Here is a 57,671-nt window from a genome sequence, read left to right on the forward strand (position 1 = left end):
CAGGTACTTTCCGACGTGACCTTTTCGATCCCACCCGCGACGATGACTGTTCTGCTTGGCCCCAACGGGGCGGGGAAAACCACGCTGGTGTCCTTGGTGACAGGACTTTACAGTGCACATCATGGAGATATTCAGGTTTTCGGACACTCCATGCGCGAGGCTCCCCTGCTTGGCTTGGCCAAAATGGGAGTCGTCTTTCAGATGCCGACTCTCGACCCAGATCTCACGGTCTCCGACAACCTGGCCTATCATGCCGCCCTGCATGGCCTGTCACGATCTGATGCCCGTGAGCGCGAGAGGATCGAGCTCGAACGACTTGGCATCCCGGACCGTCGCCTAGAAAAGGTCCGTACCCTTTCCGGCGGGCTGAGGCGACGTGTGGAGCTGGCCAGAGCCCTTCTGCATCGGCCAAGCCTGTTGATCGTTGACGAAGCGACGGCAGGGCTTGATGTTGCCTCAAGGCGGCTCTTCCTGGAGCACGTTCGTATCCTCTGCCAGGAAGGCATCAGCGTGCTGTGGGCAACTCACATGCTCGATGAGGTTGCGCCTCACGATCCGCTCCTGGTTTTGCATCAGGGGAGGCTGTGCTGGTCCGGCAGAGCGGCGAACCTAGCCGCCGGAACGTCGCTGGCGGATGCGTTCCTCTGGCTCACAGGCGGCAGCAAATGACGATGCGGCATGCGATGCGCGCACTTGGCGGCATTCTTCGTCGCGAGATGCTTCGTCTCTTCGGCCAGAAAGGACGCCTTGCTGCGGCAGTCGTGCGGCCCCTCGTCTGGCTCGGCATCTTCGCCGCGGGATTTAGGGCAGTGCTCGGCCTGTCGATCATTCCCCCCTATGAGACCTATATCCTCTACGAGGTTTACATTGTCCCGGGACTCGCCGCGATGATGCTTCTGTTCCATGGAATGCAGACCTCGCTCTCGATGGTCTATGATCGTGAAATGGGGTCAATGCGGGTTCTGCTCACGGCCCCGCTTTCGCGCTGGTGGCTTCTGGCGGCCCGGCTCTTTGCAAACGCCGTCACGGCTCTGCCGCTCGTCTACGTGTTCCTCTTCCTGTCGCGCTTCTGGGAGGTTCAACCGCCGATGCTGGGTTATGTGCTGGCTCTTCCGGCATTTCTCATCGCCGGGCTTATGCTGGGAGCCGTGGGATTGGCGCTGTCCTCGCTGATCCGCCAGCTCGAGAACTTCGCCGGAGTCATGAACTTCGTGATTTTCCCAGCATTTTTCGCGTCGACCGCGCTCTATCCGCTTTGGCGGTTCGAGGAGGTGAGCCCGGCCCTCGCAATCGTGGCCCAGCTCAACCCTTTCACCTACGCGGTCGAACTGATCCGTTTTGCGCTTTACCTCAAGGTAAATCTGTTTGCCTTGGCGGTGTGTTGCTGTGCTTTCCTCGGCTTTTACGCCCTTGCCGTCGTCGGATACGATCCGGGTCGAGGCTTCTGGGCTCGCCGTGGGGCCGAATAGCAGATCAGCCGGAACATAGATGAAGCTAAACCGTTGACTCGTGCCGACGCATCTGGCGGCGGACATCAGTGTTCGGAGAGCCTGTTGTGAGTCAAAGGCGGGCGTATTTAGGCTTGTTGGTGGGCTTGTGGAGCCTAGCGGGGCTCTCGATGGCCCAAAGCCAACCCTCTTCATCCTCCCAGCCAGCCGCTCCACCCTTTGCCGTTTCATCGGATGACGCGCAATGGACGATGCCAACAAAGAACTATGCAGGCACACGCTACAGCGAGCTTGCGGAGATCAACACCGAAAACGTCAAAAACCTGCAGGTGGCGTTCACGTTCTCGCTTGGCGTCAATCGAGGGCAGGAGTCGTCGCCACTCGTTGTCGGCGGTACGCTCTATGTGGTATCGCCCTACCCGAACATTCTTTACGCGCTCGATCTCACTCAGCCTGGCGCCCCTTTGAAGTGGCAATACAATCCCAAGGCGATGGCCGCGTCACAGGGGGTTGCCTGCTGCGATACGGTCAATCGGGGGCCGACCTACGCTGACGGCAAAATCTTCTTCAATACGCTGGACGCCTACACCGTCGCCGTGAACGCCGAGACCGGCGAGGAACTCTGGAAGACCAAGATCGGCGAGATCAACATGGGGGAGACCATGACGATGGCTCCCTTGGTGGCAAAGGACAAAGTCCTCGTCGGCATTTCTGGTGGCGAATATGGTGTGCGTGGCTTCATCGAAGCGTTGGACGCCAACACCGGCAGGAGCGTCTGGAAAGCCTACAGCACCGGGCCCGATCAGGACGTGAAGATCGGCCCTTCTTTCAAACCCTTCTACGATCAGGACAAGGGCAAGGATCTCGGCGTCGCGACATGGCCGCCAAGTGCATGGCAGCAGGGTGGCGGCAGTGTGTGGGGTTTCGTCACCTACGATCCTGACCAGAACCTGATCTTCTATGGAACGGGCAACCCTGGGCCCTGGAACCCTAACCAGCGTCCGGGCGACAACAAGTGGACAGCCGGCGTATTCGCTCGAGATCTCGATACCGGTGAAGCGCGCTGGTACTATCAGTGGAACGCGCACGATCTTCACGATTGGGATGGCATCAACGAGAACATCCTCGTCGACCTCACCTGGAACGGTCAGCCGCGCAAGGTCCTCGTTCATCCGGACCGAAACGGCCTATTATATATTGTCGACCGCACCACGGGCGAGGTTCTCTCCGCCAACTTCTACCATGCCGTCAACAGCCACACCGGCGTCGATCTCTCCACCGGAAAAGTGAAGGTCGTTGCGGACAAATACCCGGTGCAGGGTCGGGTCCTGCGGGGGGTCTGCCCGACGGCGCCCGGCGCCAAGGACTGGAGCCCGTCCGCCTTCTCGCACAAGTCCGGCCTTCTCTACATCCCGCACAACAACCTCTGCATGGATTGGGAGAGCATGGAGGCGAACTATATCGCCGGAACCCCGTATGTGGGTGCCGAGGTCCGCTCCATCCCCGGCCCTGGAGGTCACATGGGTGAGCTCTCAGCCTGGGATCTCATCCAGGGTAAGGAAGTCTGGACCATCAATGAGCGATTCCCGGTCTGGGGCGGGGTCGTGGCGACGGCGGGAGACCTCATCTTCTATGGCAACATGGAAGGCTGGTTCAAAGCCGTTGACGCCCGCACCGGCGAAGTCCTTTGGCAGTTCAAGACGTCCTCCGGGATCATCGGTCAGCCGACCACCTATCGAGGCCCCGACGGCAAGCAGTATGTCGCGATACTGTCAGGCGTCGGCGGATGGGCAGGTTCGATCGTATCAGGCGATCTCGACCCTCGGGACGGCACCGCTGCGCTCGGCTTCGTAAATGCCATGCGTGACCTGAAGAACGTCACGACCAAGGGGGGCACCCTCTATGTGTTCAAGCTCCCTTAAATGGGCCGTGCTGGCCACCATCTTCCTGTCGCTTCCCACAGAAGCGAGGGAGCTTCGCGTCTGCGCAGATCCCAACAATCTGCCGTTCTCGAACGATAAAGAAGAAGGCTTCGAGAACAGGATCGCGGAGCTGATCGCCGGAGATCTCCGTGCGACGGTAAGCTATGTCTGGTACGCACAGCGCAGAGGATTTCTGAGGGAAACACTCAAAGCCGAGCGCTGCGATGTCGTGATGGGGCTTCCAAGCAACATGGAAGGTGTCCGCACGACTGCTCCCTACTATCGATCATCCTACGTGTTCGTGACGCGTGACGGTGAGCCGGAGGTTGCCTCCTTCAACGACGAGGCGCTTCGCCACAGGGTCGTCGGAGTTCAACTCGTCGGGGATGACGGATGGAACACGCCGCCCGCGCACGCCTTGAGCCGACGTGGAATAGTAGACAACGTTCGCGGGTACCCGCTCTATGGTGACTACAGGTCCCCGAACCCGCCGGCACGCATCATACAAGCCGTTGCTGAGCGCGAGATCGACGTTGCCGTCGTCTGGGGGCCGCTTGCCGGCTATTTCTCATCACGCCAGACGGTCCCGCTGCGCTTCAATCCGGTGAGGCCGCAGTTCGACGGGCCAAAGCTTCCGATGGTCTGGGATATATCCGTAGCGGTGCGGAGGGACGACGAGATGTTGCATCAGGAAATCGATGCGGCAATCACACATCACCGTTCAGAGATCGATGCCATTCTTTCCGAGTATGGAATGCCGCGCCTTGATGGAGCTTCGCAGCAGGCAGAGGTGGCTCGATGAATCGGATTGTCGCGCCTGCTGGCATTTTTCTCCTTCTCGTCCTTGGTGCATGCGAACGCGAGGAACGGGCCTTCCGAGCGGATCCCATTGCAACGGAAACCGAGGAGAAGATCGCTCTCGTGCCTCTGTCGCCGGGCAGTGGTCCTCCTGTGGAACACCGGACGGGCAAAGGCAAGGAATACGAGGATAACGCCTACCATGTAGCGCAAGGCAAGAGACTTTATACCTGGTTCAACTGCAACGGCTGCCATAGCAACGGAGGAGGAGGCTCCGGTCCCCCTCTGATGGATGACCGCTGGATCTACGGCGGACAGATCGAGAATATCGTGCAGACCATCAGGGAGGGGCGCCCAAACGGTATGCCGTCCTTCCGCGGGAAGGTCCCCGACGATCAGATCTGGGAACTCGCTGCATATGTACGCTCGATGAGCGGCAACGTGGCAAAGGATGTCGCGCCGGGACGCAATGACGACATGCACCCGCGTCCTGCGGAAAATCGGGAGCCCGATAGTCCGCCGGTCGCGGGTGGCAGCATACCGCCATCCGCCGAAATGCCCCAGTGAGGCTCTCCGATGCATCGGCGCCTTGCCTGCGTTTTTCTCATTCTCCCGCTCGGGGCTTGCCAAGGGTGGCAATCGGCACTCGACACTCATGGCCCAGCCGCCAGCGCCTTGGAGGCCCTTTTCTGGACATTCCTGTCGGTTCTCGGTTTCGTCTGGGTTCTTACGATGGGCGCGGTTGCCCTTTCTCTTCGAAGGCGTCGGCCGGAAGGGGAGGACCCGCTCGTCACCAATCCACGTCGGGAAAGCCGGATGGGGTGGACGATCAGCGGGGCGGTCGCTCTGACAGTGGTCACGGTCCTGACACTGACCGGGCTGAGCTATGCGTCGCAAAAGCACCTGTTCGAGAAGCGGGACGACGTCCTCACGATCAAGGTGACGGGTCACCAATGGTGGTGGCAGGTCGACTATGAGGATTCTCAAGCCGACAAGAGGTTCACGACGGCGAACGAGATCCATATTCCTGTTGGGGAGCCGGTCCTTTTGAAGCTGGAGTCCTCCGACGTCATTCACTCCTTTTGGGTTCCATCACTGACCGGCAAGATGGATCTCATTCCCGGGCGTCAGAACACTCTCCAAATCCAGGCAGATCGGGAAGGCAGCTATCGCGGCCAGTGCGCCGAATTCTGCGGCTGGCAACATGCTCATATGGGTATGCTGATCGTAGCGCGTCCGAAAGCTGAATTTGACGGCTGGCGTGATAACCAAATCCGGGACGCTACGGCGCCTCAGACCGATGAGCGCAAGCGCGGCGAACAGATCTTCTTCTCAAAGCCCTGCGTCATGTGCCACCAAGTGCGCGGAACGTCTGCGGGCGGGAAGGTGGCGCCCGACCTCACTCATGTCGGCAGCCGCCAATATATCGCAGCCGGTACGCTCCCGACGACGCGAGGCAATATCGCGGCTTGGATCGTCGATCCTCAAAGCATCAAGCCCGGTGCTCAAATGCCGGTCATCAAGATTGAGCCCGATGAGCTCGATCCTCTCGTGAGTTACCTGGAGGGGCTGAAATGAGCGATGTACTCGCCACTCATGAGCCGGTCGCGCCAATCGGACGGAAAAGCGAGGCATATGCTCCAGTAAATCCAAGAGAGCTGCGCGATAACCAGATCGACGGGCCGGAGTTGACGACACGCCTCGCAAAGACATGGGGAACGGCTCCGGGCCTCCTTGGCGCCCTTTCCACCGTGGATCACAAGATCATCGGGCGCCGTTATATCACGACCGCCTTCATGTTCCTGTTCCTCGGCGGGCTCTCGGCAGTCTTCATGCGCCTCCAGTTGGCTCGGCCTGAAAACGGTTTGATGGGGCCGGACCTATATAACCAACTCTTCACGATGCACGGTACGACGATGATGTTCCTCTTCGGCGTACCGATCGGGGAGGCGCTTGCCGTCTATCTCGTTCCGCTGATGGTCGGAACGCGGAACATCGCGTTTCCAAGGCTCAATGCCTTCTCCTACTACGTATACTTATTCGGCGGTCTGATGATTTGGATCGCCTTCATGTTGAACATCGGTGCCGATACAGGGTGGTTCTCCTACGTGCCCTTATCCGGACCCGAGTATTCTCCCGGAAAACGGGTGGACTTCTGGGCCCAGATGATCACCTTTACGGAGCTATCGGGTCTCGCCGTTGCCGTGGAAATCGTCGTCACCGTTCTAAAGCAGCGCGCGCCCGGTATGACGCTCGATCGCATCCCGCTTTTCGTGTGGGCGGTGTTCGTGAACTCCTTCGTGATCATTTTCGCTCTGCCGGCGGTGATGATCGCCTCGACAATGCTGATCCTCGATCGTCTCGTTGGCACCCATTTCTTCAATCCGGCGGAAGGAGGAGATGCGCTTCTCTACCAGCACATGTTCTGGTTCTTCGGTCATCCGGAGGTCTATATCATCTTCCTGCCGGCCACCGGGTTCGTGTCCGCAATCGTGACGACGTTCGCCCGCCGACAGGCCTTTGGGTACCTGCCTCTCGTTCTCTCATTGATTGCTACGGGCTTCCTATCGTTCGGTCTTTGGGTGCACCACATGTTCACGGTTGGGCTGCCGCAGCTCGGGGCGAGCTTTTTTACGGCGTCGAGCATGCTCATCGCAATACCGAACGGGATCCAGATCTTCTGTTGGATCGCTACGCTTTGGGATGGACGCCCCGTCGTCAAAACCCCGCTCCTCTTCGTGCTCGGCTTCTTCTTCATCTTCGTCGCCGGGGGCCTTTCGGGTATCATGCTTGCCTCCGTGCCGATCGATACGCAGGTGCATGATACCTACTTCGTCGTTGCGCATTTCCATTACGTGCTGATCGGCGGCAACGTCTTTCCTCTCCTGGGCGCGATCTACTATTGGTTTCCCAAATTCACCGGCCGTATGATGAGCGAGCGTCTGGGCAAGTGGAATTTCTGGCTCGCTTTCATTGGTTTCAATATGGCGTTCTTCCCCATGCACATCACGGGGCTGATGGGCATGCCACGGAGGGTTTATACCTATCAGGCCGAAATGGGATGGGGCACGTTGAACCTTGTCTCCACAGTCGGCGCATTGATCCTGTTCACGAGCTTCGTACTCTTCCTCATCAACGTGATCACGAGCCTGCGTCATGGCATGATGGCCGGCCCGAATCCCTGGGAGTCCGGCACTCTCGAATGGGCGGCTGCGTCCCCGCCGCATCCACAGAATTTCGATCGGATTCCCGTGGTCACGAACCGTGAGCCGCTCTGGGCGGAACGGAGCGCGATTCCCGTTGCCACGGGCCTCAGCGTTGACAATAGAGAACTGATCGTCAGCACCGTCACCGAGGCCCGGGCAGATCTTCGCGAAGCCTCCCCGGAACCCTCCTTGTGGCCCTTCATCGCGGCCGTTGCCACGGCTGTGGCCTTCATCGGCTCAATTTTCACCCCTTGGGCCGTGCTGTGGGGTGGGTCAGCCGTCGGAATCGCTCTGATCGGCTGGTTCTGGCCGAAGGGTGCAAAGGAGGACGAGTCGTGAGGCAGCGCCCCGTTCTCGACGTTTCCGGACTTCCGGAATATGGCTATGGAGCACGCAGTCCGGTCTGGTGGGGTACGGTCGGCTTCTGCGTCCTTGAGGGCATGGGATTCCTGATCGTCATCGGAGGCTATCTCTATCTTGCCTTCCTCAACCAGCAATGGCCGCTGAGCGCTCCTCCTGGAAGCTTGCTCTGGTCAAGCATCCTCACCGTTCTTGCCGTCGTCAGTGTTTGGCCCAACTGGCTGGCTAAGCAAAATGGTGAGCACGAGAATCTGCTCAAAGTCAGACGCGACCTCGTCGTCATGTCGCTGATCGGCTTAGTGCTCATTGTCCTTCGCATTTTTGAACTGGGTGCGCTGCATGTGCGATGGGATCAAAATGCCTATGGCTCGATGGTCTGGATGCTGCTTGGCCTCCACACCGCGCATATCGTAACGGACGTGATCGATACCATCGTCCTGACGGTTCTGATGTTCACCCGCCACGGACATGGCAAGCGGTTCAGCGACGTGAGCGACAATGCGTTCTATTGGAACTTCGTCGTGCTGTCCTGGCTTCCGATCTACGTCCTGCTCTACTGGGCGCCGAGGCTGTGAGGGAGCTATGGCGATTCATTATGCACGGGGAATTCCGTCCGCCGGCATCTTCGCCGGACCGGTAGCATGGCTGCTCAACACCCAGATCAATTATGCGCTGACCCCATGGATCTGCGCTCATCAGGTCATGCTTGTTCCAGTTATTGCGCTCGCGATGGCGGCTATAAGCCTTTTCGGTGGCTTTCTGTCGTGGAGCGCTTATCGGACTTCAAGCGTTACACCCAAGCCGGACTCTACGGGCGCAGGACGTCCTCATCGGTTCGTTGCGATCATCGGCGTGGCAATAGCTTGTCTCTTCTCGCTGGTCATCCTCGTGCAGGGAGCTGGGGGCTTCATTTTCCACGGATGTGAGCGATGAGGGCTGCTCTTGCCATCGTCTTCATCTTATATGCAGGGGCCGGTTTAGCTCACGACGGCTATGACCATGGAGAATGGCTTTGGACTGAAAATCCCCTTGTGCTTGGTCCGCTGGGCCTTTCAGGAGGGCTCTATGCTCTCGGTGTCACCCGTCTGTGGCGGCGTGTCGGTCGAAGTCGAGGTGTCCGGCCTTGGCAGGCCGTATCCTTCGCTCTTGGATGGCTTCTCCTCTTCGGAGCTTTGGTCTCTCCGCTCCATTGGTTAGGCGAGCGCTTGTTCGCGGCCCACATGAGCGAGCATGAAATCATCATGGCTCTGGCTGCACCTCTATTGGCGGTTGCGCGTCCAGTCGGGGGAATGATTTGGGCATTCCCGTCAAGCTTGCGTCCAAGAGTAGGCAGCCTCGGGCGATCTCGGTTGTGGCGCCTATCCGGACGGTGGCTTACAGATCCCGCGATCGCAACTGCGCTGCACGGAGGCGCTCTTTGGGCATGGCATAGCCCGGCTCTCTACGATGCTGCGCTCCAATCATCTATCATTCATTGGGCGCAGCATGTAAGCTTCCTTGCTTCGGCACTGCTGTTCTGGTGGGCTCTCCTCCAAGGCCGCGCCCGTCGACGTGGGTATGGGGTTGCCGTCTTCTATCTCTTTGCAACGGCGCTCCATTCCGGGTTTCTTGGCATCCTTCTGACCTTCGCTCGGGGGCCGATTTATCCGCTCCAAACCTCTGCTGCGCCGCAATGGGGATTGACGCCTCTGGAGGACCAGCAACTCGCCGGTCTCATCATGTGGGTGCCGGCAGGCCTGGTTTATGCTGTTGCGGCTCTCGCGCTCGCCGGCCTTTGGATTGGCCATTCGGGGCTTGCAGGCAGAGGAGGGGGGAATGCTCTCATCACGCGGTAGGCTCCTCACCATTCTAGGCGGAACACTTCTTCTCGCCATCCTTTCGAGCATCGTAGGTCTCTCACGTCCGACACCTCGTCAGCGCCAGTCGATAAAGCCGTCGCCTGCGCCGCCGCTCCACTTGAACAGACGAGCGGTTGCGGTGGGGTTCGCGCTTTGTGCCGCAATTGCGATCGCGGTCTTCACTGGCCGCTGGTACCGGCAGATGGAGGACAAGCGACAGGCTGCAATTGCGTTGACGGGCGGGAATCCTGATCATGGACCTGGATTGATGCTGCGATATGGCTGCGGCGGCTGCCATATCGTTCAGGGCATCGCCGGAGCACGAGGTCAGGTCGGCCCCAACTTGAGTGATGTGTCCCGCCGGATTTACATCGGCGGCGTTACGACGAACTCGCCGGACAATCTCATTCGTTGGATCGTCAATCCCCGTGAGTTCGATCCGAAGACGGCAATGCCCGTTACCGGGATTTCCGAGCGCGAAGCACGCGACGTCGCCGCCTTCCTGTATTCACGTTAAAGCGGTTCCACTCGCCGAACCTATGGTCTTGCAGTGCCCGCCCGCCAGGAATCGAGATCACTGAGCGAGACGTTCGATCCGCACAGAACCAGACCGAGGACGGCATCCTGCGGCAGCCCGGGGGCGATCTTCTCGGCAGCGGTGACGACGCAAGCAGCAGCCGGCTCGCAGAGTACTTTTTCGGTCTGAAGGATCCAGCTTACGTCGGCGAGCATGGGCTCATCTTCAACCAGCACGATCTCTTTCAGGAAGCTCTTGGCAGCCGCGATCGTCCGATGTGTGGCGAAAGGAGCCCCAAGCGTCCTGGCAACCGACGTTGCTCTGATGGTCACCGGCCGGTCGGCTTTGAGGGCTTCCGTCATCGTCTGGGCACCGATGGTTTCAACCCCATAGACCGTCAGATCCGGTCGCTTTGCCTTCAGGGCCGAGGCCACACCGGCCATAAACCCGCCCCCTCCGATCGAGACGAAGACATGGGTCAGATCCGGGACGTCGTCGAGGAATTCAAGGCCGAGCGTTCCATGGCCGGCGATGATGGCAGGATCATCATAGGGATGGACGAAGAGCTTTCCCTCGCTTTGATACGCCTCCGCCTTTGCAAACGCTTCGGCAGCATCCTCGCAGAGTTCAACGCGGGCGCCGAGCTTCAGCGTCAGTTCAACGTTGAATCGCGGAGTCACTTTCGGCATCAGGACGAGGGCGTCGAGTCCGAGGGTCCCCGCGACCTTGGCGAGCGCAATGGCATGATTCCCTCCGGAGACGGTAACCAGTCCACGCCGACGCTCGTCTTCGGACATGGTCATGACCTTGTTGAACACCCCGCGCACCTTGAAGGAGCCTGCCATTTGCAAGGCCTCAAGCTTCAAGGCTGTCCTTCGACCGAGACGTTCCGACACATCCGGGCTTTCGAAAGCAGGCGTACGCCGGACCTTGCCGGCGATGCGGACGCGTGCGGCCTCGATGTCTGCAAGGGAAACGTCAAACTCGGTCATTGTTGTTCTCGTTCTGAAAGAGCGGTGCATTCAATCTCGAGGAGCATGCCATCCGGAAGTCGTCCGATCTCGACCGTGGAACGAGCTGGGTAGGGAGGCGAGAACACGGCGCCGTAGACTTCGTTCATTCCATGGAAGTTGCTGAGGTCCGTGAGGAAGACCGTCGTTTTGACGACTTGGTCCAGCCCTGATCCTGCCTCCGCGAGAATTGCCTCGATGTTACGGAATACGGCCTCTGTCTGGGCCTTGATATCGGCGAACCCAACGAGGTTGCCGTTCTCGTCGAGGGGAAGTTGGCCCGATACGAAAACAAGGTTGCCGGCACGGATCGCCTGTGAATAGGCACCTTTTGGCGCGGCGGCACGGGAAGTCAAAACAGAGTTGCGTGGCATGGCATGCTGTCGAAAAGCGGCTGATCATTGAGGGTATGATAGGTTCCGTCAACCGCACTTCTTGACTTCAGACGTATGAAAAGAATCTTGACGGTTCGAGCCGCATGGTTCGATGCTGGTCCTCCGTCATGGAGGTTCTTGCAAGATGCCCTTGTCTTCCCGCGAGATGCTCGCGCGCCTGATAGCCTTTCCAAGCGTATCGACGAGCAGCAACCTCGACATTATCCATTTTTGCCGGGACTGGCTCCGGGAGCACGGCGTGGACAGCCATCTCGTGATGAGTCCCGAAGGCGACAAGGCCAACCTCTATGCTTCCATTGGTCCAAGCGTCGAGGGTGGGGTCGTGCTCTCGGGACACACCGATGTGGTTCCCGTAGAGGGACAGGCATGGACGAGTGATCCATGGACCCTGACCGAACGCGATGGCCGTCTCTACGGGCGTGGCACGTGCGACATGAAGGGCTTCGATGCCCTCGTTCTTGCCCTCGTGCCTTACATGACCCGGGTAGCTCTTCGAAGGCCCATCCACATTGCTCTCTCCTATGACGAGGAGCTCGCCTGCCGGGGGGCTCCGTCCATGGTGAGCGAGATGGCGCAGCGAATTCCGACGCCTGCCGCAGTGATCGTTGGCGAGCCGACCCGACATGCCGTCGTCACCGGGCACAAGGCGTCGGTTCAGATGAAAACTAAGGTCACCGGATACGCAGTTCACTCCAGCAGAATCGATCAGGGGGTGAGCGCAGTCATGAATGCCGCCCGCCTGATCACGTGGCACGACGATGTGATGGAGGAGAATCGGAGGAGGGTGGATCCAACCAACCCGTTCGAGCCGCCCTACACGACTTTGCACTGTGGGGTCGTGGCAGGCGGCAGCGCCGCAAACATCGTCTCCTCGTCTGCCTGGTTCTACAGCGACATCCGTGCCATTCCGTCGGAGGATCCAGCCGAGTACCTGGACCACTACAGGACCTATATCCAGGATATTGTAGCGCCCCGCATGAAGGCAAATTTTCCTGAGGCGGGGGTCGAGGTGGAAATCGTTGCGGAGGTGCCAGGACTACGGCCCGAGGTTGACGGCGAGGCGGAGCGCCTGATGCGGAGGCTGACCGGCGACAACGGCACCCACGTGGTTTCCTACGGGACGGAGGCCGGCATTTTCCAGAAAGTCGGTTGGTCAGCGGTGGTATGCGGGCCGGGCGATATTGCCCAGGCTCATCAGCCCGACGAGTATATCGAGATCAGCGAATTCGAGGCGGGAGAGAAGCTCCTGCGCCATCTGGTCGATAGCCTCTGTGCCTAGTCCCTAGCCAATATATTCTATGTCGGGGCTAGACCATGCGGCGGTTTCCTGCCTAACTTTGCCGTCCAAGGAAGAGACGGCCCCGACACCGTGATCTTTCGACAACAAAAACACCGTGCAACGTCGCGGGACTTCCAGTGGAGAACGATACGCAATGACGACCCGAACGAAAATCCTTGTAGCGACGGCCGCAGCCCTGCTCGTCGGCTCAGCCGTTCCGGCCTTGGCCGTAACGCTCCGATATGCCAACCAGGGCGATCTGAAGTCGCTTGATCCTTATACCGTCAACGAGACGACCACCAACGCCCATCTCGGCCATGTCTATGAGGGGCTGACGCGGCGCGGCAAGGATCTCGCCATTCAGCCGAGCCTCGCCGAACGCTGGGAAATCAGCGAAGACGGACTGACTTGGCGTTTCTTTCTTCGGAAGGGCGTCAAGTTCCATAACGGCAACCCCTTCAACGCGGACGATGTGATCTTCTCCGCCAACCGGGTGCGGGCGCAGGGATCGAATTTCCAGACCCGGGTGCCGACCAACGCGGAGTTCGTCAAGGTCGACGACTATACCGTCGACGTGAAGCTGAAATCTCCCAATCCCATTCTGAACTCCCAATGGGACACTTGGTACATCATGGACAAGGAATGGGCCGAGGCAAACAATGCCACGGCTCCAACGCCGGCCGCTGCCACCACCCCCAGTTACTCGGCGCTGAATGCCAACGGCACCGGTCCGTTCAAGATTGAGAGCCACCAGCCTGGTGCCAAGACCGTCTTTAAGACCAATAAGGAGTGGTGGGACAAAGCAGAGCACAACCTGGACGAGATCGTCTTCACTCCGATCGGTTCCGATGCAACCCGCGTGGCGGCCCTGCTGTCTGGTGAGGTCGACGTGATCGAGCCGGTGCCGCTGCAGGACATTCAACGAGTGAACGGCAGCGCAAACGCGAAGGTGCTTTCGGGGCCTGAACTGCGCACGATCTTCCTCGGCATGGACCAGACGCGCGACGAGCTGCTGTTCTCAAACGTGAAGGGCAAAAACCCGTTCAAGGACAAGCGCGTTCGTGAAGCCTTCTTTAAGGCGATCGACATCGAGACGATCAAATCTCGAGTGATGCGCGGCCTGTCGACCCCTTCGGCCCTGATGATCGCTCCTGAACTCTTCACCTATTCCAAGGACTTCGTTCGCCCCAAATACGATCTTGAAGGCGCCAAGAAGCTCTTGGCGGAGGCCGGCTATCCGAACGGGTTCGAAGTCGGCATGGATTGCCCGAACGACCGCTACGTCAATGACGAGGCGATCTGTCAGGCGGTCGTCAGCATGCTGGCCCGCGCAGGCGTGAAGGTGAACCTCATGGCTCAGCCGAAGGCACAGTACTTCGCCAAGGTTCTGAAATCCGGCAACTACAACACGTCCTTCTATCTGCTCGGATGGACCCCTGGTACCTTCGACAGCCATAACGTGCTGCACGATATCGAGGGCTGCCGCGACAATCCGCAATCCTCGCGCGGCGAGTCGAACCTGGGCAATTTCTGCAATAAGAAGCATGACGAACTGACGGACAAGATCCTCGTCGAGACAGATAAGGCCAAGCGCGACCAGATGATCAAGGAAGCGTTCCAGATCACGGTCGATGAGTACGGCTACATCCCGCTGCATCAGCAGGCCCTGGCCTGGGGCGTCTCGAACAAGGTCAAGCTGAGCCAGCGCGCCGACAATTCCGTGCTTCTCTACTGGGCCCAGAAGACGGAGTGATCCTGACCTGATCGCTTGTCCCGGGCAGCGTTCTGCCCGGGACAATTTATTGGTGAACGCAATTGCGAGTCCGATAGGCTCACAGCGCGGCGATCGAGAGATCCGTGATGCTTGCTTTTATTGTCCGACGCGGCCTTCAGGCCATCGGTGTTCTCCTGGCTGTCGGCATTATCGCCTTTGCCATGTTCCGGTTCGCCGGTGATCCGGTAAACCAGATTGTCTCTCTCGATACACCCGCAGCCGAACGCGAACAGGTTCGCCGTTCGCTCGGCTTGGACGATCCTGTCCCGGTTCAGTTCGTGCGTTACTTGGCTAAGGCTGCGCAGGGTGACTTTGGCGTTTCCTACCAGTTTCGACAGCCTGTTTCCGACCTTCTGGCGGAGCGGATGCCCGCAACCCTGGAACTGGCAATCTGTGCAACGCTTTTTGCGACGATCTTCGGCGTTCTGATGGGGGTCTATTCCGGTCTGAGTCGGGACAGCATCCTGGCAAAGGTATTCCAAACGATCTCATTGATCGGCATATCCCTCCCGACATTCCTGATCGGAATCCTGCTCATCTATCTGTTCGCCGTTACCCTTGGTTGGCTTCCGTCCTATGGGCGCGGCGACACGGTGAAGCTCGGCTGGTGGTCCACCGGATTTTTGACCGGATCGGGATTGAAGGCGCTCATCATGCCATCGATCACGCTAGGGCTGTTCCAGATGACGCTGATCATGCGCATCGTGCGGGCCGAGATGCTCGAAGTGCTGCGCGCCGACTACATCAAGTTCGCGCGGGCGAGGGGACTGACGACCCGTGCCATCAACTTCGGGCACGCGCTCAAGAACACCCTCGTTCCGGTCATCACCATCGTCGGCCTGCAACTCGGCTCCGTAATCGCGTTCGCCATTATTACGGAGACGGTATTTCAGTGGCCGGGGATGGGGCTTTTGTTCGTGCAGGCGGTGCAGAATGTCGATATTCCGATCATGGCAGCTTATCTGCTGCTCGTCGCCTTGATCTTCGTCATGATCAATCTTGCCGTCGACATTCTCTACACCGTGGTGGACCCGCGCCTGCGGACCACGATCCGGCAGCCGACCTGAGGAGGGAAACTTGACGGACATGATTCAAGCAACTCCTTCGGCCCCAGCCGAGCCGAGTTCGTGGTTCGGCCGCTTTCTCGACAGTGATGTATGGGCCAGCTTCAAGCGGTCCAAACTCACCATGGCGGCCGCATTCCTCACGGTCCTTTTCCTCGCTGCTGCAGTTTCCGCTGGCTTTCTCGCGCCTCAGGATCCGTTCGACCCGGCCCAGCTCGATCTGCTCAACAGCCGCTTGCCGCCTCTCTGGGACGCCGAAGGCCAGTCGCCGTTCGTCTTCGGCACGGATGAGCAGGGACGGGATATCTTCTCTGCAATTCTTTACGGATTGAGAATATCGTTGGCGGTCGGGTTCCTCGGCGTTGCATTCTCCGCAACGCTAGGCATCACGCTCGGGCTCCTGGCGGGGTATTTCGGCGGCACGGTCGACGCAATCATCATGCGGGTGGCCGACGTTCAGCTCACTTTCCCGGCCATTCTCATTGCCCTTCTGGTGGACGGCGTCGTCAAGTCCGTTCTTGGCGGGCAGCTGGATGCTGCCACGACGCTTGCCGTGCTCGTCTTTTCCATCGGCCTGAGCTTTTGGGTACAGTATGCTCGCACTGTCCGTGGATCGGTGATGGTCGAGAAGAACAAAGACTACATAGCTGCGGCCCGGCTCATCGGACTTCCGGCGCCCGTGATCATGTTCCGCCACGTCCTGCCCAATGTTTTGGGGCCGGTTCTGGTGATCGCAACAATCAACTTGGCCCTGGCGATCATTACGGAGGCAACGCTGTCCTTCCTCGGAACGGGAATGCCCGAAACAATGCCTTCCCTCGGAACCCTGATCCGCATCGGCAACAATTATCTGTTCTCAGGCGAGTGGTGGATCGTGGCGTTTCCGGGCGTCGCATTGGCTCTGCTCGTGCTCTCCATCAATCTTCTTGGTGACTGGCTCCGGGATGCGCTCAATCCGAGACTGCGGTGAGGCAAAAGGTATGTCTGTGACACAACCCGTTCTCTCCGTTCGGGACCTTCGCGTCGAGTTCGTCACAAGGCGCGGCGTTCTGAAGGCCATTGATGGAATTTCGTTCGACATCGGAAAGGGTGAGGTGCTCGGCGTGGTCGGCGAGTCGGGTGCCGGCAAGTCCGTCACCGGGTCGGCTGTAATCGGATTGATTGATCCGCCGGGGCGCATCGCCGGGGGCGAGATCCTTCTGTCAGGAATGCGCATCGACAATCTTCCACCTGAGGAGATGCGTAAGATCCGCGGTAAGCGCATCGGTATGATCTTTCAGGATCCTCTTACGAGCCTCAATCCGCTCTACCGGGTGAGCGAGCAGCTCGTTGAGACGATCCGGACTCATACCAACCTGGCTGCAGGTGCCGCTCGTAAACGGGCTATCGATCTTCTCGCCGAAGTCGGAATTCCGGCGCCGGACAGACGTATCGACAGCTACCCGCATGAGTTCTCAGGGGGCATGAGACAGCGCGTGGTCATAGCGCTCGCACTGTGTGCGGAGCCCGAACTGATCATTGCCGATGAGCCGACGACGGCGCTCGACGTTTCCGTTCAGGCCCAGATCATCTCGCTTCTCAAGCGCCTTGGTCGGGAGCATGGCACCGCCATTATGCTGGTGACCCATGACATGGGCGTCATCGCGGAAACGGCGGACCGCGTGGCGGTCATGTATGCGGGCCGCATCGCGGAGATCGGGCCGGTCAGAGACGTGGTCAAGAACCCGCTTCATCCCTATGCCAAGGGGCTCATGGGGGCGATACCGTCTCTAGAAAACGACACGGATCGCCTCGTGCAGATCCCGGGCTCCATGCCTCGCCTGTCGGCTATTCCACCAGGCTGCCCATTTAATCCACGGTGTCCGTTCGTTTTCGACCGCTGTCGCATTGAGCGGCCGGAGCCGGTTCAACATAGTCAGCACCGGGTGGCCTGCCATCTTTATGATCAATCTCCCGTCAGGTCGGAGGCCGTTGCGTGACTGAGCGCCCTTATGTCGAGGTCAATGATCTGCGTCGTGTTTTCGACGTTTCCAAACCATGGCTCAACCGGGTCTTGGAGGGTGGGGAAAGACAGTTTCTGAAGGCGGTTGACGGCGTTACCTTCGACATCAAGAAGGGAGAGACGTTCGCCTTGGTGGGAGAGTCCGGCTCAGGCAAGTCGACGGTGGCCCGGATGGTCGTCGGCCTACTCCCTCCGACCACCGGAGAGGTCATCATTGACGGAGTATCAATGTCGAGCCGCGCCGCATCTGGAGACCGCCAGAGGTTGCGCCGGAGGATCCAGATGATCTTCCAGGATCCTTATGCCAGCCTCAATCCTCGCTGGCAGGTCGACAGAATCGTCGCCGAGCCGATCCGTGCATTTCGCCTCATCGAGGGGGAGCGGGACATTGCTGCGCGAGTGGCCGAACTTCTGACCTTCGTCGGCCTTCACCCGGCCGATGGCAAGAAGTATCCGCATGAGTTTTCTGGCGGACAGCGGCAGCGCATCGCGATCGCACGTGCGCTGGCATCCAATGCCGAGTTCATCGTTTGCGATGAGCCGACATCAGCCTTGGACGTCTCGGTTCAAGCACAGATCCTTAATCTGATGCGCGATCTCCAGGATCGGCTTGGTCTGACGTACCTGTTCATCAGCCATAACCTGGCCGTCGTTCGTCACATGGCCAGTCGCATTGGCGTCATGTATCTGGGGCGCATCGTGGAAATTTCAGATGGCCGCGAACTCTTTAGCCATCCGAAGCACCCTTATACGAGAATGCTGCTCGATGCAGTGCCGGATGTCGGGATGACCGGTCGTCAGCGAATTCCCGTAAGCGGGGAGATTCCCAACCCCATCAATCCACCTTCAGGCTGCACCTTCAATCCTCGATGTCCTTTGGCAAACCAGCGCTGCGTGGCGGAGATCCCCGCTCTTTTTGGAGGCGTAGCCTGTCATGCCGTTCACGAGGGGCGGGCGAATGCCCATGCAGCATGATGGAATCTTATGCGTTTCTTATTGCACTCAGTCTCGTGTAGGCGAACTGACCATCGGGCTGTGAAGGGTAGCTATCTGCCACACATTGAAGCAAGGTATCATATACTTAATAGGTGCCTCCGGTCCTGCCATTCGGGCTTGTGACAGCGAGGGTTTCATGATGAATGGTTAAGGTATGTTAACCATTCTGTCGGTCTTGAGATGAACCCCTTCGGATCCAGAGGGCTTGCCGCTGCTAGGCCGAATTTAAGGCGCACACGACGTTTGCGCGTTCTGCAGCCTGCAAAAATCGTCTTTGGTGCCGACATGATGATTCACTGCGAGGTGCGTGACATCTCGGTCGGCGGAGCCCGAATCGCCATTAAGCAGCACGTCGTGTTACCCGACCGATTCGAGCTGTTTATCTGTGCCCATGACCTTCGGGTTCATACTGCTAAAGTCAGGTGGCGTAGCGGGGACTTTATCGGCGTATCATTTGGTGACGACGAAGCTGCCGGCCGATCCATGATGCTCCCGCCGCCTCATCAATTTGCGGCTCAGTCGTATCCCGCACTAGCGACATCGAATCTGGCCGTGCCTGCTATTCGGGACGACGGCGCGCATACCGTCAGCTACGACCGGTCAGCTCTGAAGGTCCCGAGGGCTTCAGTGCAGGTTGGTGCGCAGGGCTGGGAGCGGCGGCGCTTGCGAAGCCGGCGAGGTCTTATCTAGGTCTTTCCCGATTTCCGATAAACAGGCTGTAATGAGCGTACCACGCGATTAAGGCTAGGCCGAACTGAGTGCCGCTGGTGGATCATCGGAGAATATATCTTTTTCCACGATGCGACGGGCCAGCTCCGCCACGTCCTCATCCGTATGATAAAGACCAAATCCGAAACGGACACGCGACCCTCGGACGTCGGTCACGATGCGTTCGGCGCGGAGACGATGATAGATCTGCAGGGCGTCTTCGTGCTCCAAGGTTAAAAAGTTTCCCCGGCGAAGCTCGTTTGGTGGCACGACAAGGTGCCTCTCGTCGAAGCCTGAATAATCGGCAAGGCGGGTCAAGAAGCTCTGTTGAAGTGCCACGGCATGAGCATGAATGGCCTCAACCGTTAACATCTCACGTTCCAGCCATCGCATGACAGCGTTGAATCGGTATAGACCAGATGGGTCGAAGGTGGCGCCCATGAAGCGCCAACCATCTTCGCTATAAGCAACCTGTCCATTCTGCGAGGTCGAGAGCTTTCCGAAGGCGGCGAACCATCCTGTATCTTTCGGGCGAGGGCCCCAACCGGGAGGACAGTGCATGAAGCAAGCGCCTTCGCCCGCCATGGCATACTTATAGCCTCCGCCGATGTAGAATGCTCGATCCGCCAGTATCCTGAGATCTGTCGGGACTGCCAGGAAACCATGATAGCCGTCGATGACGAGCATCGCATCGCCGGCTAACGCCTTCAGCCTGGTGAGATCTGCCGCGAAGCCAGAACTAAAGAAAACCTGGCTTATGAAGATTAGGTCATAGCCCACCTGAGCCGCTTCCTCAAAGCGCGCATCGTAGCTCGTGAGTGGCTCGACTGGCACTCTTGTGATCGATACCTGACCATCTTCCTCAAGACGAGCGACCTGACGGCTGAACGAGTGAAATTCACTGTCTGAGGTCAGGATGCGGATCGGACTATTCGATGGAAAGCAGGAGAGGATGCGTTTCAGAAATTCGTGCGTGTTCGGAGCAACCGCAATGCTCGAGGGATCCGGGAGATTCAGGTGCTGTGCAATATGTCCTCTGAACTCCTCCAACACTGGACCCAGGATGTGTTCCCACTTGTCGTCAACGAGACGTGCCGCATCATCCCACGCTTGAAGTTGAGCTTCGCGGGTCACATCAGGCCAGGGATGATGGCTGTGGGCAGCGAAGTGGAGGCGCCTTGGCTCTGCCCTCAGAAACCTCGAGAAGCTATGACGCAGGTCGAGCATGATAGTCTCTGCTCCCTTAGAGCTTCGTGCGAACGGACCAGAGTTCCGGAAAGAAGGAATGCTCGAGCGCCTTGCGGAGATACGCAACTCCCGCGCTACCTCCCGTTCCGCGGCGCATCCCGATGATGCGTTCAACCGTTTTCATGTGCCGGAATCGCCATTGCTGGAAGGCATCCTCAAGATCTACGAGTTCTTCGGCGAGCTCGTAGAGATCGAAGTGTTCGTCGGAATGTCGATAGATTTCTTCCCAGGCCGCCTCTACGCCTGAGTTGGCTTCGTAGGGACGTGTTACGTCACGGGAGAGAACCTCCTCGGGAATGGAATAGCCCCGTCTGGCGAGAAGACGCAGAACCTCATCATAGAGGCTTGGTGCTCGGTACGTCTCCTCGAGCTGTGTCAGAAGATCGGATCGATGCCGATGAGGACTGATCTTTGCCTCATCCTTTGCGCCGAGTTTGAACTCGACCAATCGATATTGCCATGACTGAAAGCCCGAAGATTGGCCTAATGACGAGCGAAAGCGCAGATAGTCGGAAGGCGTCATCGTCGCGAGGACTGTCCACGCCTGGATCAACTGCTCTTGGATCCGCGTGATACGGGCGAAGCACTTGAATGATGGCTGTAATTCATCAGCCCGGACATAGGCGAGTGCCGTATCCAGCTCGCGGTTGAGAAGCTTGAGCCATAGCTCCTTCACTTGGTGGATAATAATGAACAGAAGCTCGTCATGCTCATCCGATATCGGGGTCTGAGCGGAGAGAAGAACGTCCAGTTTGAGGTAATCGCCGTAGCTCATCCCATCGGAAAAGTCCGTGTGGATGCCGTTCGTATCGCTGGACATTCCATGTTCCTCGCGCGATGCCTGACCCTATGCCTTAGGATAATGCACGCACAATCTTATTGCTTCAATCTTAAAGCAATTTATCTGCCTGTCCGGCACCTAGGTTTCAGCCCGGAAAAAAATCCGAAAGTGCTCGAGCCAGGAGGCAAGCCATAACTCCATCGCTTGTTTGGCGGCATTCTCCGTCGGACCGTAGCCCCAGGCGTCTTCCTGGAGAGGGCTCGACCAGATCCAGAACTTGTTGCTGCCGTCATATTGCACGGCGCCAACCTCTATTGGGCCCACGTAGCCGATATGTCTGTTCAGCGGCACATTGGCCACGCTGTCTTGGCGCCAGTCTATATGGCTCATCCTCGCCTCAGTCGCGCTTTGCCCTTTGTGATCTAGGGTCGCCGAATGAGATTGAAATGGACCATTTGCCGGAGTTAGTGTCGGCGCCCACAAAGCCTTTCCAAAATGAGCTCTCGATGTCCTCATTGACGACGATCGGGTTCGATGCCGACGACACGCTTTGGCAGAACGAGACCTTTTACCGCCTGACTGAGCAACGCTTCGCAGCATTGCTAGCCAACCATGGCGAACCGGACATCATCTCCGGTCGGCTCCTGGAGGCTGAGAAACGAAACCTCGGGCATTATGGCTTCGGCATCAAGGGCTTCATCCTTTCGATGATCGAGACGGCGATCGAGGTGACCGACGGAAGGGTCTCGGCGTCCGTGATCGGCGAGATCCTCGCAACTGGACGCGAAATGCTCAGCCATCCCATCGAAACACTGCCGCACGTGCGTGCCACCCTGGAGGGTCTTGCAGGCGCATACCGAATGATCCTCATCACCAAAGGTGACCTTTTCGATCAGGAACGCAAGCTTGCACAGTCTGGTTTGGGGGATTTTTTCGATGCGGTCGAGATCGTAAGCGACAAGACGGCGGCTACCTACGAACGGATCTTCTCTCGTCATGGGGATGGGCCTGCCCGAAGCATGATGGTCGGCAACTCCCTGAAGTCTGATGTGTTGCCGGCGCTCCAAGCCGGAAGTTGGGGTGTGTATGTGCCGCATAGCCTGACGTGGGCGCTTGAGCATGCTGAAGAACCGGTGAGCGAGCCGCGGTTTCGGCGCATCGAGCATTTGGGCCGACTCGGCGACTTGCTTTCTCGGCTTGAGTGACGTGATCAGCTTGATCGGGCGCTTTCGGCTACGCCCATGGTACTCGAATCGCGTCTCGCTAATCAGCAGGGACGCTCAGCTTAATCAAGCTAGGCCGATTGTCGGGAATTTCGAGGCTTTGAGGATCGGCGATATCTCAACGCTTACGGATCTGGTTGCCAACTGTAAGGCCATACGGCGGCCAGAATAATCCTGATATAGGATCGAAGTAGCCTCCTCCGGCAACGCAGCGACTAGAACGCTGCTGCCCAAAAAATCAGCGACCAATCTGTATCGGATGCTTGAACTTTTCAGTCTTCGCAAGGTTGAGCTTGAAGGCTGGTGGGTTCTCGACGTCGCTCTTCTGATGAGGAGAAAAGCATGGAACACAGGCCACTGTCCGAACTCGGTCACATCGCGGATTTGAAGCAGCCCCTTCGTGCTCCTGCTCTATCGAGGCGCGAGCGCTTGGATCGGTGGGCCGAGCTCCTCGAGCGGGATCCTGACCGTCTTCTCAAAACCCTCGACGAGATCGAATGGAAGCCGAAAGCGGAAAGACGTCAGATGAGGGCCGACGGGACAGCCTTGGCTGTTGCCTATGCGGACCCGATACTGCGCACGGATGGACTGGCGAGCGATCGCTTCGGCGATGCGGTTCGGTTCTTTCAGATTTCGGAGTATGACGCTCATATCGTGCTTTGCTCCTGCCATGGAGGAGAGTCGATGAAATCGGAGGAGGCGGCTCGCCGGGTCCGCGGGATCAGGTCGCCTAGTCTTTGGTCGCTGTACTTCGGCTGGTTCCGCTAGGTTCGTTTCCGACAAATGGACATTGCGGGCGGGCCATAGCTCGCCCGCATCCTTGGTTTGTGGTCTTGAGCCTTTCGCGAATTCGACGCACTGTTCCGCCTGGTAACCGTGATGAAGGCTCAGGTGGCGCCGATGGCGAAAGATGGGATCGTGGTCTTCGGGTCCGTTAACATGGACCTTGTTGCGAGGGTCAAATCGATCGCCAGGCCAGGAGAGACGGTGCTGTCGCGACGAGCCGACAGCTTCTTCGGCGGCAAAGGCGCCAATCAAGCCGTTGCGGCTGCACGCATAGGTCGCGGTGGCGAGGTTCGGGTGGCAATGGTCGCTGCCGTAGGACGGGACCCATTCGGACAGGCCTGCCGCGACAATCTCCTCAATAACGGAGTTGATATTGGTGCAGTGCAGCTAACCGATGAGCCGACCGGTTGTGCCTTCATCACCGTTGACGAACACGGTGAAAACGCCATCACCGTGGCGAGCGGAGCCAATATGGCTCTGAAGGCGACGGATCTCCCGGAGGATCTCCTGTCCCGTGCTGCGGTGCTTGTCCTGCAGATGGAGGTGCCTATTGCCGAGAGTTTAGAGGCCGCCCGCCGTGCTGGAACGAGTGGGGCCACAGTCATCTGGAATTTCGCGCCTGTGCCGCCTTTGTCGAGTGCCGCGGAGATGATTTCCCTTCTCAGGGCTACGAATGTCCTGGTGGTCAACGAGCACGAAGCAATCGCCGTTGCTCAGATGCTTGGCTGGAATGACGGGAGCGACTTCCTGAAGGCTGGAGCTGAAATTTCGCAACGCTTTGGGCCGGTCTGTATCGTAACAGCGGGTGCGCGCGGCGCTGTGGCCATTGATCGTGATGGCGGGCAACTTCAAGCCCGCGCGAGACCGATCACTCCCGTCGATACGACAGGGGCAGGGGATACCTTTGTCGGCGTCCTTGCAAACGGAATTGCGGAGAGACTTGCCATAGGTGAGGCTATGGAACGTGCCTGTCTCGCAGCATCGCAGGCATGTCTCGCATCAGGCGCACAGAACGGAATGCCTTATCGTGAAAAGCTGGACGACCTCCTCCGTCAGGGCTGAGCCTGCCGGATCACTCGCGTGAGACTGCCCGTGGCCGGAAAGAGTGGAATCAAGCAGGCCTGCAGCGCATGGTAGAGATCTGGCTTGCCTGTGAACAGCGATGTTCCAGGTCTCAGATCTTCCGATAACTCAGGGTGCCAGCCACCATGTTCATGATCGATAAGGTGGCGGTCTATGAAGCCCCACAGATAGCGATACCAAGCTTCATGGAAATCATTCGGGCGATGCTCGCAAAGGAATGAGGCTGCACCAATCGCCTCAGCGCAGGGCCACCAGAGCTTTTGGCGCAGAACCGGCTCGTTGTCCCAACCTAACGTATAGAAAAAGCCGCCGTTGTCGGTATCCCAGCCTAAACCGATCGCCTGCCGAAAGAGCGCTTGCGACGCATCGGGCAGCCAATCATGACGCCTATTCCCGAGAACCCATAACTGGAGAAGAAGCCGCGCCCATTCCAACCAGTGTCCTGGAGTCGTGCCATAGGGGCGGAACACGTCAAAGCCACGGTAGTCGCGATCGAGCGACCAGTTGGCAGTGAAGTGCTCGGCGACGCGATGATCGAGTGATACGGCATGGCGCCCAATGATGAGTTCTGCGATCCGTTCTGCTTTTCTCAAATAGTCAGCATCGCCAGTCGCTTCGAACGCCGCCATGAGCGCTTCTGTAAGGTGCATGTTCGAATTCTGGCCACGGTACTGGCTTATAGTCGACCAGTTCCGATCGAACTCTTCGGCGACGGCCCCGTGCTGCTCCTCCCAGAATCGACTCTTCAGTACGTCTGCAATATCTGCCAGAAGCTGGTCGGCCAGGGGATGGCCGACGACCTTGGCGCTGGAAGCCGCGAGAAGAACGAATGCATGGCCGTAGGCCTGCTTCGAACCATCTTTGGGCCCATTGTTGTCCAGTGACCAGACATAGCCGCCATATTCGGCATCACGGTGTGAGTTCCAGAGATACTCTATCCCACGGTCCACGATTGCATCGGCTCCAGGATGGCCAAGGAGAGTGCCGATAGCGAAACAGTGCACCATTCGAGTGGTGTTGTGGATCTGCCTGACGGGATCATCATCGCGTGCTCGACCAGCCTCATCGAGTTCGAAGAAGCCGCCTGTCGGATTGATGATACGGTTCTGGTAGAAAGCGAACAAGTCAGACGCCTGGCCGGCGAGCCACTCCCGGTGAAAGGGGAGGGTGCGCCAGCTTGGGCCAAGAGGAGGGAGAGAAGGCTGAGAATGTTGCATAGAAATCCCGATTCAATTGCCGAGCGGCCTGGCGGCCTGCTCCCACCAGTCCCTTTACTTGGATCGCTTCATAAAGGTGGTAACCTCCTTCCAAGTCGGAGGGTCGGCGCCGCGCCGGGTGCACACAATGGCTGCCGCCGCTGCAGCGAAGTCCAGAGCCGCCCCGACCTGCTGCTCCGTCAGAGCAGCAATACGGGCGGGCGACAGTAAGGACTCAGCGTCCAGCCAGGACAGGAATGCAGCATGGAATGTGTCGCCCGCACCAACCGTATCAACTACATCGACATGTGGGGCAGGGCGTTCGACAACCTTGTCCTGAAAGACAGCAAGAGGTCCATTGGGGCCGCGAGTGACGATCACGATGCTGGGCCCTCGCCTCATCCATTCGCGAGCGATTGTCAGCGGATCTGCCTCGGGATAGAGGATCTCCAAATCTTCAGAGCTCGCTTTGATAATCGTAGCGGATGCAAGAAGGCGCTCGAAGCGTTCTCTGAAGAGGTTCAGGTCGCCAACCACGCGCGGGCGGACATTCGGGTCGAGTGAGATCACGCGAGAGCCGGCCTCACGGTGAATCAGCGTCTCAACGGCACTTGCGATCGGCTCGACACCGAGAGAATAAGATCCAGCCGTGATGGCGTTCACCGGCAGCGGCAACTCGGACGGCAGATCCTGAACCGTCAAGGCCCGGTCGGCGCTATCCGGCGCATAAAATGAGTACTGGGGCTCACCCGTCGAGCTGGTCGCAACGACACTCAGGGTCGTTCGATTGGGGCAACGGTGTAGATATGACGAGGCAACACCAACCGCAGCCAATCGACCGCACAGGAACTCACCGAAAGCGTCCTCAGAGAGTGTCGACAAGAATGCTGCAGGGCGTCCGAGCCGCCCTATGCCCACTGCGACGTTGAAGGGTGATCCGCCGGCAACTGCTTCTGCCGCCAAACCGGTCGAGGTGGCGGGGCCGATAAAGAGGTCGATCAAGGCTTCGCCACAGACCAGGATCATGCAGAATCTCCAGGAGACACACTAGAGCGGCTCATAATTCGCCATATGGATTGCCATGTCTCATCTCAAGAATAAACAGGGTCGGCTGGGGCCGAGCCGGATGAAATGGCGGCAATCCGTTTAAGGTCGCGCAATATATGGGCAATCGAGACAGGTTCGCCGTCGCCTCCAAGTCCGAAATAGAGCGTCTTGTACAGCCCGAAAAGCTGCTCATAAATTTCCTGCGCGTCCGGATCTGGCTCGAACGTCCGGAATGGCAGGCAGACAGCGTCCTGCGCGCTTTCAAGCTCGGGGTATGATCCTGCAGCCAGGCTTGCGAATATACTAGAACCCAGTCCGGTTGGCAGTCCGCCGGGTACAAGGACCGGGCGCCCGAGGACGTTCGCATAAATTTGGTTCAAGCTCGTGTTGTGCTGAGGAAGTCCTCCACCATTGATGACGCGTTCCACCGGAACTCCACCTTCCGCCATGCGCTCGAGAATGATGCGGGTGTGGAAGGCTGTCCCTTCAATGGCTGCGAAAAGTTCATCCTGGGCCGTATGTAGGAGGTTCCACCCCAGTGTGACGCCTCCTAACTCGGCCTTGACGAGGACGGTCCGGTCGCCGTTATCCCAAGTGAGGCGCATAAGGCCCGTCTCGCCTGCACGGTATCGGTCTAGGCCCTTCGACAACTCTTTGACAGTCGTGTTCGCGCGCCGCGCGATCGCCTCGAAGATGTCACCGGTCGCCGAGAGGCCGGCTTCGATCCCGACGAGCTTCGGATCGACACTTCCTGGTACTACGCCGCAGACGCCACGAATAAGCCCAGCATCCGGTGCCATTGCGATAATGCAAGTAGAGGTGCCTACCACATTAACAACATCGCCGACCCGGCATCCGGCCCCAATGGCATCCCAGTGGGCATCGAGCGCCCCTACGGGGATTGGAATACCTGGAGAGAGCCCGAGACGCTCCGCCCAATCAGGCGAGAGATGGCCGGCCACGGCGTCGGATGTCATGTAGATGCCGCCGAGCTTATCTCGGATGCCATCGAACAATGGATCGACCCTGGACAGGAAGTCCTGAGACGGGAGGCCTCCCCAACGGCGATTCCACATCCATTTGTGTCCCATGGCGCACACGCTGCGCTTGAGTTCGTGTGGACTTGTGACGCCGGTGAGCGTGGCTACGACCATGTCGCAGTGCTCGAGTGCAGTGACGAACCGGTCGCGCTTGTCCGGGTTATGCCTGAGCCAGTGGAGCAGTTTGGCAAGGCCCCATTCGTGCGAGTACACCCCGCCACACCATTCTATGGCTTCAAGGCCTTCTCGATGAGCGAGCGTCGTTATCAGCTCTGCCTCGGCCTTTGCACGATGATCACACCATAGATAATAGTCGTCGAGGGGCTCGAGCCCTTCGCCGACCATCACGACGCTGGAACCGGTCGTATCGATCGCGAGGGCTCTCACATCCCCACCCCCGATGCCCGCTCCTGCGAAGGCAGAGTGCATCGCGCGGACCAAGGCATTCATATGATCGCCATGCGATTGGGTCGCATGATCCGGGTCGTCTCGGCGACGATGAAGAGGGTAGTCCGCAGTGGCAAGTCCAAGCGGTCCCTTATGATCGTCCACAAGAGTGACGCGTACGCTCAGGGTCCCGAAATCAGCCCCTGCTACGATAGCCATCGATTTGCTTCCCTATCCGAATTTCCTGGCAAGACGTGAGCCGGATTTCATTGTTCCTGTTGTCCATAAGTTGCAGCCTGGCCATGCTTTCGGAAATAATGCCTGTCGAGGAGTGCCTGGGACACACCGACCTTCGCGGGTTGCAGCGAGAGCGTGTACATGGCCATTCGCGCGATCGTCTCTAGAACCACCGCATTATGGACGGCATCGTCGGGCGATCTGCCCCAGCAGAACGGACCGTGGTCGGCCACGAGCGCAGCTGGAGCTTCCATGGGGTCGCGGTTGCCGAAACACTCCACGATGGCCGCGCCTGTTGCATGCACATAATCCCGATCGATCTCGTCAGGCGTGAGCTCACGCGTTACGGGAACTGGTCCGTAGAAGTAATCTGCGTGCGTCGTTCCCATAGGAGGGATCGGACGACGCGCTTGAGCCCACGCAGTCGCGAATTCGGAATGGGTATGTACCACGCCGCCGATCTCGCGAAACGAACGATAGAGGTGAAGATGGGTCGAAAGATCGGAGGAGGGGCGTAGCTCACCCCACACCCTGTTGCCATCGAGGTCCGTCACGACAAGATCGTCTGCTGTCATGCGTTCGTATGGCACACCGCTGGGCTTAATGACGACGAGGTTGTCTTCCCGACTGATGCCACTCACGTTGCCGAACGTGTAGAGGACGAGACCACGACGAACCACCTCCAGATTCGCCTCCAGAACCTGTTCCCGCAGTTCCCGCAGCATGCGAACTCCTCTGCTCTTCACGGCAGTCTTTGGGACAGCTGCGGGATCACCGCAGCTGTCCTCTTGACGCACTGCTAGCGTGCCGCTGTCCAGCCCTTGTATTCGCCTATGTTTTCGGACGTGATCAGCTTGGGCTCGAGCAGAAACACGCTCTTCTCCGGTTTCTTGCCGTTCAGGATGCCGGCTGCATATTCGAGGGATTGGCCCGCCATGAGATACGGGTCTTGGGACGCCGAGGCTTTGATCAGGGAGTTGCCGGATTTCAACTCTGCCTCGATATCCGGAGCGCCATCAACGGAAGTGATGATGAACTCGCTCCGGTTCAGCTGTTTCGCTGCCAAGTTGGCTCCGATCGCCGTTGGATCGTTGATCGCAAAGATGGCATCCACCTTCGGGAAGCGGGTAAGAAGGCTCTGGGTCACGGAAAAGCCGCCGTCGCGGGAGCCTTTCGCATCCTGATTGTCCGATAGGACCTTGATTCCTGGGTTCTTTTCGAACACGGCCTTGCAGCCCTTTACTCGGTCCACGACCGAGGACACTTGCGGCCCGTTCACGATAAGGACGTCGCCCTTGCCTTTGAGATGATCGACGATGTACTGGCAGGCAATCTCACCGGCCTTGATGTTATCGGTCATCACGGTGACGTCAGCTCCCGCGGCTGCAACGTCGAAGGCAGCGACGACCATTCCGGCAGCCTGGGCTCGCTTTACGGACGGCTCGATGGCAACAGGATCGACCGCATTGATCATCAGAACGTTTACGCCTGATGCGATGAAGTTGTCGACCTGAGTGAACTGCTTATTGAGGTCGTAGTCGGACGACACTGCAGTCACCTTGACATTCGGGTTGACCCCTTTCGCCTTGTCCTCAATCCCTTTGATTGTAGCAACGAAGAATGGATTTCCCAGCGAGCCAACCGATATACCGACGCTGGTCAGGTCCTTCGAGAGCGCTGGGCTTGCAAGCCCCGCGACGACCGCAATTCCGAGAGTTAGCCTGGAAAGTACCATCGTTTCCTCCTGCTGTGACGCGATTCGTCTGAAACCTCTTCCGGCTTCGACGCTCGCTTATGCCATCGCTCGGTCCGAGCGCTGGAATTGGAGATTAGGTGCGGGCGGAGCCCTGAAGGCGGTAACGGTCGAGCGCGACGGCTCCGATGATCACGAAACCCTTGATGATGAACTGCCAAATATCGGATACGCCAACCAGAATAAGGCCGTTCGACAAAATCGCGATGATGAGCGCTCCGATCAGGGTGCCCCAGATCGAACCGATGCCGCCGACGAAGCTGGTTCCGCCCAGGATGACGGCGGCGATGGCGTCCAGCTCATATGATTGTCCAAGCTGAAGGCCGTTCGCGGCATACAGACGAGCTGCAGACATGACGCCGCCAAGTCCGCTGGCAAGGCCTGATGCGCAATAGACGAACAGAAGGACCGCCCACACCTTGATCCCTGTGAGCCGGGCGGCATCAGGATTGCCGCCGACCGCATAGATATGAACCCCCAGAACGGTACGTCTGAGGATAAACCAGGAGAGGAGCACCACGACGATGGCGATCACGACGAGCCACGGGATCCCGAAAAGATTGCCATTGCCGATGAATGCGAAAGGAAGCTGAGGATTAAACTGGGTGGTGTCGCCACCCAGAAGGCGGGCCAGACCCCGGACGGCTGTCAGTGATCCTAAGGTTACGATAAAGGGAGGCAGGCGCGCGAAGGCGATGAGGGCGCCGTTGGCAAACCCGAGTGCCAAGCCCATCAACAGAGCCGCCGGTATGCCGAGCATACCCCACTCGGGTATTTTCGAACCCAGAATGGCGACCATCGCTGCCGCAGCTAGGATGGATCCGACTGAGAGGTCGATGCCGCCGGTGAGGATCACGAAGGTCATTCCAGCCGCGAGCACGATATTGATTGACGCCTGCTGGGCAACAATCGACAAATTCTGCACGCTCAGGAAGCGGCCCGACATGAGCTCGAAAACGATGCCTAGAATGATGAGGATCGGCAACATGCCGAGAGCTTGCATGGCTGAGCGCCACGCGAGCCGACGCTGGTTGACCTGCGCCGTCGTGTCCATTCCGGTTGCTCCGGCACCTTGCATAGATGCGCCGATCTTGTCTGGGGGGGTCATGCGGCCTCTTCCCTCACACCTGTGGCGATAGCGATGATACGTTCCTGCGTGACCGGCTCGTGCCCTACGCCACCTACTTCGCCCGCGATTTTGCCTTCTCTCATCACGAGGACGCGGTCACATATGCCGACGATCTCGGGCAGCTCGCTTGAGATCACGATCATCCCGACGCCACGCTTCGCAAGATCGTCAATAAGGCGATAGATCTCCGATTTGGCGCCGATATCGACGCCGCGGGTCGGCTCATCGAGGAGCAGAATGCGCGGTTTGGTTTCGAGCAGTCGGGACAGCAGCACCTTCTGCTGATTGCCGCCGGAAAGACTGCCCACTGTTACGAGATCGTTGGCGACACGAATTCGGAGGCCGCGAATGGCCGCACTTGCCCGTTCCTTCGCTGCTTTAAGATTTAGTATGCCTCCGGGGCGTGCGTCCCGCCCCAACACGTTGAGGTTCACATTCTCGCGCACGGTCAGGTCGAGAAACAGACCTAGATGCTTTCGATCTTCCGTCAAATAGACGATACCGGCATCGACGGCATCCTGAGGGCTGTCGATAGAGAGAGGCTTTCCACCAAGGATTATTTCTCCCGTCGTTCTCCGGTCCGCGCCGTAGATCAGACGGGCCAGCTCCGTCCGCCCGGCTCCGACGAGCCCAGCAATGCCGAGGACTTCCCCTTGATGCAGATCGAATGAGCACTCCTGGACCTTCTCCCCATCGCCGACGCCGCGAACCGAGAACATCACCGGACCGCGGCTGCCTTTGGCGTCGTGCTCCTTCTTGTAGAATGAAGAGAGATCTCGACCCACCATCATTCTAACCAGCCGCTCCGCTGAAATTTCGGAGCGTTCAAGGGTGCCCACGTAAGAGCCGTCACGAAGAACGGAGACACGGTCGGCGAGATCATAGACCTCCGCCATTCGGTGGCTGATATAAATGATTGCCAAACCCTCGGAGCGAAGTTGGCGCACAAGAGAGAAGAGTGCTTCCGTTTCCCGCGAGGATAGAGAGGTGGTCGGCTCGTCCATAACCAGAATGCGGGAATTGGCGATGAGGGCCCGAGCGATCTCGACCAATTGCCTTTCAGCCATTGAGAGCTCGGCGACGCGCGTGGACGGCCGGAAGGTGACACCGAGCCGTGTTAGGACAGACCGGCAGGCACTCTCCATCGAAGCCCGGTCGATCATTGGTCCGGTCTTGATCTCACGCCCAAGCAGCATGTTCTCTGCAACAGTCAGGTTGGGTGCGAGGGAGAGTTCCTGATAAATGGTCGCAATCCCGTGATGCCGAGCCGTAAGTGGGCTGTCGATGCTGATCGGACGGCCCTCAATCCGGATCTCCCCACCGGGATCGGCATGGTAAGCGCCGGAAAGGATCTTCATCAGCGTTGATTTTCCGGCCCCGTTCTCCCCCATCAAGGCATGAATCTCGCCAGGATAGATCGTTAGCGACACGTCGGTCAGCGCCCTGACGCCGGGAAACGTTTTGGAGATCCCGCTCATTTCGAGAATTGCTGTTGGTTCCCTCATGGACGGAACTCGCTCGAGATGCGGGTCCGCGGACCGGCGAAGAAAGGATCGAGGCCTGAGAATGTTGTCCTTGAACTCAGGTTTGAGCAGACCGCGGCTGCTACTTCTCCAGCGGCTGTCTGGCGCGAAGGAGAATTCAAACCATAGTGCGTCGTGATATGGCTCCAAAGCACTACTTTCCCTCCCTGATGGGGCGGACTTGAAAGTCGCTCCCGTTTTCTTGGTCAGGCAAAGAAATACTATAGTTGCCAAGCACACTGTCAATTGACGCTACGGTAGGCTTTTTTGAATTCTGGCCTCAGCGCGTGGTAAAGGCTGCGGAATGCCTCAAGCCTGGGGGCATAAAGATCCACAAGATGCGTATGGGGATGAATGGTCTGAAGGCGTTGTGGCTGGGTGCACACTGCTTCTGGCTGCTCGCCTGTTGAGGCCAGCCTTGCCAGCCTTGCTGCGCCAAAGGCGGGACCTTTGTCCGCTCCTTCATAGCGGACGAGGGGGAGATCAAGGACGTTGGCCAGGATTTGCGCCCAGAACGAGCTTCGCGATCCGCCTCCGATGAGGCCAATTGACGTGAGGCGTGTCCCGGCCTGCTCAAGACACTGCTTGGCATCGGCGAAACTGAATGCAACGCCTTCAAGAACCGCTTGGACCAACTCGCTCTGACACGTCTCAGGAGTTAGGCCGAAGAACACGCCACGGGCGTACGGATCATTATGTGGAGTGCGCTCGCCCGCCAGATAGGGCAGGAAGATCAGGTTCGAAGGTTTTTGGTATCTCTCCTCCGCCTGGTCCAGCAGCGGTTTGATCTCTGCTTTGAGGAGGCCGGCAGCCCAGGAAAGGCAACTGGCTCCATTCAACATGGCCGCCATCTGGAACCAGCGCTCGGGCAGAGCATGACAAAAGGCATGGAGGAGTGTTTCGGGGGCAGGTCTGAAGGTACGGGTGGTGACGAAAAGCTGGCCAGATGTCCCTAGGGATATGAACGCTGATACCTCGTCGATCGCCCCGAGGCCGATTGCACCGGCAGCCGCATCGCCAGCGCCGCCGGCGATTACGACATCGCCGCGCATCCCCCATTCTCGGGCGAGGTCCGAACGCAACACCCCCGAGGGCTGCGTTCCCTCGACCAAATGAGGCATTTGGGATCTATCGAGACCAGTCACTGCAAGAGCGCGATCCGACCAGGAGCGAGAAGCTTCGTCCAACCACCATGTGCCGGCCGCATCGGACATGTCGGTGACGCATTCGCCGGTCATTCTCAAGCGAACATAGTCCTTTGGGAGAAGGATTTTCCTCACGGCGGAAAAGACCTGAGGCTCGTGGCGCGCCACCCAGAGGAGCTTCGGGGCTGTGAACCCTGGCATGGGAATGACGCCCGCCGACTCGGAGAGTTCGGGATAATCCTTTCCAAGATCCTCCGCCTCGCGCATCGAACGGCCATCATTCCAAAGGATCGCCGGACGCAAGGGCCTGTCTTGCTCGTTCAGGAGAACCGCCCCATGCATCTGTCCGGAGAGGCCGATGCCGCGGACCTCGGCCATTGCGGCGGGAGCTTCAGCATGAAGGTGTTCCCTTGCCCGTTCAACTGCTCGCCACCAAGATTCCGGGTCTTGTTCGGACCAGAGATCGTGAGGTCGGGAAATCGACAACTGGACTTCTGCTTCAGCGAGCGGCGTCTGACGATGATCGATGAGGATCGCCTTAACGGCCGAGGTCCCGACGTCGATTCCAAGGTAGTTCGGCACGTTCCTCCTCCTGGTCCTTCGGTTGATCGCGCCCGGGTCGCCTAACGGTGGCTGAAGTGGCAGCCTACTGTTGCCTGATGGGCCATGCGGATCAAGGGCGCCGCTTTCGCGAACGAACAAGCCGGTCCGCACTTGGCGTCTTGGAACCCTGGTGTCGTTGGCCTGTTCCTAAGACGATCAAAGGAGGTCGAAATGGCAGATAATCGCCGAAGGGATGAGGATCCGTTCAACGATGCCAATGGCTACGGCGATGTTCCTGCGGGTGGCGCTGTCGGGTTCCGTGGGTTGCGCGGACGGGAATATGCCGGAGGCTATGGCGACGACACAAATGAGTTCTCGGGAGGGGTCGTTGACGATGGACACGGTGGCCCCAATGACGACGCAGGCTTTGCGCCCGGTTATAGCCGGAACTCGGGATACGGAGGTTTGGGTTACACGGATCGCAGATCTGAGGAACGGCGGCTTTCCAATGAGGGGCCGCATCGCGGCAGAGGACCTAAGGGATATCAGCGGTCGGACAGTCGAATTCACGAAGACATCTGCGAGCGGTTGACCGATGATCCGTTCATCGATGCATCGGAGATCGAAGTCGACGTTAGAGGGCGTGAAGTAACCCTGTCCGGCAGCGTCGCATCGCGCGGGTTGCGCCGCCGGGCGGAGGATCTCGCTGAACTCGCGTCAGGCGTCGCTCATGTGCAGAACAATCTAAGGGTTCGGAGCACTCCATAAATCCAGATGACACAAACCGCCCTGCCGGAACTCCCGGCAGGGCGGTTTGTTTAAGCGTCGTCTCGATCCTGCTTCAGCTCATCAATACGCTTCGAGGCTTCTGCCTTGTCGAGATGTGGGTCAAACACCTCGGGATTATGCGTCTGCTCCGATAGGGTCTTGAGGTAGGACGCCTGAGCTCCGGTCATCGGCTCATGGCCTGACACCCAGTCTGCTGGATTCTTGATCTGATTTGATGTCGCACCCGGACTGGTTTTCGGGTTTCCGGTTCGACTTGCCTGAACATTCTGTGCCTTCTGACCGCGAGACATAACGGATCTCCTAATTTTGTTCTGTTTTTGTTCTAATTCCGTGTCTTCAGCTTGGTTCCATCCTATATTCTCTGTGTTGAGTTTGCTTCGCGACCGAGCGCTCGGATCGTACTGTAATCGCCAATCTTAGGAAGCCTGCCTTCGTGCAGGACCAATTTCCTTCAATTCTTGCGATGAGTCTTGTGACGCCGAATTGCTCAGCTTCTTGAGATCGTTCGTCCGGAACGGAGAGATCGCTACCGCATTGCCATAGAGCGTTACAACTGGATTGCTCCACCAACCTGCTCCGAAGGTGGTGCTGAGCCCTGCAGTTGTAAATTGCGGTTGGCACGACGAAAGGGGACAGGCGATGGCTCTCACAGGACGGTTCAATCTTCGGAAAACCCTGACCGGTCGTATTGTTCTGGTCGTCGAGGAGGAGACGAGGAGTTTGTGGGGACGCCTCACCGGCAATGCGAAGCTTCACCGTCGATGGCGGGATGCGAACGTGATGGATCTCGCCGCGCCCGAACTCCGCAATCTCGTCGATCTACGTTTTCGCCCGCACTACATGCCCTCGCTGAACGAATTGAGCCAAGATCGGGAGCAAACCGGAAAGCCGCTTGATAGCATCCCGCACGGGACGCTGTACTATGAACCTCTCCAGGAGGATCCACGCTCGCGGACGGCCCATTGAGTCAATGTATCGCGCACTTCATGTCGCATAGAGTGATTCAAGTGGGATCATCGATAGTCCCTAGCGTGATCCGCTCGCCTTCATTCTGCCTTATGTCGCCGTAGCCTGACCGTCTAGGTTTGGGATCTATCAGAGCGAAATGAAAGAACTCACCCTTTTCGTCGATCAGCGAGAGTTGAGCACGGTCCGAGCAGCGCTCCTTCTCTTGCAGGAGCAGATCGATGTCCTTCCCGAGGATCTGTTCGAAATGCTCCGGCAGGAAGGATCGCCGTTGAGTGAGGCCGAGCTTGAAGAATTGAGCCAGCGACTCAAGGCGGGCCGTGACCCAGTAATCTCTTATGCGGGAGACGACCCGGCTGTGCCGGCGAGTTTCTCCTCATAATGCTACGGCGCCAACCACTCAATTCTTGGGACCTATAGTCCTGATTCTAAGCGAAGGCGATGGAGCAGGGCGTTCCGACCCGGACCTATCGTTCAGATGCCCGTGCCAGCGAAAAGCGGCTGCCTAAAGCGTGCCAAAGCATCTGCGCACGAGCACTCTCCGCCTATTGGTAACCGCCAACCGCCTCAGGCGCATGGATGCAAATAGGGGGCCTAGTTCAGCTGCCCTGACAGCAATGTGCGGCAGGAGTTACTGCAGATCGCACTGAGGACTGTTTTCAACGTGCTGAAGCATCGGCGTGTCAGACAGTCATGCGCTGGACATGATATGCCGTGCGTGCCTGTTCACGATCGATGCGTGCCAATGCAGCTTTGATTTTCGGCGGGATAGGCTGTTGAATGACCTCGGCATAGAGAGAGCGCAGATCGTGGCCTATGCGCCGTAGGAGTTCGGTATCGGAGATCGTCGCGTGCCGTCGACCGTTGCCTGTTCCGCTCTCCATCGCCGCCTCCGAAAAATGCTGATATCTCCTCAGTACCGATTCGTTGCGGTTGCGTTAACCAACTTCTTTCTCGGCTGTGGAAAACGTGCAGAACTGTCTTGATACACGCAATCGGACCTTGCCCATCGTTGCTCACAACCGATCTGGAAAATCCTCAGCAGTGACGCTGAAGTCAACCCGAATCGATGCATGACCGCATGGGACATTGCCGGAACATTCACACGACCTCAGTTCGGGCCTGACGGTGCTGGTTTAAGCGACTGAACGGGGCACCAGAGATGCCGGCCACCTTCATGGCACCATCATTGAAGCTGAGCGTTATGAGGAGAGGCGCAGAACCCGAGGCCGTCATGAAACTCGATATCAATCCTAACGAACTGAAAAATGTGACGCCTCCCAATGGCCCTGCGATAAAGCGGTCCCGCGTTCGGGAGGGGCGGCCTTACCCCTTGGGAGCTACATGGGACGGACTAGGAGTCAATTTCGCGCTTTTCTCCGCACATGCAACGCGCGTTGAACTCTGCCTTTTCGACCAGAACGGCGAGCAGGAAGTCGAACGGATTGATCTTCCGGAGTATACGGATGAGGTCTGGCACGGTTATCTTCCGGATGCGAGGCCCGGAACGATCTATGGATATCGTGTCCACGGTCCTTATGCGCCCACCGAAGGGCATCGCTTCAATCCCAACAAGCTTCTGTTTGATCCTTACACGAAGCAGACTGTCGGACACCTGACCTGGAATCCGGCACTTTTCGGGTACCAGATGGAAACTGGAGATGACCTGACATTCGACGACCGGGACAGTGCGCCATTCATGCTGAAGAGCAGGGTCATCGACCCGGCATTCACATGGGGAAGAGAGCGACCGCCACAACGATCGTGGGAAAAGACGATCTTCTATGAGACCCATGTGCGTGGGTTCACAATTCGCCACCCATCAGTGCCGGAACACTTCCGTGGGACCTATGCGGGTCTCGCGAGCCGGGAGGTTCTCGACTATGTCACCTCACTGGGCATTACGGCAATCGAGCTTCTCCCGATCCACACCTTCATCGATGATTCATATCTGACCGAGAAGGGATTGAAGAATTATTGGGGTTACAACACGCTCGGCTTCTTCGCGCCGGCTCGCCGCTATGCGGCCAACCCCGACTTCGCTTTTGCCGAATTCAAAGAGATGGTGGCTCATCTCCATGAGGCGGGGCTCGAGCTGATCCTCGATGTCGTCTACAATCATACGCCCGAAGGCAACGAACTTGGCCCGACGCTGTCGTTCAAAGGGATCGACAACGCATCCTATTACCGGCTCGCCCCAGACAGGCGGTATTACATCAATGACACGGGTACTGGTAATACCGTCAACTTGAGCCACTCGCGCGTTCTCCAGCTTGTGACAGACAGCCTGCGCTATTGGGTGCAGGAAATGCATGTCGATGGATTCCGGTTCGACCTTGCGACCATTCTCGCACGGGAGCCGCATGGATTCGACGAGGACGGCCGCTTCCTTGATGCCTGCCGGCAGGATCCGGTGCTCAGCCAAGTAAAGCTGATCGCGGAGCCATGGGATTGCGGTCCAGGCGGCTATCAGGTCGGCCGCTTCTCGCCAGGGTGGGCGGAGTGGAACGATCGCTACCGGGATACAGTGCGTGCTTTCTGGAAAGGGGAAGAGGGGAAGTTGCCTGAGCTGGCATCGCGCCTAACAGCGTCGGCAGACCTCTTCAATAAGCGTGGTCGCAAGCCGTGGGCCTCAGTCAACTTTATCACAGCCCACGATGGTTTTACCCTCAACGACCTCGTTTCCTACAATGACAAGCATAACGAGGCGAACGGCGAAGAGAACCGCGACGGCCATTCGCACAATCTATCGAGCAACTACGGTGTCGAAGGGCCGACTGAAGTTCCCGAGATCAGAGATGTGCGCTTCCGTCAGATGCGGAACATGCTTGCGACGCTTTTGCTTTCCCGTGGGACGCCGATGCTTGTGGCTGGAGATGAGTTTGCCCGGACGCAGCAGGGTAACAACAACGCCTATTGCCAAGACAATGAAATCTCTTGGATCGACTGGGAGGGAATCGATGATGAATGCAGAGCGCTCGCTGATTTCGTTCAAAAGTTGATCGCAATTCGTCAAGCGCTTCCGATGCTTCGCCGCGGTCGCTTTCTCACGGGTGAATACGATCAGGAACTGGGCGTGAAGGACGTGAACTGGCTGACACCGGCTGGGGACGAGATGGCCCAGGAGCATTGGGATGATCCGAATGCCCGGTGCATGGGAGTCCTCCTTGATGGACGCGCACAGGAAACTGGAATCCGAAGGATAGGGTCGGATTCGACCCTGCTTCTGATCCTGAACGCACACGACGACGTGGTTCAGTTTCACCTCCCGGAGGCCGTTGGTGGAAGCCAATGGGTGCGGTTGATCGATACGAACCGTGGGGAGAATGCCGAGGTTGCAAAGTTCGCATTTGGGCATGAATACACTGTTACGGCGCGATCTCTGCTCCTCTTCATTCTTGAGCCGACCCGAACGAAAGGCCAAGCCACCGATGCGGAGCGATCCTATCTCCACGTTCTGCAAGCGTTCGAGGATGCGTCCTCCGAACTTGTGCCCCTGCCGTCGGCCAGTCCACGGGATATGTGAATTCTCTTTTGATGTCCCGGTCAGTCCGGGTTCATGGAGCGCTGCTATATTGGGTCGATAGCGTCGCCCGATATGGCTACCAGCGGTAAGAAGACGCATGGTTTTTCCATCCGGGTTGCGCAAGCAAGAAAGTAACAAATTCCTGTCAGGCTATGAACCGGCAGGGTGAGTTGTTCTGATTGTTTTGACTTGGGGGTTGGCCATGTTCGAGTTTGAAAGGGGCACCGGCAGCAGATCTGAAGCTGGTCATCCTGAAGGTTCTGCGATTGTCACGCTTGCCAAGGCGGGCTACCCCTCCTTTCAGACGGTCGACGCTGCCACCTTTCGTAATCAAATTATGGCCAAGCTTGTCTATCAGGTTGGGCAGAGCCCGGAGACGGCAACCGATCACGACTGGTTCATGGCTACAGCCTACGCCGTAAAGGAAAGAGTGGTTGACGTTTGGAACCTTTCGACCAAGGAGAATGAGCCGAGCGGGGCAGGGCGCAAAAAGGTCTGCTACCTCTCGATGGAGTTTCTGATCGGGCGCCTCCTGTCTGAAATAATCGGGAATTTGGGCCTGACGTCCACCGTCGAGGAAGCACTCGCAGGGCTCGGGATCAGCCTCGATAGTCTCCGAACGTTCGAGACCGATGCCGCTCTCGGGAATGGCGGCCTTGGCCGCTTGGCAGCCTGTTTCATGGAAAGCATGGCGACGACGGACGTGCCGGCTGTGGGGTATGGCATCCGTTACGATTACGGGATTTTCAAGCAATCATTCCGCTCCGGCTGGCAGCAGGAGGCTCCAGATGACTGGATGGCCGGCGGCAATCCTTGGGAATTCGAGCGCTCCCACTTAGTCTATCCGGTCCGGTTCGGAGGTTATGTTCAGACCCGCACCGACAGCGCCGGGCATGTCTATCACACGTGGTGTCCCGATGAGACCGTACTCGCCGTCGCGCATGACACACCTGTCGTCGGGTGGCGCGGTAAGCGCGTCAATACGTTGAGACTATGGGCCGCTCGCGCAGAGCAGCCTCTGCGACTCCAGCTGTTCAATGCCGGCGACCATGTCGGGGCCCAAACCGCCCGTGCTCGTGCAGAGGCAATCTCGAATGTTCTTTATCCAAGTGATGCATCCCCGGCCGGTCATGAACTGCGCCTGCGTCAGGAATACTTCTTCACCTCGGCGTCTCTGCAGGACCTTCTCCATGGCCATCTTCGGGAACACGGGAGTCTCGCGTCACTTCCAGAGCATGCAGCAATCCAGCTCAACGACACCCATCCGGCACTCGCCGTTGCCGAGTTGATGCGACTGCTCGTCGACGAGCATGGTTTTGATTGGGACGAGGCTTGGCGGATCACTACCGGGACGTTGAATTACACCAATCACACCCTAATGCCGGAGGCGCTTGAGACATGGCCTGTTGCGCTTCTCGAGCAGGTGCTGCCGCGGCACATGCAGATCATCTACCTGATCAATTGGCTGCACCTTGAGGGGCTTTCCAAAGCGGGACGCCTTGATCCTGGTCGACTAGCCTCGATCTCGTTGATCGATGAGAACAATGGGCGACATGTCCGTATGGGACATCTCGCCTTCATTGGGTCACGTAAAGTCAATGGTGTCTCCGCGCTTCATACGGATCTCCTGAAGAAAACTGTATTCCGCGACCTTCATGAGATCTTTCCGGATCGGATCGTCAACAAGACGAATGGTATTACCGTTCGTCGTTGGTTCCACGAGGCTAATCCTGGCTTGAAAAGGTTGGTGGTCTCCACCTTGGGCGAGCGAGTATTGGACGATATCGACATGCTCGTTGAACTTGAGACGCTGGCGGATGATCCATCCTTCCAGCGCAAGTTTGCGGCTGTCCGCTTGCAGAACAAGTTGAATTTGGCAGACATTATCCGGAGGCGCCTTGATGTAACGGTCGACCCGACCGCCCTTTTCGACATTCAGGTCAAGCGGATTCATGAATACAAGCGCCAACTCCTGAATGTCCTCGAAACGATTGCTCTTTACCAAGCAATCAAGGCCAACCCAAACCGCAACTGGGTGCCTCGCGTGAAAGTTTTCGCCGGAAAGGCGGCGCCGAGTTATGTGAAGGCAAAGCTCATCATCAAGCTCGCGAACGACGTGGCGCGGATGGTCAACTCGGATCCGGTCATTGGCGATCGGTTGAAGGTAGCCTTCCTGCCGAACTATAACGTGAGCCTTGCAGAGGCGATCATCCCAGCTGCAGATCTTTCGGAGCAGATCTCGACTGCGGGAATGGAGGCATCCGGCACGGGCAACATGAAATTTGCCCTCAACGGTGCGCTCACCATCGGTACGCTTGATGGAGCAAATGTCGAGATCAGTGAGCACATTGGCCGAGAGAACATGTTTATTTTCGGCCTGACGACCGAGCAGGTGGAGGAGCGCCGCCGTTCGGGAGGAGACGCCAGAGATGCCTTGAGCACGTCCTCGAGGCTGAAAGGCGTCTTGGCTGCACTGTCCGAGGGCATGATCTCGCCGGATGATTGCGACCGCTACCGTGGTTTGATCGAAGCCTTGGTCAGCCACGATCCTTACATGATCATCGACGACTTCGGGGCTTACTGGACCGCCCAGCGTTCGGTTGACGAGCTATGGCTCAATCAATCGGAGTGGTGGCGCAGGAGCATTCTTAGCACTGCGCGGATGAGTTGGTTTTCGTCTGATAGAACGATTCGTGATTATGTTCAGGAGATCTGGCACGCCTAGTTGAAGCCCATCAGGGCGAGTGAATCGGATGCGTCATTCTGGCTCACTCGTCATATGAAAAGATCGGGAACTTTTCGTCGAATTGATCGTTGAGGGCACGCCTTCCCTTAGAGCGCGATAGGCCAGGCGGGTACGCGCTCGGATCACACACGGCATATGCTCACGGTTGCTGACGAGACGACTGAACGGCTTAACCCGAACAATAGCGAGCGGACCCTAACTGCTCCTAAATCATATATTCCCCGTCCCGGAGGTCTGGGACGGCATCAATCGATCCTCTACGTTACGTCGGAAATAGCGGACTTCATCAAGGCTGGTGGTCTTGGCGAGGTCTCGGCTGCGCTCCCCAGGGCGTTGAGGCAGCTTTACGATGTCCGGGTGCTCATACCGGGATACCGTCAGGTGCTGGCGAGTGCCAAATCGGTGGAACTTGTCGGGCGCCTCCCTGGAACCTGCGGCATTCCTGATTGCGATCTCGGCCGAATGGAGACGAAGGATGGGCTCACCATCTATATCCTCCTCAGTCCGGAACTATATGATCGCGACGGAACTCCGTACGGCGACGCAAACGGCGTTGATTGGAACGATAATGATGTTCGGTTTGCGCGTTTAGGTCTCGCCGCAGCCGACATTGCCTGTGGAGTGGGAGATCCCTTCTGGCAACCGGACCTTTTGCACCTGAACGATTGGCCCTCGAGCCTCGCTCCGGCTTACCTCACCTGGCGTGAGCGGCGGGTGCCCAGTATTCTAACCATTCACAACTTGGCCTATCAGGGTCTCTTCGAACGGGAGCGATTTCCGCATCTTGGAATCCCTGACAACGCCTTTCAAATGAACGGTGTCGAGTTCTACGGCAAACTCTCCTTCCTGAAGGCGGGTATATTCTACGCATCTCATATCACAACCGTGAGTTCGACTTATGCGGAGGAGATCACCACCCCTCAGTTCGGTTGTGGGCTTGAAGGACTTCTGAAAACCCGTGCAGAGGAGGGACGGCTCGACGGCATCCTCAATGGAATCGATGACAGCTGGGATCCAAGCACCGATCCTTATCTCGCCAGTCCTTTCGCTCCCGACGATTGGACGGGCAAGCACATGAACGCGGATGACGTACGCAAGACCTTCGGCCTTGCCGTATCGCGGGGGCCACTCTTTGCCGTCATTTCCCGCCTCGTGCATCAGAAGGGCGTCGACCTTGCGATTGCGGCATCGGAGGAAATCGTAGCAGAGGGTGGACAAATCGTCGTAACCGGCCGGGGCGAGGCGAGGTTCGAGAAGGCGATGCAGGCACTTGCGGCGCGCCATCCTGGATCCGTTGGAGTGCGTATCGGGTTCAATGAAGCCGAGGCGCGCCGGATGTACGCGGGGAGCGACTTTCTTCTCATGCCATCGCGGTTTGAACCTTGCGGCTTGAGCCAGATGTATGCCCAACGCTTTGGCTCGCTGCCAATCGCGCATCGAACGGGTGGACTGGCAGACACAATTGAGGATGGGGTGACGGGCTTCCTGTTCCGAGAGATGTCCCTGAGTGGATTTGTCGGCGCCATCAAGCGGGGGCTTGATGCATTTCGCTCCCATGGGCAACTGACCGCTATGCGGAGGGCCGCCATGGGACGTCCTCATGGATGGAGCCAAGCGGCGCAGAAGTACCGAGCCGTCTACAATCAGGTCGTCCAGGCACCTGCGGCGTTACCTTGAGTCCTGGCATAGGACTTGATCAGCTTGAGTCCGGCGGATGAGGTCCTCCGCCGGACATTCATTTCTACTCCAGAGGAACTGTTTATCCATTCTGGCTTGGGGATCGCGCAAGCATGATCGTTCCCAAAGGCGGCAGCGTCAGGCTGAGTGAGCACGGGTGACCGTGGCTTTCTGTCTCTTCGGCTGCGACGCCGCCGAGATTTCCGACATTGCTCCCGCCGTAACCTTCGGCATCTGTATTCATGATTTCTTGGTAGAAGCCGGGGAGGGGCACCCCGATGCGATAGCCGCTGCGCGGCACCGGGGTAAAATTGGAGATGACGACAACGATACTGTCATCGCTCTCGCCGCGCCTTGCCCAAGCAATGACGCTGTTCTCAGCATCATCCGAGATTAGCCATTGGAAGCCGGATGCTTCCGTATCTCTCTCATGAAGGGCAGGGTGATCACGATAGACCCGGTTGAGGTCGCGGATCAGGGAATGCACCCCACGATGATAGGGGTCATCGAGCAGGTGCCAATCCAAGCCCGTATCGTGATTCCACTCTCGCTCCTGGGCGATCTCACCACCCATGAAAAGCAGCTTCTTGCCCGGATGCCCCCACATGAAGCCGTAATATGCGCGCAAGTTCGCAAAGCGCTGCCAGCGGTCGCCCGGCATCTTTCCAAGCATAGATCCCTTGCCATGCACAACCTCGTCATGACTGAGCGGGAGAATGAAGTTCTCCGTGAACGCATACAACAATCCGAAGGTAAGATCGTGGTGATGATAGCGACGATGGACGGGATCCTTGCTGATGAACCGCAAGGTGTCATGCATCCAGCCCATGTTCCACTTGAAGCCGAAACCGAGGCCTCCGGTATATGTTGGGTGCGACACGCCGGGCCAAGCCGTGGATTCCTCAGCAATCGTCAGAGTTCCAGGAGAGGTGCTATAAACTGTTTCGTTCATGCGTCGGAGGAAGTCGATCGCCTCGAGGTTCTCGTTGCCTCCATATCGATTGGGCACCCACTCCCCCGGGCGGCGGGAATAATCGAGATAGAGCATGGAGGCGACCGCATCCACGCGTAGTCCGTCGAGGTGGTAACGCTCGAGCCAGAAACGCGCATTAGCTACGAGGAAAGCAGATACTTCCTGGCGTCCGTAGTTGTAGATATAGGTGCCCCAATCCTGGTGATAGCCTTGGCGGGGGTCGGCGTGCTCGTAAAGATGAGTGCCATCGAAGTAGCCAAGCCCGTGCGGATCGTTCGGGAAATGGCCGGGCACCCAGTCGAGAATGAGGCCTATTCCGGCTTCGTGCGCAGCGTCCACAAAGGCTGCAAAATCCTCGGGCGTGCCGAAGCGGCTCGTTGGGGCGAAGAGGGATACCGGCTGATAGCCCCATGAACCATCAAAGGGATACTCGGTGATCGGGAGAAGCTCGATATGAGTGAATCCGAGATCCCTTACATAAGGGATCAGCCTCTCGGCCATTTCGCGATAGGTGAGATAGCGATTCCCTTCGCTCGACACCCGCGCCCAAGAACCGAGGTGGCACTCGTAGATCGACATGGGGGTTTTGCGCTGATCCTGAGCGGAACGCTCGGCAATCCAACCTTGATCATTCCAAGAGAAGTCTTTCGCCGCATGAAGCACCGAGGCCGTGGCGGGAGGCTGCTCGGTGGCGAACGCCATTGGATCTGCCCGCAGAGGAAGCGTATGCCCGTCGGGTCCCTTGATCTCGAACTTGTATCGTGTTCCGGCCTTGAGCCCAGGAATGAAAAGCTCCCAGACACCCATGCCGTGACGAAGCCGCATGACATGGATACGTCCGTCCCAGGAGTTAAAGTCTCCAACGACGCTGATCAGACTTGCGGTCGGAGCCCAAACTGCAAAGAGGAAACCCTCAACCTCGCCAATGGTGGCCTGATGGGCGCCGAGGATACGGTAAGGCGCATCACTCCCGACATCGCGAATGCGGGAGAGATCCTGATCGCTGAGAATGGGGCCATATGAATAGGGATCGTAGCGAGTTTCGGAACCATGGAGGTTCTCAACGCGCAAACGATATCCCGGCCGCTGATCCGCCTTCACGACGCCAGCGAAGAAGCCTGCTTCCTGCCGGCGCTCCATAGTGGCAAGAACAGTATCGCGATCCCAGCCCAAGATCTCGACATTTCGTGCATCGGGGATGAAGGCCCGGATCTCCCAGACTCCAGTGGCAATCTGATGTGGACCAAGTACAGCGAAAGGGTTCCGATGCTGACCAATGACGACAGCATCTATGGCGTGCGTGTCGAGGCGGTTCGTCCTGGAGCGGTTCCTTGTGCTATCGGCGGCCATTCGGGCAGCGATCTCGACTTCGGTCGTCATCATTGGTCTCCCGCCTGGTCGAGAATTGATAAAACGCCATGTATGGGCGTCTCAATCCAGTCCGGCCGGTGGTCAGCCTCGTAGTTGATTTCATAAAGGGCCTTACCAAGCAGATGAAGCTGAAGAAGGCCTTGGCGTGTCGTCTCGTCTTGAACCCAGACGGGGCTCTCGCGCACGGTGTCGTTGTAGGCCGTCATGAACGCCGCTTCCACAAGCTTCCGACTAGCCTCCGCGATTTCAGCAATATGGCGTGACTCGTCTACCACCAGTCGCTGTTCGACGCTCCGAGCCGCTGTATCAGCCATATAGGCAAACGACCGGATCATTCCAGCGACATCCCTGAGAGGTGAGCTCTTCAGGCGCCGCTCCTCGGCGGGCCGGGCCGGCTCACCCTCAAAGTCGACGATCATGACATCCTTCTGAACGATGAGAACTTGACCCAGATGGTAGTCGCCATGGATTCGGGTCTTCACTGCGCCATGAGGATTCAATGTCAGCCTTTTAATGAGTGCTAGGCACTCGCTGCGACGAGGCAGGAGGCGATCCATCGCCGCAGGTGCAGAATCCAGTGCTCTGGCAGAAATCCGCTCCATCGCTGCCCACGCTCGTTCCGCCTGGGCTTTGGCGTCTTCCGCGGCAACGCGGACATCATCCGTTGTCAGAGGTTCCAAGGCGAAGGCCGGGTCATCCGTCGGTGTGGCAAAAGCCAGATGAAGTTCACCAGTCCGTTGACCGAGGATGCGAACGGTATGGAGATAATTGGCCAGCTTCTCCTCAAGGCTTGCGCCCTCCTGGTCAGAGACAAGGGCGGCCGTGTCCAGTTCGCGTTTGAGCGTCTCGATCGACCACGACCATGCGTCGCCTTGGTTCCGAACAAATCTCTGCAGAACAGCGACGGCTATCGGCGTTCCATCGGCAGAGACAAACTCGGCCGAACCGAGTAGCGGGGGTGTATGTGCAAAGCCCGCGACCTCGGTCAGGAACCGTCCGACCTCGATCTCAGGATGGATGCCCGGCTGCAATCTCCTATAGAGCTTTAGGATCAGGTGTTCACCCAGGGCGATGGATGTATTGCTTTGCTCTGCGGTAAGGCGCTTCACATCGGTCGCGTCGACATCTTCGTAGTCTGCGAGAGCAAGTGTCGACGAGAACTTCAAACGTCCACCTTCCGACGTTGGAAGCTCCTCGCCTCTTCGAATCGCATCGAGGACCGTCAAGGAAAATTCGGATGACGATCCAGCTCCATACAGAAGACCCACCCGCGGGCCACGCCGCACGCGCGCAACCGCATAGGGAAGGAGACTCTCGTCCTCGCGGCCCTCATCGAGGGCGAGCGGCATCGAGTAATTCTGGTTCTCTCCACTGTCCAGTTCTACGGCGACGAGGGGCAGTAGAAACTCATCGCGGCCCGCTCTGCTTTTTAGGGTAGCAAAATCAATCAGCTTCGCACTCCTGACCTTCTTACCCTTCCCAGCAAACCAGCGCTGTGAGGCAATGAAGCTCGGAGCGGTCGTCCGCTCGAATGCAATCTTCTCCCGCCCCTTGAAGATCGTTTCCGGTCCTCCGGTGAGCACCAGGGTGAAAAGCTCAGGAGACGAAACAGGAACTTGAGGGCGGGCCGCCGGAGAAGTTGTCAGGTGGAACCAGTAAAATCCGTATGCCGGCAGTGTGAGCAGATAGGGAAGGTCGCCAATTGGCGGGAAAGCACTGCCTCCGGTCAGTTCCAGCGGGGTGCTGCCCTTGTGCTCCGACAGATCCAATTCAACCGCTTGGGGTGAACGTGAAACGTTGACGACACAGAGAATGCACTCCTCGTCAGTGCCGCGGATATAAGCAAGGACTTTTCGGTTCGACGGATAAAGGAATCGGAGCGTCCCGCGTCCAAAAACGTCGTGGTTCCGTCGAATTGCGATGAGGCGTCTGGTCCAATTGAGCAGGCTCGCCGGGCTTCGGAACTGAGCCTCGACATTGACTGCATCGAAGCCGTAAATCGGATCCTGGATCGCGGGCAGATAGAGGCGGGCCGGATCGGCTCTGCTGAACCCGCCATTTCGGTCCGGCGACCATTGCATCGGCGTGCGTACGCCGTCTCTATCGCCCAGATAGATGTTATCGCCCATCCCGATCTCGTCGCCGTAATAGAGAACCGGTGTGCCCGGCATCGAGAGCAGCAGGGAGTTCAGGAGTTCGATCTTGCGCCGGTCGTTGTCGAGAAGTGGGGCGAGGCGCCGGCGAATCCCGAGGTTGATCCGTGCCCGCCGGTCATTGGCGTAGAACGACCAGAGATAGTCGCGCTCCTTGTCCGTGACCATCTCGAGCGTCAGTTCGTCGTGGTTGCGCAGGAAGATCGCCCATTGGCAGCCTTCGGGCACTTCTGGGGTCTGGCGCATGATGTCCGTGATCGGATGGCGGTCCTCCTGGGCGAGGGCCATATACATGCGCGGCATCAGTGGGAAATGGAACGCCATATGGCATTCGTCGCCATCTCCGAAGTAGGGCGCCGTCTCCTCAGGCCATTGATTGGCCTCTGCAAGCAACATTCTGTCCGGATACCCGTCGTCGAGGGCCGCTCGGATTTTCTTGATCACGTCATGGGTTTCGGACAGGTTCTCGCAGTTGGTTCCTTCACGCTCGATCAGATACGGTATCGCATCCAAGCGCAGGCCATCGACCCCCATGTCCAACCAGTAGCGCATCACATCGAGGACAGCTTCCAGAACGCGGGGATTGTCGAAATTCAAATCTGGCTGATGAGAGTAGAACCGGTGCCAGTAGTATGCCTGGGCCACAGGATCCCATGACCAGTTTGATGGCTCAGTATCGAGAAAGATGATGCGGGTGTCCCGATACTTCTGATCCGTGTCCGACCAGACATAGAAGTCTCGAGCTGCCGATCCTGGCTTGGCGCGACGGGCTTTCTGAAACCAGGGATGCTGATCGGATGTGTGATTGATGACGAGTTCGGTGATCACCCGAAGGCCGCGGCTATGGGCCTCTTTTACGAAGCGGCGGAAATCACGCATGGAGCCATAGCTCGGATTGATGCCGCGATAATCGGCGATGTCGTACCCATCGTCGCGCAGTGGGGATGGGTAGAACGGCATGACCCAGATTGCTGTGACGCCGAGATCCTTGATATAGTCGAGCTGACGGGTCACCCCCTCGAAGTCCCCGATGCCATCATCGTTCGAGTCGAAGAAGGACTTCACATGCAGCTGGTAAATGATGGCGTCTCGGTACCAATCGGTGTCGCTTCGGTCGATCATGGCTCATTTCTTCCATGAAATAGGAGAACTCGGGCGCATATTGTCGACCAACGTCATCCGGTCCCCCTGAGCGGAGGGATGAGGCGCCAGATGACGACCGAGCGCTCTGCGGGATCCAGGGCAATTCGATGAAACTTTCCGTGAAGAGTAAAGCGTCCACCACTCAGGAGATCTTCAGCTTCGATCGCAGCATGGTCGGGTAAGCCGAACTCCCACAGTGGAAGTTCGTATGTGCATTCCTGCCGGTTTTTCGGGTCGAGGTTCACCAACACGAAGATGCAGTTATCCTTCTCCGGCGTAACCCGTGCATAGGCCAGGATCTGATCGTTCCCCGCCTGAGGGAAGATGATGTTCCTGAAGTCCCAAAGGGCCGGGTTCTCACGGCGGATCTGATTCAAGCGGCGGATATGCGCGGTGATGTTGCCAGGACGTTCATAATCCCAAGCCTTGAGCTCGTACTTCTCGGAGTCGAGGTATTCCTCTTTTCCGGGCACAGGTGTTGCCTGGCATAGCTCAAAGCCACTGTAGATGCCGTAGACGCTCGAGAGAGTGGCTGCCAAAGTTCCACGGACGATGAAGCCTGGGCGTCCGCTCGTCTGGAGGTAATATGGATTGATGTCCGGAGTGTTCGCAAAGAAATTTGGTCGGTAGTATTCTCCCATTTCGGTATGAGCGAGTTCCGTCATATACTCGATCAGCTCCTGCTTCGTGTTGCGCCACGTGAAGTACGTATAGGATTGCTGGAAGCCGATTTTGGCGAGCTTCTTCATCATCTTCGGGCGTGTAAAGGCTTCGGCCAGGAAGATCACATCCGGGTGGCGGCCATTGACCTCCGCGATCATCCATTCCCAGAACGGAATAGGCTTCGTGTGAGGATTGTCCACGCGGAAGATCCTGACGCCCTGGTCGACCCAGAACAACACCACATCCCGCAATTCATACCAAAGGGAGGGAAGGGAGTCGGCGTAGAAATGAACGTTGACGATGTCCTCGTACTTCTTCGGTGGATTTTCTGCGAACCTGATCGTTCCGTCTGGGCGCCAATCAAACCACTCCGGGTGCTCCTTGATCCACGGGTGATCGGGCGAACACTGGATGGCGAAATCCAAGGCTATTTCCAGCCCATGGTCATGTGCCGCGTCGACAAGTCGGCGAAAATCCTCCAACGTTCCTAATTCGGGATGGAGCGACTTGTGTCCGCCCGCTTCCGATCCGATGGCATAGACGCTTCCCGGATCATCAGGCTGAGGCGTCAGACTGTTGTTGCGACCCTTGCGGTTGGTTTGGCCGATCGGGTGAATCGGTGTGAAGTAGAGAACGTCGAATCCCATGTCTTTCACACGGGGAAGTTGCCCAATCACATCGTCGAAGGTGCCATGGACACTCGGATCGCCTGATTGAGATCGCGGAAAGACCTCATACCATGCTGAAAATCGAGCTGCGAGGCGATCGACGATCACCTCCAGGACCGCGCTGTAACGGGAAACGTTCTCACGCTCGGCGTTGCGGTCGATCAGATCCATGTTGTGGCGATCAAGAAGCAGCCGAAGCTGCTCTTCCGAGCCATCCTCAAAGGTCTTGAGGCGCTTGATGAGGTCGACAAGTGCGCCGGCATCGGGCTCCTTCGCGAGACCCGCGGCCTTTTCAACAATACGCACGCCTTCGATCGTCTCCAAGCGTACGTTCAAGCCGGCTGCGCGCTTCTTCTCGATCTCGTTGAGCCAAGTCGCAAATGGATCACGCCAGCCTTCGACCGTATATTGATAGCGCGCATTGCGTTCCAGCGGGAAGCGTCCGACCCAGCGATCATTGTCGACGAATTTCATCGGTGTCCGATGCCATTCGCTTTCCCCACAGAGCCGGTAGAGGAGGGCGGCATCGAACTTATCATGACCATCTGTAAAGATATCAGCTGTCACTTCCAGGACTTCACCAACCACGCGCTTGACCGGAGAGCGTCCCCCATCGATCTCAGGGGACACATTCTCGATAATGACGCGGCCCTCTCCAGTTGGCTGACGCGGGCGTCTGCGGCTCTTGGTGATCAGTGCGCGGCGCGCTGAGAAAATCCTGACCTCTTGGGGAGCAAGGCTAATCGAAGATCCATAAACAACGCGTACTGGCGACAGGTCCGGCGTCACATCGTGAAACCTTTCGAAGACTCCGCCGCTGCGGGCCATAAGACTGCTCGGATCGACGGCTTGATCCGATGCTGTGGAATTCGCCAATACGATCATCGCATGCGCTGCGGAAGCTGGATGCCCGCCGTCGTATCGGATCAGGGCCGTGATGGCGTTGTCAGGGCTGCTGATCGCCCATTGAGCCCCCTCCTGGTTAGCAGGCAGGAGCTGGGTCTTTAAGCGGTTGATGTCAGCGATGAACTTCGAGATGTCGATGCCGGTCATCTCGCGATCTGCAGGCGAGAAGTCCTGCCGGTGAAGCCCGTTGCGATATCCCCATTCGTATCCAAGTGGCATCAGAACGCCGGTAGAAAAGAAGGCTGCAAGGGCATATCGCGCCTTCAGGATGCTGGCGACATGATCGGGATCTTCTCCTGCGCTTGCCGCCAATCGGTCGGTATGATGACTTTCAGGAAAGGCGATGGTAGGGGCGATCGTCCTTAGCGCGTTGTACTGCTCCAACGCCCAGGGGGCTTTGAGATCCCACCAGGCGAAACTGTTGAACAGATAGTCGAACCCGGCTTCCGCCGTAATCTTGGTTTCGTCAATCGTGCGACCGAGTGTTTCCGCTATGAAGCGGCAGCTTGAGTCCCGCTCTTTGGCGGAGCGGATCAGATCGCTCCAGACGTGAACTGGTGTTCGATAGGCCATTTCGCACCGGAAGCCTCTGACCCCAAGGGCCTGAAGATGTGCGACGTGGCGATGCCACTTCGGGCCGTGCTCGGTGTTTGTGTCGGTGTCGGATGCAAGATTCCCGCGGTAGCGGATGTGATCGGCGTCTGCGGTTCGCTCGAAGGACAGGTCAGTCATGACACTAAGCCCATGCGACGTAGCCGCATCGACGAAGTGCCGGACCTGGGTATCATCGTCATCGCCGGTCCGAAAATGAGATCTGAGGCGGACAGGGCTTGAACCTTCCAGCGTATCGAACGGACTGACGTAGATCCAGTCGAAGCCCATCGCCGCGACGCGAGGCAACTCGGCCGCCCATTCTGAAATATTTCCTACAAGGCCAGGGACTAGATTGTAGATCCGTGGACCGAACTCATCCCGTTTCAAGACCGGTGCGGAAGTTGCCGCACGTTGCCGTTCCATCATGTTCATGTCTGTGCCCTCAGCACTGAAAACGGGAGATCGCCGAAGAGTTCCGCTACGGCTGTCGGGTTCCTGCCGGCATGAATTGTCCTATTTGTTATAACGTCTTGCCATTGTCCGGCCGGCAGAATGAGGTTTGTGCCAGCCCATGTCGCGTCTGCGGGAGGGATTGTCTCGTCATGGACAAGACTCGACACCAGACGAGGTACGGCAACAACAAGATGCTCGTTGCCGCAGGAGCGACGGAAAGCCAGGATATGATCGCTCAACCGTCCTTCGGCTTTGAGGGCGTGATAGTCACCGGTCGCGTAAAGATTCGGCGACTGGCAACGATCCCTTAGGAGTGTAGCGAGGACCTTCTGCTTGATCCGACCGTCCTGCCAATGCTGGATGAGCGAGGCTGCGCTCTCCTCACTCATTAGCGCCTGATACAGTGTGGGATAGTCCACAGGGCGCCTGTTGTCGGGATCGACAAGCGACAGATCCCACATCTCAGTCCCTTGATAGATGTCAGGCACGCCCGGCAAGGTTGCCTTCAGAACCGTTCTTGCCATGCTTGTCAGCATTCCGAAAAAAGCGAGACGTCGCGCAAGCGGGCGGAATTCCTTGAGAAATGGAGATTCGGATTTCAAGACGGCACGCAAAAGATCGAGCGCCGATGCTTCATAGGTCTCGTCTACATGGACCCAGCTTGTGTGCCGCTTCGCCTCGCGGAGGGCTTTTGTCACGAAGCCATCCATCCGTTGAGCAAACCGCGCCACTGCATCAGGCTCGGAACCCTCCTCAAGTAGATCGACCGGCCAGGCACCGAGGATCGCCTGCAGGATGAGGTATTGATCATTCTCGTCCGGCCTGTTCTCGCCGCCTGGATCCAGGTGCAAGGCGGCGAGCTTTCGAAAGCGCGAGACGGCGTCGACCCATGCGTCAGGCATTTCGGACAACACGTTGAGACGCGCACGCGCGTCTTCTCCGCGCTTGGTGTCGTGTGTCGCCGTAGCAATCATGGCATGCGGCCATGTCCTCGACCGCTCCTGAGCCAGGCGGTGGAAATCCTTCGGCGGAAGACCGAAGTGATGCGGATCCCCTCCGACCTCATTCAACGACAGGAGGCGGACATAGCGATAGAACAGCGTGTCCTCGAAGCTCTTCGCCATAACCGGCCCGGTCATTTGCTGGAATCGGCGTCGGAAACGGCGGATCAGGTCACGATCCCTTCGGGCGTGGAGGTCAGTGTCCGAATGGTCAAGGAGTGCGGAGAAGATGAAGTCGTGAACTGTGCGGTCCGGGAGGGCGCTGTACCGTTTCGCTGCAGAGATCGTATTCTCCAGGATCGTGCGGTCCTCGGGAGCTGGCTCACTCTCGGAGAGGTATGTCCGGTAGACGGGAAATCTCACGATGATCTCGACCAAAGCGCGCCGGATCGCATAGACGGTGTAGTCGCGGGTCCGGCGGTCCGAGTCAGCGAGACGCTTGAGATCAGACGTAATGACCTCGAGCTCGCTGGCGAAGCTGTTCTCGAGTACAGTGACTTTGGCTTCCCGGAGAAGCGTGCCATAGCGCCCCTCCAAACCGGTGGCCTCACGGTAGATCTGTTCGAAGCGCTCGGCCTTGCTGCCATCCACGAAGACGGTGTCCAACTGGTTCAGGATGTCGTAGCCTGTGGTTCCGGCGATCGGCCATGGACGAAGATGCTCTCCAGGCTCCAAGATCTTCTCGACGACAATGTAGAACCCAGGACCGACTGCAGATTGCAGCGCCTGCACATAGCTCTCAGGGTCCGCCAAGCCGTCGATATGGTCGATCCGTAGACCTTGAATTCGCCCCTCGCGGACAAGCCGGAAGATCATGTCGTGGCTGCGTTCGAAGACCTCGGGGTCTTCTACCCGAATACCCGCGAGTGCGTTGATATCGAAGAACCGCCGATAGTTGATGTCGCTTGCAGCAACCCGCCAGTGGGCAAGCCGATAGAACTGAGCCTCCAGAATTCGGTGCAGCGTTCCGAAGCTTTCCGGTACTTCTACGGCCCCGTTGATGAGGGCGACGGCGTGCATCAGCCCCCGTTCAAGCTCTGATGAAGCGGATACTGCACACGCGAGACGTTCCTTCAGTGCGTCGCATTCCTGCGGAAAGTTGGAGCGCCTTTCAAGCGTCGTCTCGTCATTCATAGCCCGCAGGCGCTCGCTGATTGCGAGGACCTCAGCATGTTCGCCGCTCATGCTGGTCGGCAGCGCGGCGAGTGCTCTGTCCAGCACGATCGGGTAGCTTAAGGGGCAAATCGGGAAGCGATGCTCCCAATGCCAGACACTGAAGCTCCCATCCTGGCCGTCATAGGTAAGTTTAAGGTCCCCTTTCTCGAGAGCATCGCCATATCGCTCACCTAGGAATGGAACGATGAGCTTGTGGTTGGCTCCGAGCCTCTCCCAGTCGATGTCAAATGCGCGTCCGAATGGGGAGAGTTCCCCCCATTCGAGCACCGACAGCCACCAGGAATTGTCGGCGCCTCCGACACCCATATGATTGGGGACGATGTCGAGGATAAGCCCCAGATCATGGTCTTTCAATGCATCCGTCAGGCGGCGGAAACCTTCATCGCCGCCGAGCTCCGGATTGATCCTGGTGTGATCCACAATGTCGTAGCCATGGACCGATCCAGGCCTCGCCGCGTGAATCGGCGACGAGTACACATGGCTGATGCCTAGCTTTGCGAGGTAAGGCACGATCTTCACGGCATCGTCGAACGTGAATTCCTTGTGAAACTGCAGCCGGTAGGTCGCACGGGGAGGGGGGGCCGCAAGGGCGCTTGTGCGTGGCGTAGTTCCGCGTCCTTCGGAGGCAAGCGCGGCGGCAAGCCGTGCAAGTTCGCCTCCGGGTGCAACGAGGGTGTTCAGGTCGATGCCGATCCGACGCCTCCAGTTCGGATGGCTCTGATCCTGGCCTGGCAGGTTGGCTTGGTTCAATTCGCCGGCGGCGTCCTCGATCTGAAGGCCGACGAGAGCCGAGGGAGTGCGCGCCAAGTAGCGCGTCATGCCCTCTAAGGGAGGCTCATCGACGCCGGCTGGCTCCTGAATGATATGCTCGGCTACCAGGGCTTCGTTGAAACGGCCGAGATCCCCTGCGCGCGCTGCCCGCTCTCGTTCCGCCGTCTCATTGTCATAGACCCCGAGGGTGTGACGCAGATCCGTATCCAACCCCCGCCACCAGCCGCGGAATGTCGGTAGGTCGTGGGTCGTAAAGACGGCTAGAGCGGACCGAGGATAGCGGTCGGGGCGCTTGAACGAGCCGTCGCCCTCACGCTCGAACCAGAGAACCCGATAGCTGAGAATTCCGGAAGCCATGATCGCGTCGGAGAAGCCCTGAGGCGCAGTGCCGAGATCCTCGGCGATCACAAGACTGCGGGATCGTACACTCTCAAGGCGCAGGACCGCGAGCATCGCTTCGAACGGATAAGTGACATAGGCCCCGGCGGAGGCCGGCAGATCATTCGGAATGAGGAATAGACGCTGGAGCTGGAAGGCATGATCGATGCGGATCGCACCGGCATGCCGCATATTCGACGCGACAAGCGCCCGAAACGCGGCAAGGCCCTGCTCCTCAAGAGCGAGGGGATGAAAGGGGGGCAGGCCCCATTTCTGGCCTGTCGGCCCGAATGGATCGGGGGGAGATCCTACCGATAGCCCCGGAGCGAAATGCGCCGGGTTCGACCAGATTTCCGAGCCGCCTGCATCCGCGCCGACCGCGAGATCTCGATAGAGGCCGATGCTCATTCCGGCAGAACGCGCCCGCTCGGCCGCTTCGCCGAGCTGCTTGTCGGCCAACCATTGCAGCCATGTGTGGAATGCGACACGCTCGCTGTGGTCGCGTTCGAAGGCTCGGACTTCAACCGAATGAGGATTTTTGAACGCTTGTGGCCAATCTCCGAGCCACCAGCGCCCCTCATTGCGAAAGTGCTCCGAAAGGGCCTCGAACGTTGCATGCGCGCGCAGGGCTTCGCCACCGGAGCGCCGAAACGTCTCGAAATCTAAGCGGTTGCCGCCATTTCGAAATTCGCGCCACAATGCCTCCAGCAGTGGGCCCTTCAATTCCCATACGGCGGCGTGATCGACGAGCGGCGCGTCACGCAGAGCAGCAAGGCGCTCGACAACGGAGGCATCCTCGAGCAGCGTGGCAGCGCTGCCCTCTGCGAACCCAGGAACGGCTGTCGGGTCGATGAAGAGCGTTTCAAGAAAGAGACGTGACGAAGGCGAATATGGTGAGATCTTGCTGCGGTCAGCCGAGAACAGGGCGTGGACCGGGCTGAGGCCGAGGAAGGAAGCCCCCATTTCGGCGGTGCCGGCGGCCAGATCGGAAACGTCGGAATAGTCCCCAATGCCCAGGTTCCGGCTCGAGCGCAGAGAGTAGATTTGAGCCGTCGTCCCCCAAAGGCGGCTGCCCTCCCGCATCGCAGGCGGCTCCCAGCAGCGTGAAGGAGCCGCAATGATGCTGCTTCGACCTGAACGCCCGCCTGCCTCGATATGGAGATGGTGGTAGCCCGTGGGCAGTGCGGGCAATTCGATCGACGCGCCTGACGCTCCTGCGCTGACGACGGAACGCCCCTCACGCGTCGTCCCGCTTTCCTCCTGAATTCGCCATGCCGCC

At 58.3% G+C, this 57,671-nt stretch carries 46 protein-coding genes (2 of these 46 cut by a window edge); 26 read left to right on the forward strand and 20 right to left on the reverse strand.

The features are described from left to right. The 11 genes from DES45_RS07660 to DES45_RS26200 form a co-directional block, all read left to right on the forward strand. A protein-coding gene (locus DES45_RS07660) for an ATP-binding cassette domain-containing protein (protein WP_114769485.1) crosses the window boundary here: on the forward strand, positions 1 to 669 show its 3' portion. It extends 48 nt beyond the left edge of the window; the window shows 669 of its 717 coding nt (coding positions 49-717); its start codon lies off the left edge, out of view; it ends in the stop codon at positions 667 to 669. Then, the gene (locus DES45_RS07665; RefSeq protein ID WP_114769363.1) at positions 666 to 1,469 is read left to right on the forward strand and encodes an ABC transporter permease; all 804 of its coding nucleotides are present in this window, start codon (positions 666 to 668) and stop codon (positions 1,467 to 1,469) included. Before DES45_RS07660 ends, DES45_RS07665 begins: the two co-directional genes overlap by 4 nt. 149 nt (positions 1,470 to 1,618) lie before the next feature. After that, complete coding sequence (locus DES45_RS07670) at positions 1,619 to 3,370, forward strand: methanol/ethanol family PQQ-dependent dehydrogenase (RefSeq protein WP_114769364.1); 1,752 nt, start codon at positions 1,619 to 1,621, stop codon at positions 3,368 to 3,370. Further along, on the forward strand, positions 3,351 to 4,172 hold the full coding sequence (locus DES45_RS07675; RefSeq protein ID WP_114769365.1) for a substrate-binding domain-containing protein: 822 nt from the start codon (positions 3,351 to 3,353) through the stop codon (positions 4,170 to 4,172). Before DES45_RS07670 ends, DES45_RS07675 begins: the two co-directional genes overlap by 20 nt. Next, the gene (locus DES45_RS07680) at positions 4,169 to 4,735 is read left to right on the forward strand and encodes a c-type cytochrome (RefSeq protein WP_114769366.1); all 567 of its coding nucleotides are present in this window, start codon (positions 4,169 to 4,171) and stop codon (positions 4,733 to 4,735) included. The genes DES45_RS07675 and DES45_RS07680 overlap by 4 nt, the downstream gene beginning before the upstream one ends. Positions 4,736 to 4,744: 9 nt before the next feature. Further along, positions 4,745 to 5,746: a cytochrome c oxidase subunit II gene (coxB, locus tag DES45_RS07685; protein WP_114769367.1), complete on the forward strand. Its 1,002-nt coding sequence runs from the start codon at positions 4,745 to 4,747 to the stop codon at positions 5,744 to 5,746. Next, the gene (ctaD, locus tag DES45_RS07690; RefSeq protein ID WP_114769368.1) at positions 5,743 to 7,713 is read left to right on the forward strand and encodes a cytochrome c oxidase subunit I; all 1,971 of its coding nucleotides are present in this window, start codon (positions 5,743 to 5,745) and stop codon (positions 7,711 to 7,713) included. The genes coxB and ctaD overlap by 4 nt, the downstream gene beginning before the upstream one ends. After that, a complete protein-coding gene (locus tag DES45_RS07695; protein ID WP_114769369.1) occupies positions 7,710 to 8,309 on the forward strand; it encodes a cytochrome c oxidase subunit 3 in 600 nt (199 codons plus the stop codon). The genes ctaD and DES45_RS07695 overlap by 4 nt, the downstream gene beginning before the upstream one ends. A 7-nt stretch (positions 8,310 to 8,316) precedes the next feature. Further along, on the forward strand, positions 8,317 to 8,667 hold the full coding sequence (locus DES45_RS07700) for a hypothetical protein (protein ID WP_114769370.1): 351 nt from the start codon (positions 8,317 to 8,319) through the stop codon (positions 8,665 to 8,667). Next, positions 8,664 to 9,569 (forward strand): cytochrome c oxidase assembly protein, encoded by a 906-nt coding sequence (locus tag DES45_RS07705; protein WP_114769371.1) that lies wholly within the window; start codon positions 8,664 to 8,666, stop codon positions 9,567 to 9,569. The genes DES45_RS07700 and DES45_RS07705 overlap by 4 nt, the downstream gene beginning before the upstream one ends. Next, positions 9,550 to 10,089, forward strand: coding sequence for a c-type cytochrome (locus DES45_RS26200; protein ID WP_342633512.1), 540 nt, complete (start codon positions 9,550 to 9,552; stop codon positions 10,087 to 10,089). Before DES45_RS07705 ends, DES45_RS26200 begins: the two co-directional genes overlap by 20 nt. 20 nt (positions 10,090 to 10,109) lie before the next feature. Here DES45_RS26200 and DES45_RS07715 read toward each other — a convergent pair whose 3' ends face one another. Together DES45_RS07715 and DES45_RS07720 are read right to left on the reverse strand one after the other, a co-directional pair. Beyond that, positions 10,110 to 11,081 carry a threonine ammonia-lyase gene (locus DES45_RS07715; RefSeq protein ID WP_170151422.1) on the reverse strand — a complete coding sequence of 324 codons (972 nt, stop codon included), beginning with the start codon at positions 11,079 to 11,081 and terminating at the stop codon, positions 10,110 to 10,112. Beyond that, entirely contained in the window at positions 11,078 to 11,473 is a 396-nt protein-coding gene (locus DES45_RS07720; protein WP_114769374.1) for a RidA family protein, read from the reverse strand. The genes DES45_RS07715 and DES45_RS07720 overlap by 4 nt, the downstream gene beginning before the upstream one ends. Positions 11,474 to 11,618: 145 nt before the next feature. Between DES45_RS07720 and argE the strand changes: the two genes are divergently transcribed. The 7 genes from argE (at position 11,619) to DES45_RS07755 (ending at position 19,299) form a co-directional block, all read left to right on the forward strand. Further along, positions 11,619 to 12,773: an acetylornithine deacetylase gene (gene argE, locus DES45_RS07725; protein WP_114769486.1), complete on the forward strand. Its 1,155-nt coding sequence runs from the start codon at positions 11,619 to 11,621 to the stop codon at positions 12,771 to 12,773. A gap of 154 nt (positions 12,774 to 12,927) precedes the next feature. Next, entirely contained in the window at positions 12,928 to 14,526 is a 1,599-nt protein-coding gene (locus DES45_RS07730) for an ABC transporter substrate-binding protein (protein ID WP_114769375.1), read from the forward strand. 107 nt (positions 14,527 to 14,633) lie between these two features. Beyond that, on the forward strand, positions 14,634 to 15,614 hold the full coding sequence (locus DES45_RS07735) for an ABC transporter permease (protein WP_114769376.1): 981 nt from the start codon (positions 14,634 to 14,636) through the stop codon (positions 15,612 to 15,614). Positions 15,615 to 15,633: 19 nt separating this feature from the next. After that, on the forward strand, positions 15,634 to 16,581 hold the full coding sequence (locus DES45_RS07740) for an ABC transporter permease (RefSeq protein WP_114769377.1): 948 nt from the start codon (positions 15,634 to 15,636) through the stop codon (positions 16,579 to 16,581). Positions 16,582 to 16,597: 16 nt separating this feature from the next. Beyond that, positions 16,598 to 17,590 (forward strand): ABC transporter ATP-binding protein, encoded by a 993-nt coding sequence (locus DES45_RS07745; RefSeq protein ID WP_114769487.1) that lies wholly within the window; start codon positions 16,598 to 16,600, stop codon positions 17,588 to 17,590. Continuing rightward, on the forward strand, positions 17,587 to 18,588 hold the full coding sequence (locus DES45_RS07750) for an ABC transporter ATP-binding protein (protein WP_114769378.1): 1,002 nt from the start codon (positions 17,587 to 17,589) through the stop codon (positions 18,586 to 18,588). Before DES45_RS07745 ends, DES45_RS07750 begins: the two co-directional genes overlap by 4 nt. Positions 18,589 to 18,789: 201 nt before the next feature. After that, on the forward strand, positions 18,790 to 19,299 hold the full coding sequence (locus DES45_RS07755) for a PilZ domain-containing protein (RefSeq protein WP_114769379.1): 510 nt from the start codon (positions 18,790 to 18,792) through the stop codon (positions 19,297 to 19,299). A 54-nt stretch (positions 19,300 to 19,353) separates the two neighbouring features. Here DES45_RS07755 and DES45_RS07760 read toward each other — a convergent pair whose 3' ends face one another. The 3 genes from DES45_RS07760 to DES45_RS07770 form a co-directional block, all read right to left on the reverse strand. Further along, a complete protein-coding gene (locus tag DES45_RS07760; RefSeq protein WP_114769380.1) occupies positions 19,354 to 20,544 on the reverse strand; it encodes an aminotransferase class V-fold PLP-dependent enzyme in 1,191 nt (396 codons plus the stop codon). 16 nt (positions 20,545 to 20,560) lie between these two features. Next, positions 20,561 to 21,385, reverse strand: a complete 825-nt coding sequence (gene kynA / locus DES45_RS07765; RefSeq protein ID WP_114769381.1) for a tryptophan 2,3-dioxygenase — start codon at positions 21,383 to 21,385, stop codon at positions 20,561 to 20,563. A gap of 99 nt (positions 21,386 to 21,484) precedes the next feature. Then, positions 21,485 to 21,736, reverse strand: a complete 252-nt coding sequence (locus DES45_RS07770) for a hypothetical protein (RefSeq protein WP_114769382.1) — start codon at positions 21,734 to 21,736, stop codon at positions 21,485 to 21,487. A gap of 116 nt (positions 21,737 to 21,852) precedes the next feature. Between DES45_RS07770 and DES45_RS07775 the strand changes: the two genes are divergently transcribed. Then, positions 21,853 to 22,551: an HAD family hydrolase gene (locus tag DES45_RS07775; RefSeq protein ID WP_114769488.1), complete on the forward strand. Its 699-nt coding sequence runs from the start codon at positions 21,853 to 21,855 to the stop codon at positions 22,549 to 22,551. A gap of 429 nt (positions 22,552 to 22,980) precedes the next feature. Here the strand turns inward: DES45_RS07775 and DES45_RS25070 are convergent, their stop codons facing one another. Then, the gene (locus DES45_RS25070) at positions 22,981 to 23,220 is read right to left on the reverse strand and encodes a hypothetical protein (protein ID WP_170151423.1); all 240 of its coding nucleotides are present in this window, start codon (positions 23,218 to 23,220) and stop codon (positions 22,981 to 22,983) included. Positions 23,221 to 23,448: 228 nt separating this feature from the next. Here DES45_RS25070 and DES45_RS07785 point away from each other — a divergent pair, with 228 nt between their 5' ends. Then, the gene (locus tag DES45_RS07785) at positions 23,449 to 24,417 is read left to right on the forward strand and encodes a ribokinase (protein ID WP_245571578.1); all 969 of its coding nucleotides are present in this window, start codon (positions 23,449 to 23,451) and stop codon (positions 24,415 to 24,417) included. Here DES45_RS07785 and DES45_RS07790 read toward each other — a convergent pair. From DES45_RS07790 to xylB, 8 genes are all read right to left on the reverse strand, one after another. Beyond that, a complete protein-coding gene (locus tag DES45_RS07790) occupies positions 24,408 to 25,655 on the reverse strand; it encodes an AGE family epimerase/isomerase (RefSeq protein WP_114769385.1) in 1,248 nt (415 codons plus the stop codon). The genes DES45_RS07785 and DES45_RS07790 overlap by 10 nt on opposite strands. 54 nt (positions 25,656 to 25,709) lie before the next feature. Next, the gene (locus DES45_RS07795) at positions 25,710 to 26,660 is read right to left on the reverse strand and encodes a carbohydrate kinase family protein (protein ID WP_114769386.1); all 951 of its coding nucleotides are present in this window, start codon (positions 26,658 to 26,660) and stop codon (positions 25,710 to 25,712) included. Positions 26,661 to 26,725: 65 nt separating this feature from the next. Next, the gene (locus tag DES45_RS07800; RefSeq protein WP_114769387.1) at positions 26,726 to 28,327 is read right to left on the reverse strand and encodes a ribulokinase; all 1,602 of its coding nucleotides are present in this window, start codon (positions 28,325 to 28,327) and stop codon (positions 26,726 to 26,728) included. 47 nt (positions 28,328 to 28,374) lie between these two features. Beyond that, complete coding sequence (locus DES45_RS07805; protein WP_114769388.1) at positions 28,375 to 29,070, reverse strand: L-ribulose-5-phosphate 4-epimerase; 696 nt, start codon at positions 29,068 to 29,070, stop codon at positions 28,375 to 28,377. A gap of 74 nt (positions 29,071 to 29,144) precedes the next feature. Beyond that, positions 29,145 to 30,080 carry an ABC transporter substrate-binding protein gene (locus DES45_RS07810; RefSeq protein WP_114769389.1) on the reverse strand — a complete coding sequence of 312 codons (936 nt, stop codon included), beginning with the start codon at positions 30,078 to 30,080 and terminating at the stop codon, positions 29,145 to 29,147. A gap of 94 nt (positions 30,081 to 30,174) precedes the next feature. Continuing rightward, positions 30,175 to 31,152 carry an ABC transporter permease subunit gene (locus DES45_RS07815; protein WP_245571579.1) on the reverse strand — a complete coding sequence of 326 codons (978 nt, stop codon included), beginning with the start codon at positions 31,150 to 31,152 and terminating at the stop codon, positions 30,175 to 30,177. A 50-nt stretch (positions 31,153 to 31,202) separates the two neighbouring features. Next, positions 31,203 to 32,732: a sugar ABC transporter ATP-binding protein gene (locus DES45_RS07820; RefSeq protein ID WP_170151424.1), complete on the reverse strand. Its 1,530-nt coding sequence runs from the start codon at positions 32,730 to 32,732 to the stop codon at positions 31,203 to 31,205. Positions 32,733 to 32,992: 260 nt separating this feature from the next. After that, on the reverse strand, positions 32,993 to 34,477 hold the full coding sequence (gene xylB, locus DES45_RS07825; protein WP_114769391.1) for a xylulokinase: 1,485 nt from the start codon (positions 34,475 to 34,477) through the stop codon (positions 32,993 to 32,995). 192 nt (positions 34,478 to 34,669) lie between these two features. Between xylB and DES45_RS07830 the strand changes: the two genes are divergently transcribed. Continuing rightward, complete coding sequence (locus DES45_RS07830; protein ID WP_245571580.1) at positions 34,670 to 35,206, forward strand: BON domain-containing protein; 537 nt, start codon at positions 34,670 to 34,672, stop codon at positions 35,204 to 35,206. Between the two features lie 50 nt (positions 35,207 to 35,256). On the opposite strand, the gene DES45_RS07835 is transcribed toward DES45_RS07830, so the two are convergent. Further along, positions 35,257 to 35,517, reverse strand: a complete 261-nt coding sequence (locus DES45_RS07835) for a DUF3072 domain-containing protein (protein WP_114769393.1) — start codon at positions 35,515 to 35,517, stop codon at positions 35,257 to 35,259. A 349-nt stretch (positions 35,518 to 35,866) separates the two neighbouring features. On the opposite strand from DES45_RS07835, the gene DES45_RS07840 reads away from it, so the two are divergent. Beyond that, positions 35,867 to 36,193 carry a hypothetical protein gene (locus tag DES45_RS07840; protein WP_114769394.1) on the forward strand — a complete coding sequence of 109 codons (327 nt, stop codon included), beginning with the start codon at positions 35,867 to 35,869 and terminating at the stop codon, positions 36,191 to 36,193. Between the two features lie 139 nt (positions 36,194 to 36,332). Further along, on the forward strand, positions 36,333 to 36,575 hold the full coding sequence (locus DES45_RS07845) for a hypothetical protein (RefSeq protein WP_114769395.1): 243 nt from the start codon (positions 36,333 to 36,335) through the stop codon (positions 36,573 to 36,575). 301 nt (positions 36,576 to 36,876) lie between these two features. Here the strand turns inward: DES45_RS07845 and DES45_RS07850 are convergent, their stop codons facing one another. After that, positions 36,877 to 37,077, reverse strand: a complete 201-nt coding sequence (locus DES45_RS07850; protein WP_114769396.1) for a NepR family anti-sigma factor — start codon at positions 37,075 to 37,077, stop codon at positions 36,877 to 36,879. A 350-nt stretch (positions 37,078 to 37,427) separates the two neighbouring features. Here DES45_RS07850 and glgX point away from each other — a divergent pair, with 350 nt between their 5' ends. From glgX to glgA, 3 genes are all read left to right on the forward strand, one after another. Beyond that, entirely contained in the window at positions 37,428 to 39,719 is a 2,292-nt protein-coding gene (glgX, locus tag DES45_RS07855; protein ID WP_114769490.1) for a glycogen debranching protein GlgX, read from the forward strand. Between the two features lie 202 nt (positions 39,720 to 39,921). Beyond that, a complete protein-coding gene (locus DES45_RS07860; protein ID WP_114769491.1) occupies positions 39,922 to 42,444 on the forward strand; it encodes a glycogen/starch/alpha-glucan phosphorylase in 2,523 nt (840 codons plus the stop codon). A gap of 156 nt (positions 42,445 to 42,600) precedes the next feature. After that, the gene (gene glgA, locus DES45_RS07865) at positions 42,601 to 44,142 is read left to right on the forward strand and encodes a glycogen synthase GlgA (RefSeq protein ID WP_114769397.1); all 1,542 of its coding nucleotides are present in this window, start codon (positions 42,601 to 42,603) and stop codon (positions 44,140 to 44,142) included. An 82-nt stretch (positions 44,143 to 44,224) separates the two neighbouring features. Here the strand turns inward: glgA and glgB are convergent, their stop codons facing one another. The 4 genes in view from glgB to DES45_RS07885 are tightly spaced (at most 53 nt apart) and all read right to left on the reverse strand, a layout consistent with a single transcriptional unit that may run on beyond the window. Continuing rightward, entirely contained in the window at positions 44,225 to 46,465 is a 2,241-nt protein-coding gene (gene glgB, locus DES45_RS07870; RefSeq protein ID WP_245571598.1) for a 1,4-alpha-glucan branching protein GlgB, read from the reverse strand. Between the two features lie 29 nt (positions 46,466 to 46,494). Then, positions 46,495 to 49,761: a maltose alpha-D-glucosyltransferase gene (gene treS, locus DES45_RS07875; RefSeq protein ID WP_114769399.1), complete on the reverse strand. Its 3,267-nt coding sequence runs from the start codon at positions 49,759 to 49,761 to the stop codon at positions 46,495 to 46,497. A 53-nt stretch (positions 49,762 to 49,814) separates the two neighbouring features. Next, positions 49,815 to 53,039: a maltotransferase domain-containing protein gene (locus tag DES45_RS07880; RefSeq protein WP_425374272.1), complete on the reverse strand. Its 3,225-nt coding sequence runs from the start codon at positions 53,037 to 53,039 to the stop codon at positions 49,815 to 49,817. Between the two features lie 2 nt (positions 53,040 to 53,041). Further along, positions 53,042 to 57,671, reverse strand: the 3' portion of a protein-coding gene (locus DES45_RS07885; RefSeq protein WP_114769401.1) for a malto-oligosyltrehalose synthase. Its footprint extends 272 nt past the window's final position; only the last 4,630 of its 4,902 coding nucleotides appear in the window; its start codon lies beyond the right edge, outside the window; the stop codon is at positions 53,042 to 53,044.

Source organism: Microvirga subterranea, assembly GCF_003350535.1.
In the GTDB taxonomy this organism is placed as follows: Bacteria; Pseudomonadota; Alphaproteobacteria; order Rhizobiales; family Beijerinckiaceae; genus Microvirga; species Microvirga subterranea.

Bases quoted from the DNA above. Each gene is read 5' to 3' on its own strand.
- DES45_RS07665 (WP_114769363.1), top strand. From the start codon at position 666: ATGACGATGCGGCATGCGATGCGCGCACTTGGCGGCATTCTTCGTCGC.
- DES45_RS07670 (WP_114769364.1), top strand. From the start codon at position 1,619: ATGGCCCAAAGCCAACCCTCTTCATCCTCCCAGCCAGCCGCTCCACCC.
- DES45_RS07675 (WP_114769365.1), top strand. From the start codon at position 3,351: ATGTGTTCAAGCTCCCTTAAATGGGCCGTGCTGGCCACCATCTTCCTG.
- DES45_RS07680 (WP_114769366.1), top strand. From the start codon at position 4,169: ATGAATCGGATTGTCGCGCCTGCTGGCATTTTTCTCCTTCTCGTCCTT.
- coxB (WP_114769367.1), top strand. From the start codon at position 4,745: ATGCATCGGCGCCTTGCCTGCGTTTTTCTCATTCTCCCGCTCGGGGCT.
- ctaD (WP_114769368.1), top strand. From the start codon at position 5,743: ATGAGCGATGTACTCGCCACTCATGAGCCGGTCGCGCCAATCGGACGG.
- DES45_RS07700 (WP_114769370.1), top strand. From the start codon at position 8,317: ATGGCGATTCATTATGCACGGGGAATTCCGTCCGCCGGCATCTTCGCC.
- DES45_RS07705 (WP_114769371.1), top strand. From the start codon at position 8,664: ATGAGGGCTGCTCTTGCCATCGTCTTCATCTTATATGCAGGGGCCGGT.
- DES45_RS26200 (WP_342633512.1), top strand. From the start codon at position 9,550: ATGCTCTCATCACGCGGTAGGCTCCTCACCATTCTAGGCGGAACACTT.
- DES45_RS07715 (WP_170151422.1), bottom strand. From the start codon at position 11,081: ATGACCGAGTTTGACGTTTCCCTTGCAGACATCGAGGCCGCACGCGTC.
- DES45_RS07720 (WP_114769374.1), bottom strand. From the start codon at position 11,473: ATGCCACGCAACTCTGTTTTGACTTCCCGTGCCGCCGCGCCAAAAGGT.
- argE (WP_114769486.1), top strand. From the start codon at position 11,619: ATGCCCTTGTCTTCCCGCGAGATGCTCGCGCGCCTGATAGCCTTTCCA.
- DES45_RS07730 (WP_114769375.1), top strand. From the start codon at position 12,928: ATGACGACCCGAACGAAAATCCTTGTAGCGACGGCCGCAGCCCTGCTC.
- DES45_RS07735 (WP_114769376.1), top strand. From the start codon at position 14,634: ATGCTTGCTTTTATTGTCCGACGCGGCCTTCAGGCCATCGGTGTTCTC.
- DES45_RS07740 (WP_114769377.1), top strand. From the start codon at position 15,634: ATGATTCAAGCAACTCCTTCGGCCCCAGCCGAGCCGAGTTCGTGGTTC.
- DES45_RS07755 (WP_114769379.1), top strand. From the start codon at position 18,790: ATGAACCCCTTCGGATCCAGAGGGCTTGCCGCTGCTAGGCCGAATTTA.
- DES45_RS07760 (WP_114769380.1), bottom strand. From the start codon at position 20,544: ATGCTCGACCTGCGTCATAGCTTCTCGAGGTTTCTGAGGGCAGAGCCA.
- kynA (WP_114769381.1), bottom strand. From the start codon at position 21,385: ATGTCCAGCGATACGAACGGCATCCACACGGACTTTTCCGATGGGATG.
- DES45_RS07770 (WP_114769382.1), bottom strand. From the start codon at position 21,736: ATGAGCCATATAGACTGGCGCCAAGACAGCGTGGCCAATGTGCCGCTG.
- DES45_RS07775 (WP_114769488.1), top strand. From the start codon at position 21,853: ATGTCCTCATTGACGACGATCGGGTTCGATGCCGACGACACGCTTTGG.
- DES45_RS25070 (WP_170151423.1), bottom strand. From the start codon at position 23,220: ATGAGCGTCATACTCCGAAATCTGAAAGAACCGAACCGCATCGCCGAA.
- DES45_RS07785 (WP_245571578.1), top strand. From the start codon at position 23,449: ATGAAGGCTCAGGTGGCGCCGATGGCGAAAGATGGGATCGTGGTCTTC.
- DES45_RS07790 (WP_114769385.1), bottom strand. From the start codon at position 25,655: ATGCAACATTCTCAGCCTTCTCTCCCTCCTCTTGGCCCAAGCTGGCGC.
- DES45_RS07795 (WP_114769386.1), bottom strand. From the start codon at position 26,660: ATGATCCTGGTCTGTGGCGAAGCCTTGATCGACCTCTTTATCGGCCCC.
- DES45_RS07800 (WP_114769387.1), bottom strand. From the start codon at position 28,327: ATGGCTATCGTAGCAGGGGCTGATTTCGGGACCCTGAGCGTACGCGTC.
- DES45_RS07805 (WP_114769388.1), bottom strand. From the start codon at position 29,070: ATGCTGCGGGAACTGCGGGAACAGGTTCTGGAGGCGAATCTGGAGGTG.
- DES45_RS07810 (WP_114769389.1), bottom strand. From the start codon at position 30,080: ATGGTACTTTCCAGGCTAACTCTCGGAATTGCGGTCGTCGCGGGGCTT.
- DES45_RS07815 (WP_245571579.1), bottom strand. From the start codon at position 31,152: ATGGACACGACGGCGCAGGTCAACCAGCGTCGGCTCGCGTGGCGCTCA.
- DES45_RS07820 (WP_170151424.1), bottom strand. From the start codon at position 32,732: ATGAGGGAACCAACAGCAATTCTCGAAATGAGCGGGATCTCCAAAACG.
- DES45_RS07830 (WP_245571580.1), top strand. From the start codon at position 34,670: ATGGCAGATAATCGCCGAAGGGATGAGGATCCGTTCAACGATGCCAAT.
- DES45_RS07835 (WP_114769393.1), bottom strand. From the start codon at position 35,517: ATGTCTCGCGGTCAGAAGGCACAGAATGTTCAGGCAAGTCGAACCGGA.
- DES45_RS07840 (WP_114769394.1), top strand. From the start codon at position 35,867: ATGGCTCTCACAGGACGGTTCAATCTTCGGAAAACCCTGACCGGTCGT.
- DES45_RS07845 (WP_114769395.1), top strand. From the start codon at position 36,333: ATGAAAGAACTCACCCTTTTCGTCGATCAGCGAGAGTTGAGCACGGTC.
- DES45_RS07850 (WP_114769396.1), bottom strand. From the start codon at position 37,077: ATGGAGAGCGGAACAGGCAACGGTCGACGGCACGCGACGATCTCCGAT.
- glgX (WP_114769490.1), top strand. From the start codon at position 37,428: ATGAAACTCGATATCAATCCTAACGAACTGAAAAATGTGACGCCTCCC.
- DES45_RS07860 (WP_114769491.1), top strand. From the start codon at position 39,922: ATGTTCGAGTTTGAAAGGGGCACCGGCAGCAGATCTGAAGCTGGTCAT.
- glgA (WP_114769397.1), top strand. From the start codon at position 42,601: ATGCTCACGGTTGCTGACGAGACGACTGAACGGCTTAACCCGAACAAT.
- glgB (WP_245571598.1), bottom strand. From the start codon at position 46,465: ATGGCCGCCGATAGCACAAGGAACCGCTCCAGGACGAACCGCCTCGAC.
- treS (WP_114769399.1), bottom strand. From the start codon at position 49,761: ATGATCGACCGAAGCGACACCGATTGGTACCGAGACGCCATCATTTAC.
- DES45_RS07880 (WP_425374272.1), bottom strand. From the start codon at position 53,039: ATGATGGAACGGCAACGTGCGGCAACTTCCGCACCGGTCTTGAAACGG.